This window comes from Actinomycetospora sp. CA-053990, assembly GCF_050948445.1.
Lineage (GTDB): Bacteria > Actinomycetota > Actinomycetes > Mycobacteriales > Pseudonocardiaceae > Actinomycetospora > Actinomycetospora callitridis.
On record NZ_CP192043.1, the window covers coordinates 3,807,135 to 3,861,790 of the forward strand.

A 54,656-nucleotide genomic window follows, 5' to 3' on the forward strand; every position below is an offset into this window, starting at 1 on the left:
ACGACCAGCTGGGCCCCGTCTTCGACGCGGCCCCCGAGGTGCTGGCCCACAACCTCGAGACCGTGCCGCGCATCTTCCGCCGCATCCGCCCGGGGTTCCGCTACGAGCGCAGCCTCGACGTGATCCGCAAGGCGCGCGCCGCCGGACTCGTGACCAAGTCGAACCTGATCCTCGGCATGGGCGAGACGCCCGACGAGGTCACGACGACGATGCAGGACCTGCACGACGCCGGCTGCGACCTGCTGACGCTCACCCAGTACCTGCGGCCGAGCCTGCGCCACCACCCCGTGGAGCGGTGGGTCAAGCCCGAGGAGTTCGTGGAGCACCGGGACGCGGCGCTCGCGATGGGCTTCCCCGGCGTCATGGCCGGCCCGCTCGTGCGCTCGTCGTACCGCGCCGGGCGCCTCTACGCGCAGGCGAAGATCGCCCGCGGCGAGGCGCTGCCGGAGGGCATGGCCGAGCTCGCCGAGGAGGGACCGGCCCGCCAGGAGGTCGGCGAGGTGATCGCGCGCTCGCGCTCCTGACCCCACGCTGCGTGGACGGCGTGATGCCCCCGTAGGGCAGAATGGTGCGCATGGCGAAGCAGGGCTCCGGTGCGGCGAGCAAGGAAGAGAAGAAGGCCGCCAAGCAGGCCGCGAAGGCCGCGCGCCGTGAGCGGTTCAGCCAGATCTGGCAGGCGTTCCAGATGCAGCGCAAGGAGGACAAGCTCCTCCTGCCGCTGATGATCGGGGCGGTCGTCGTCACGGCCCTCGTCCTGTTCGGCATCGGCCTGCTCATCGGCCAGGAGTGGTTCCTGCTGCCCACGGGCGTCCTGCTCGGCGTCCTCCTCGCCGTGATCATCTTCGGTCGCCGGGTGCAGAAGAACGTCTACGCGAAGGCCGCGGGCCAGCCCGGCGCCGCCGGCTGGGCGCTCGACAACATGCGCGGCCAGTGGCGCGTCACCCAGGCCGTCGCCGGCACCACGCAGCTGGACGCCGTGCACCGCGTCATCGGCCGGCCCGGCGTCATCCTGGTCGCCGAGGGGGTGCCGCACCGGACGAAGGGCCTCGTCGCGCAGGAGAAGAAGCGCGTCTCCCGCATCGTCGGGCAGGTGCCGATCTACGAGGTCCTCGTCGGCGACGAGGAGGGCCAGGTGCCGCTCTCGAAGCTCCAGCGCTACGTCACCAAGCTCCCGCGCAACATCGACAAGAGCCAGATGGAGACCGTCGAGAAGCGCCTCGCCGCCCTGGCCAGCCGCAGCGGGCCGGCCATGCCGAAGGGCCCGATGCCCAAGGGCGCCCAGCAGATGAAGGGCATGCAGCGCACCGCTCGCCGGCGGTAGCGCTGGGTCGGTCGCCGTCAGCGGGTCCGGATGACCACCGTGCGGCTCGCGCGGTCGTGGATGCCGCGCGAGTCCCTGTCCATGATCAGGGCCGGCACGATGAAGAACACCGAGGCCGTGCGCACCAGCGTCCAGAGCAGGCCGACCCCGGTCGACTCCGGACGGTCCAGGCGCACGACGCGCATCCCCAGCAGCGCCATCGCGGGCGTCGCCCCGATGACCGCCACCGGCACGACCATCAGGATCGCCCAGGTCAGCAGGCTCCAGTTCTGGGGCGGCGCCGGGTAGGTGAAGATCAGCGCGATGACGCCGGCGAGCAGCGAGTCGAGCAGGAACTGCCCGCCGCGGCGCAGCAGCGTCGCCACGGAGCCGGGGCCAGTCTCGGGGAGCCCGAACCGCTCACCGGGATAGCCGTCGGCGTCGGGCGCCTCGCCGCGGTCCGACGGCGGGGAGGCCGGCCGGGTGCGTCCGGCCGGCCGGGCGGGACCCTCGGTGGCCACCTCACCGGCCGTGTCACCGCCGGCGGGTCGTCCCGCGCCGTCCAGCCATTCACGAAACCACGACACCGTGACAGGCTACGGCCGTCGGGGGCCGGGGGCGCTGCGTCGTCGCGCGGCCACCCAGTGCGCGTTAACTGCTGTGAAACATGCTGGTGACGGGCGAGCAACAGCACCGACCTAGCGTCGGGATCACCTGGAACGGTCACGGACCTTGCCCACGATCGGTGGGTACGGTGCCCTCCGCTGACCACTCGACCCCCGTCGTCCCGGCAAGCGTGTGAAGGAGCCACCGAGGGTGTTCAACAATCAGGACGAGGTCTTCAAGTACATCTCCGACGAGGGGGTGAAGTACGTCGACGTCCGGTTCTGTGACCTCCCTGGCCAGATGCAGCACTTCACGGTGCCGGCGTCGGAGCTCAAGGAGGGCGTCTTCACCGACGGCCTGGCCTTCGACGGCTCGTCGATCACCGGGTTCCAGAGCATCAACGAGTCGGACATGACGCTGCTGCCCGACCCGGCGACGTCCCGGATCGACCCGTTCCGGGCCCAGAAGACGCTGAACATGAACTTCTTCGTCCACGACCCGCTGACGCTCGAGGCCTACAGCCGCGACCCGCGCAACGTGGCCCGCAAGGCGGAGAAGTTCCTGTCCACCGTCGACGTGGCCGACACGTGCTTCTTCGGTCCCGAGGCCGAGTTCTACATCTTCGACTCGGTGCGCTACGACTCGAAGCCGAACGGCACGTTCTACGAGGTCGACTCGATCGAGGGCCACTGGAACACCGGTCGCGACGAGGTCGGCGGCAACAAGGGCAACAAGGTGTCCATGAAGGGCGGGTACTTCCCCGTCGAGCCGACCGACCAGAGCTCGGACCTCCGCGCCGCGATCGGCACCAACCTCATCAACTCGGGCTTCGAGCTCGAGAAGCTGCACCACGAGGTCGGCACCGGTGGTCAGGCCGAGATCAACTACAAGTTCAACACGCTGCTGCACGCGGCGGACGACCTGCAGTTGTTCAAGTACATCGTCAAGAACACGGCGTGGCAGGCGGGCAAGACCGTCACCTTCATGCCGAAGCCGATCGCCGGCGACAACGGCTCGGGCATGCACTGCCACCAGTCGCTGTTCAAGGGTGGCGAGCCGCTGTTCTACGACGCCAACGGCTACGCGGGCCTCTCGGACCTCGGCCGCCACTACATCGGCGGCATCCTGCACCACGCCCCGAGCCTCGTCGCGTTCACGAACCCGACGATCAACTCGTACCACCGCCTGGTGCCCGGCTTCGAGGCCCCGATCAACCTCGTGTACTCGAACCGCAACCGCTCGGCGTGCGTCCGCATCCCGATCACCGGCGACAACCCGAAGGCCAAGCGCCTCGAGTTCCGTTGCCCCGACTCGTCGGGCAACCCGTACCTGGCCTTCGCCGCCATGATGATGGCGGGCCTCGACGGCATCCGGAACAAGATCGAGCCGCCGACGCCGGTGGACAAGGACCTCTACGAGCTCCCGCCCGAGGAGGCCGCCGAGATCGCGCAGGTCCCGGCCAGCCTCGACGCCGCGATCAACAACCTCGAGGCCGACCACGACTACCTGCTCGAGGGTGGCGTGTTCACCTCGGACCTGATCGAGAAGTGGGTCGAGCTCAAGCGCGACGACGTGACCGGCCTGCGCCTGCGGCCGCACCCGTACGAGTTCGAGCTGTACTTCAACTGCTGATCTCCTGAGCAGTGCCGACGGCCCGGTCACCCTCGTGGTGGCCGGGCCGTCGTGCGTCCCGGTCCGTGGGTCAGCCGGCCTGCCCCTTGCGCACGCGCAGGACGGCGAGGGTCACGAGGACGATGCCCACGACGCCGACGGCGAAGAGCACGATCCCGATCACCGGGTTGGGCGTGAACGTGAAGACGAGGCCGACGACCAGGAACACGGCGCTGATCACCCAGCCGATCACACAGCCGCGCATCGTGGTGAGACCGAGTGCCGAGAACATGCCCGCCATGCTGGCACGACAGGGTCAGCGGCTTGGTCGGCGGCTTGCTCAGCGGCTCGGTCAACGACCGGGGGAACCGTCGTGTGATCTCTTGTCCGGGACGTCCTCGCGCAGCGACAGGGCCGCCGCGACGACGTACTGGTAGACGTAGCGGATCTCCTCGCCGCGCCGCACGGGCAGGCACACCCAGCCCACCCACTCCCCCGTCGTGGTGCGGCGCCAGGCCAGCAGCTCGCCGGGGACCCGACTCTGGAGGTCGACGCCCTCGGGCATCGGACGGACGGGCTGCTCGTCCGGGCGCGGATACGCGATCGCGAGGTCGACCCAGACGCGCTTGACCTCGTCGCGCTGCAGCGCGCCGGACCGGTCGTTGCGGCGCTGCGCCGGACCGCGCTCATCGAACACGTGTTCGATCGTCGGTCATCGACGGCCCGAACGCCACCCACCCGGCCGGACGCACCCCCGATCGCGGCGCACCTCACGCGCGGGCGCGCCCGCGGAAACCCCTGGTCCGGGCCCGTAGTCCTACGCATCCCGGGGGCCGTCGCGCTTCGTAGTTTCGACGTCACCGCAGGTCAGAGCCCCTGGTCCCGCGGTCGACCCAGAGAAGCGAGCCCCCCATGAACCGTCCGTGGATGTCCGTCCTCGCCAGTGCCGTCGCCGGCGCGTCCCTCCTCCTCACCGCCCCGCCGGCCGCCGCGGCCGTCCCGCCCGCCGGGTCCGCACCGCCCCGCGACCGGGTCGTCGCCGAGGTCCTGCCCGCGGTCACGTACGTCGAGACCCGCAGTGACGCCGTGGTCCGTGAGCGCGGCACCGGCCGCCAGATCGGCACCGTCGCGGTCACCGGCACGTGCTCGGGGGTGATGGTGTCGGGCGACGGGCACATCGCCACCGCCGGCCACTGCGTGCACCCCGACGACATCCGCAACGCCATGGCCCGCGACCTCGCCCGGCAGCTCGAGGCGCGCGGGGTCGGCCCGCGCGACCGGCTCTACGCCTTCATCCTCCTGCGCTACGAGTTCGAGGGCCGGACGCCCGGCAGCCCGATCGACCGGACGGTCACCGCGGTCCGCGCCGACACCGCAGGGACCGGGACCCGGATGCCGGCCCGCATCGTCGACGCGGAGCCGATCCGTCGCGGGGACGTCGCCCTGCTCGACGTCGACGGCACCGACTTCCCGACCGCCACCCTCGCGACGGGCGGGGACCCGACGCCGGGCACCCCGGTCACCGCCGTCGGCTACCCCGGCGAGCGTGACCGCGCGACGGAGCCGGGCCAGGCGCCGAGCTGGCAGGACGCCACGGTCTCCGCGGTGCGGACCCGCGGCGGCGGCCCGGTCGTCGAGGTCAGCGCGGGAGGGCCCCCGGCATGAGCGGCGGTCCCACGGTCGACGACGCCGGCCGCGTGGTCGGGCTGAACAGCACGCGCCCCGGCAGCGCGGACGCGTTCGACGTCGTCGCCCCCACCTCGACGCTGCGCACGATGCTCGACCGCCGCGGTGTGCGGGCCGAGCCCGGTCCCGTGGACGTCGCCTTCCGCGCGGGCCTGGACCACCGGGCCACCGGAGAGAACGCCGACGCCGTCGCCGCCTTCCGCGAGACCGTGCGGCTGCGGGCCGACCACGGCCGGGCGCGCGACCAGCTCGCCCTCGCCGAGCAGGCCTACGCCCGCGACGGCGACGCGAGCGAGCGGCGCGCGCTGCTGTGGGGTGTCGTCGGGGGCTCGACGCTGCTGGTGCTGCTCGTGGGCGGGGTGGTGACGACGATCGTCGTCCGCTGGCGGCGCCGCGTGGTGCCCGGGGCGGCGCCGGCGACGTGGCCCGCGCCCCTGCCGGCGAGTCCGTACGGGCCGCACGTCGGCTTCCCCCACGGTCCGGTCGACCCGCCGACCGGCCCGATCCCGGTCGCCCGGCTCCCCCACGACCCGTTCCCGACGCGTCGGGCGACCCCGGTCGACGAGCCTCCGTCCCGCACGGACACCGTCTGCTGAGGCACCGCACCGCAGCGGACGGCACCCTCGCTTCGTTCGACGGAGCGAGGGTGCCGTTCGCGCGTTCCGGGACGGGGCAGGTCGCTCAGCGCGCGCGACGGGCACGTTCGGCAGGCCGGCAGGCTCGGTGATCATGCGCAACGTGCCCGTCGTGCGGGGCGAGGTCGGGTGCGCCCCGGTGCGACCGACCGGCGTGTCGCGCCGGCGAGCCTGTGGCGATCCTGGCGTCCAGTGCCAGCGTGGACGCAGCGCTGGCACCGGAGGTGCACCAGGAGGTGCACCAGCCCGGCTCAGTCCACCAGGTAGAACACCCGGTCGACGACGGCACGGGCGCGGCGGGTGACGCGGCGGTACTCGTCGAGGAACTCGCCGGGGTCGGCGTCGGCGTCGTGGCCCAGCGCGGAGGCGACGGCGGCGAGGTCGCGCCCCGAGTGCGGCACCTCGTCGGTCGGGCGCCCGCGCACCAGGGTGGCGGCGCCGCGGGCCCGGGTCGCCATGGTCCAGCCGGCGGCGAGCTCCTCGGCGTCGCCGGCGTCGAGCAGGCCCGCCTTCGCGGCGGCGTCGAGGGCCTCGAGCGTCGACGGTGTCCGCAGCGACGGCACGGAGCCGGCGTGCTGGAGCTGCAGGAGCTGCACGGTCCACTCGACGTCGGCGAGCCCACCGGTGCCGAGCTTGGTGTGCAGGGCCTTGTCGGCCCGACGCGGCATGCGCTCGTTGTCCACGCGCGCCTTGATCCGCCGGATCTCCACCGCCTGGGCGTCGGGCAGCCCGTCCGCCGGGTAGCGGTAGGGGTCGACGGCCTCGACGAACGCCGCCCCGAGCGCCTCGTCGCCCGCGACGGGGCGAGCGCGCAGGAGGGCCTGGTACTCCCAGGTGCTCGCGAGCTTCGCGTAGTAGTCCCGGTACGACGCGAGCGTGCGGACGAGCGGGCCGCTGCGGCCCTCGGGACGCAGCTTGGTGTCCACCTCGAGCGGCGGGTCGGGGCTCGGCGCGCCGAGGGCGGCGATCGCGGCCTCGGCGACGGCCTTCGTGTGGCGCACGGCCTCCGCGTCGTCGACACCGTCGGCCGGTTCGCAGACGAAGAGGACGTCGGCGTCCGACGAGTAGCCCAGCTCCCCGCCGCCGAGCCGCCCCATCCCGATGACGGCGATCCGGGCCGGGGGCGGGCCCCCGCCGTCGGCGAGGCCCCGCTCGGCGGCCGCGAGCGCGGCCTGGAGCACCGCCACCCAGATGCTGGAGAGCGCCTCGCACACCGCGGTGACGTCGATCAGGCCGAGGAGGTCGGCGCACGCGACGCGCACCAGCTCGATACGGCGCATCGACCGGCCGACCTGGCCCGCCGACGCCGGGTCGGTGTGGCGGCCGACGGCGTTGCGCAGGGAGGCGGCGACCTCCTCGGGCCGCCGGGCCACGAGGTCGGCGCGCGGACCGTCGCCGGCGAGCAGCCGCAGGACCTCCGGGGTGCGCGGCATCAGCTCGGCCACCCAGCGCGAGGTGCCGAGCACGCGCATCAGCCGCTCGGCGGCCACGCCCTCGTCGCGCAGGTAGCCCAGGAACCACGGGGTGTCGGCGAGCGCCTCGGAGACCTTCCGGTACGCCAGCAGCCCGTGGTCGGGGTCGGCGGTGTGACCGAGCTCGTCGAGGAGCACGGGCAGCAGCGCCCGCTGGATGCGGCTCGCGCGGCTGACCCCGCTGGTCAGGGCCTGCAGGTGCCCGAGCGCGCCCTGCGGCGACGTCCACCCCAGCGCCTTGAGCCGCCGGTTGGCCGACTCGCTGGTGAGCACCAGGTCCTCACCCGGCACCCGGGCCACCGACTCGAGCAGCGGTCGGTAGAAGAGCTTCTCGTGCAGGCGGCGCACGCGCACCGTGTGGCGCGAGCGCTCGTGCTGGAGCACCCCCACGGCGTCGCGGGAGCCGTCGGCGCGCAGCTTGGCCGCGCGGGCGAGCCACCGCAGGCCCGCGGTGTCGTCGTCGGGCGGGAAGAGGTGGGTGCGCCGCATCCTCTGCAGCTGCACGCGGTGCTCGAGCATCCGCAGGAAGCGGTAGGACGCGGCGAGGTTGGCGGCGTCGTCGCGGCCGACGTACCCCCCGTCGGCGAGCGCGGCCAGGGCCTCGAGCGTGTTCTGGCTGCGGATCGTCTCGTCGCCGCGGCCGTGCACCATCTGCAGCATCTGGACGGCGAACTCGACGTCGCGCAGCCCGCCGCGGCCGAGCTTGATCTCGCGGTCGGCGTGGTCGGCGCGGATGTGGTCCTCCACGCGGCGGCGCATGGCCCGCACGTCGGCGACGAAGTCGTCGCGGTCGGCGGCGCTCCACACCATGGGGTCGACGGCCTCGCAGTACTCGCGGGCGAGCTCCTCGTCGCCGGCGACCGGGCGGGCCTTGAGCAGCGCCTGGAACTCCCAGGTCTTCGCCCAGCGCTTGTAGTACGAGACGTGGCCGTCGAGGGTGCGGACCAGCGCCCCCTGCCGGCCCTCGGGACGCAGGTTGGCGTCGACCTCGAGGAACGCCTCGGTGGCGATGCGCATCATCGTCGAGGCGAGCCGGGTGGCGACGTCCGTCGGGCCGTCGCACACGAAGATCACGTCGATGTCGCTGACGTAGTTCAGCTCGCGGCCGCCGCACTTGCCCATCCCGATGACCCCGAGGCGGCACGGGAGCGGGTCGCCGGGCTCGCGGTCGTCCTTGGTGCCGAGGGCGTCGGCGACCGTGGCGTCGGCGACGGCCAGCGCGGCCCGCAGGCCCGCCGAGGCGAGGTCGGCGAGCTGGGCCGCGACGACCTCGACCGGCACCACCGGCAGCTCGGGCTCGCACACCGACTGCAGGTCGGCGGCGGCGAGGGCGAGCACCTCGTCGCGGTAGGCCAGGCGCAGCACGCCGACCCCGGCGGGCTCGAGCACGGTGGCGCGGGGCACGGCGTCCCCGTCCTCGGCGCCCACCGCGGTCAGCAGCGTGCGCGTGCGCTCCTCGAGGTCGGGCAGCACCGAGGGGTCGTAGGTGCGCCCGGGCGTGCTCTCGCTCTGCAGGCTGCGCCAGCGCTCGGGGTGGGCGACGAGGTGGTCGCCGAGCGCCGTGGAGCCCCCGAGCACGCCGAACAGGCGGCCGCGCAGACCCTGGTCGCCGCGCAGCGCCTCCGCGAGCGCCGCCCACTCCGCCTCGTCGAGCGACTCGCGCAGACGCTCGAGCGCCAGCAGCGCGAGATCCGGATCGGGGCTGCGGGCGAGGGCCCACACCGCGAGCTCGGTGCCCTCGACGGGGGCGTCGCCGTCCCACCAGCCCAGGTCGGCGAGCCGCGTCCCCGCGTCCGGGTCGGTGAGACCGAGCCGGGCGGGGGCCCGCCCCGTGCGTCCGGCGGGGCGGCTCGACGGCGCGGACTCGGTCATGCCCCGAGCTTTCCAGCACCGGGCCCGCCAGGCCCGTCCGCTGGCAGGATCGCGGGCATGCAGCGGTTCCAGTACAAGGTCGTGCAGGTCCGCGAGGGCCTGATGGGCGGCAAGCTCTCCGACGACAAGCTCGAGCGCATCCTCAACGACGAGGCGGCCGACGGCTGGCAGCTCAAGGCCATCACGGCCGCCGACGTCAAGGGTCGCCTCGGCCCGGGCGGCGTGGAGGGCCTCCTGGTCACCTTCGAGCGGCCCGTCTAGAGGGTGGGCAGGTACGTCGCCAGCTCGTAGGGCGTGACGTTGCGGCGGTAGGCGTCCCACTCCGCGCGCTTGTTGCGCAGGAAGAAGTCGAAGACGTGCTCGCCGAGGGCCTCGGCCATGAGCTCCGAGCGCTCCATCGCGGCGAGCGCGCCGTCGAGGTTCTGGGGCAGCGTCTCGTAGCCCATCGCCCGGCGCTCGCCCTCGGAGAGCATCCAGACGTTGTCCTCGGCCGCGGGCGGCAGCTCGTAGCCCTCGGCGATGCCCTTCAGCCCGGCGCCGAGGATCACCGCGTACGCCAGGTACGGGTTGGCCGCGGTGTCGATGGTGCGCACCTCGACGCGGCGCGACGACGCCTTGCCCGGCGAGTACATCGGGACGCGGACGAGCGTCGAGCGGTTGGCGTGGCCCCAGCACACGGTGGTGGGGGCCTCGCCGCCGACGATGAGGCGCTTGTAGGAGTTGACGAACTGGTTCGTCACCGCCGAGAGCTCGCGGGCGTGGCGCAGCACCCCGGCCACGAAGGCCTTGCCCGTCTTCGACAGCTCGTAGGGCTCCGAGGCGTCGTGGAAGGCGTTGTGGTCGCCCTCGAACAGGCTGATGTGCGTGTGCATCGCCGAGCCCGCGTGCTCGGTGAACGGCTTGGGCATGAAGGACGCGCGCACCCCCTGGGTGATCGCGACCTCCTTGACGATGTAGCGGAACGTCATGATGTTGTCCGCCATCGTCAGGGCGTCGGCGTAGCGCAGGTCGATCTCCTGCTGGCCGGGGCCGCCCTCGTGGTGGCTGAACTCCACCGAGATGCCCATGGCCTCGAGCGACTCGATCGCCCGGCGCCGGAAGTGCGGCGCGGCGTCGTGGCTCGCCTGGTCGAAGTAGCCGCCGGTGTCCGCCGGCACCGGGGGCGTGCCGTCGCCGGGCAGGTCGCGCAACAGGTAGAACTCGATCTCGGGGTGCACGTAGCAGGTGAACCCGGCCTCGGCGGCGCGCGAGAGCGCGCGGCGCAGCACGTGGCGCGGGTCGGCCCAGGACGGCGAGCCGTCGGGCATCGTGATGTCGCAGAACATGCGCGCCGAGTAGTGCCCGCCGCCCGCGGTCTCCCAGGGCAGCACCTGGAACGTCGACGGGTCGGGCTTCGCGACCATGTCCGACTCGTAGACCCGCGCGAAGCCCTCGATCGCCGAGCCGTCGAACCCGATGCCCTCGGCGAAGGCGCCCTCGAGCTCGGCGGGCGCGACGGCCACCGACTTGAGGTACCCCAGCACGTCGGTGAACCACAGCCGCACGAAGCGGATGTCGCGCTCTTCGAGCGTGCGCAGGACGAATTCCTGCTGGCGATCCATGGGCCAGACCCTAGGTGTGCGTTCAGATCCCCGAAAGCGGGGCCCGGATCACAACGGTCGACTCCCCCTACCGGCGTGCTCCCCTGATCGCTCCGTCTCCCCTGTCACCCCGTACCTACGTGGCCGGGCAGGTCGCGTTCGGCGGCGCCGGGGTGTTGTCGATCAGGTAGCGCGTGGCGATGGCGTCGACGCACGGCGAGTTCTGGAACACCGCGGTGTGCTCGTCGCCGATCTTCGTCACCAGCGAGCCGCCCAGGGCCCGGGCCAGCTCCACGCCCGCCTGGTAGGGCGTCGCCGGGTCGCCGGTGGTCGAGACGACCAGGGGCGGCGCCAGGCCCGGCACCTGCGGCAGGTGCGGCTGGCTCGTCGGCGGCACGGGCCAGAAGGCGCAGCTGTCGCGCGCCGCCGAGACGCCGCGGCCGCTGTCGAGGAACGGCGCCGCCTGGTTGTAGGCCTGCGCGCGGGCCAGCGACTGCGCGGGGTCGGTGATGCGCGGGTCGTCGACGCAGCGGATGGCCTCGAAGGCGTCCTGCGACGAGGCGTAGGTGCCGTCGGGGTTCCGCTCGTAGTACTCGTCGGCCAGCGTCATGAGCTGCGAGCCCTGGCCGGCGCGCAGGTCGCTGAGCGCACGCACCAGCCGGGGCCAGTACGCCTCGACGTAGAGCGCGTTGATCGTGCCCTGCTGGGCGTCGGCGTAGGAGAGCACCCGGCCGTCGCGCAGGGGCAGCGGCGCGGTGATCAGCGGGCGGGTGAGCTGCTGGTACGCGGCCGTCGTCTGCGCCGGGTCCTGGCCCAGCGGGCAGTTCGGGCGGGTCGTGCAGTCGCGGGCGAAGGCGTCGAACGCGCCCTGGAAGCCCCGGCCCTGCTCGACGAGCTCCGTCACCGGGTCCTGGTCGGGGTCCAGCGCGCCGTCGAGCACCATCGCGCGCACGTTGCGGGGGAACTGCTCGGCGTAGGTGGAGCCGATCCGGGTGCCGTAGGAGTACCCGAGGTAGGTCAGCCGGGCGTCGCCGAGCGCGGCGCGCAGCACGTCCATGTCGCGGGCGACGTCGCGCGTCCCGACGTTGGCCAGCACGTCGGCGCCGGTGCGCTGGGCGCAGCGGTCGACGGTCTCGCGCTCCTCGGTCTCGGTCTGGGCGACGCCGGCGGGCGAGGAGTCGGTGTCGTCGTCGCGGCGGTCGGCGTCGCGCTCCGGGCCCTCGAGGCAGCGGATCGTCGGCTCGCTCTCCCCGACGCCGCGGGGGTCGAAGCCGACGACGTCGAAGCGGCGCCCGACCTCCGTCGACGCCAGCGACGTCGAGAGGTACGCGGCGGTCTGGATGCCCGAGGCGCCCGGACCACCGGGGTTGATCACGAGCGAGCCGATGCGCTCCGGCGAGGCCGGGGCCGCGTGGCGCAGCACGGCGATCGTGCCGGTGCGGCCCTGCGGGGCCGCGTAGTCGAGCGGCACCTGCAGGCGCGCGCACTGCAGCGAGGGGTCCGCGTAGATCTGGCGGTCCTCCTCCGTGGCGGCGAACGGCGCGCAGGGACCCCAGGCGAGCTGCTGGCCGTAGAAGGCCTCGAGCCCGGGCGGAGCGCTCCCGGCGGGGTCGGGCACCGCGACACCCGGGACGACCTGCGCACATCCCCCGAGCAGGACGGCGGCGATCCCCACCACGGCCGCGACGAGGGCCCTCGGACGACGGCGGTGCCGGCTCGCGGTGGATCGCACGGCGATCACCCTGCCACGGGCCCCGTGACCGTCCGGTGACGGGCTTCCCGAGCGGTACGACGGGGTGTCCGACGTCCCACTGTGAGGCTGGTCCCAGCGGGCGGCCGGGTCGGCCCGGCGGTGCGAGCGTTGGCCCGGCAACCTCCCGACGACCCGGGGACCCGCCGCGCTCGGTGGGCCTCGAGGCAAGGACGGACGACGATGACCTCACCCGGTTCCACTCCCCCGCAGCGTCGCCGCACCCGCGTGCACCACCTCCAGGAGATGAAGGCGCGCGGCGAGCGGTGGCCGATGCTCACGGCCTACGACGTGAACACGGCGCGGATCTTCGACGAGGCGGGCGTGCCCGTCCTGCTCGTCGGCGACTCCGCCGGCAACACCGTGCTCGGCTACGACACCACCGTGCCGGTGACCACCGAGGAGCTGCTGATCCTCACCCGTGCCGTGGTGCGCGGCGCGCCGCACGCCCTCGTCGTCGCCGACCTCCCCTTCGGCAGCTACCAGGTCTCGGTCGAGCAGGCCGTGACCACGGCCGTCGAGTTCATGAAGAGCGGCGGCGCGCACGCCGTGAAGCTCGAGGGCGGCGCGCACTACGCCGACCGCATCCGCGCGATCGTCGACGCGGGCATCCCCGTGATGGCCCACCTGGGCTTCACCCCGCAGAGCGAGCACGCCCTCGGCGGCTACCGCGTGCAGGGCCGGGGCGAGGACGCGGCGGACAAGATGCTCGCCGACGCCCGCGCGGTCACCGAGGCCGGCGCGTTCGCGGTGGTGCTCGAGATGGTGCCCGCGCACGTCGCCAAGCGGGTGACCGCCGAGGTGCCGATCCCGACCGTCGGCATCGGCGCGGGACCGGAGTGCGACGCCCAGGTGCTCGTGTGGACCGACATGGTCGGCCTCTCCGACCCCGCGCGCCGCACGCCGAAGTTCGTCAAGCGCTACGCGGACATGGGCTCCGTCCTCGCCGACGCCGCGGGCTCCTACGCCCGCGAGGTGCGCGAGGGCGTCTTCCCGGGCCCCGAGCACAGCTTCGACTAGGTGGCCTTCGGCCATGTGAGCACTTCGGAGTGCTGGAGCACCTCGAAGTGCTCACATGGCGTCAGCCACCGTCCTCGCGACCAGGGCCGGGTCCTCGAGCGGCAGGGAGTGCCCGACGCCCGGCAGGGCGATCAGCTCGGCGTTCGGCAGCCAGCCGGCCAGCGTGCGCGTGGTCTCCTCGTGCGCCCTCGTGGCGGGCGCGGCGCCGTGGACCAGCGTCGTGGGCGTGCGGACCTGCCCCGCCGTCGACTCGTCGATCGTCCACTCCATCGCCGCGACGACCTCGTCGGCGAAGAAGAAGCGGGCGTCGCGGACGATGCGCTCCATCGCGTCGTCGCCGAGGCGCTGCCGGGCGACGGCGGCCCAGTCCGGCCCGCACACCCCGGTCAGGAACGTGTCGACCGCGCCCCGGAGGTCCCCGGACTGCGCGGCGCCCACAGCCGGCCCGACCGCCGTGCGCACGAGCTCCTCCGACGACGGTCCGGCCGGGCTCGGCGCCGGCTCCAGGAGCACCAGCCGCTCGACGGCCTCGGGCGCGTCGATCGCGCCCTGCAGCGCCATGCTCGCGCTCGAGGAATGCCCGACCCACGTGGCGCGCTCGATGCCGATCTCGCGCAGGAGCGTGCGGGCCTGGCGGGCGTGGTCGGCGAAGGTCAGGTGCGTCTCCGGCGTGGAGCTGTCGCCGTACCCGGCGCGGTGCACCTCGACGAGGCGCACCCCGTCGAGGGCGGGCTCGTCGAAGACGGGGGCGAACCAGTCGCCGAAGACGCCGGCGTGCAGGAGCAGGACGGGAGCGCCCGTCCCCCGCTCGCGGTAGCGCAGTCGGGCGTCGCCCACGTCGACGGTGCCGGTGGTGATCTCGCGTGTCTGTGTCATGGCTCCGACCCTGCTCGGCGCCGTGCCGCGGCGTATCCGTGAGGCTCACGGATCCAGGGCGCTCAGCGTGGGAGCCGGCTCCGCAACTCGACCCGGCTCGCCGCGCCGGTCTTGGCCAGGAGGTTCGCCACGTGGGTCTCGACGGTGCGCCGTGACAGGTGCAGCCGCGCGGCGATCTCCGGGTTGCCCAGGCCCGCGCCCACGAGCCGCAGCACCTCCATCTCCCGCCCGGTGACGCCCCGCGCCCGGAGCACGGGCGGGACGTCGACGACGTCGCGCTGGGGGCGCGGCACCGGCGCCCCGAGGCCCCGCAACCGCTCACGGCACCACTCCGCGAGCCGCACCTCCTCGGTGCCGGCCGCCCACGCCAGGACCTCGTGCAGGACGGGGACGGGGTCGCCGAGCACGGTGTGCTCGAGCAGGAAGCAGCGCAGGAGGTGGCGGAAGAAGGGCCGGTGGGCCAGGAGGTCGTCGGCCGCGGCGAGGTCGGGAGCGGGGTCGTCGCCCCGCTCGGCGGCGGCCACCGCGTCGCAGAGGTGCAGCGCGCCGCGGTTGAGCGCCTGGACCAGCACGTCGGAACGGCGCAGCTCCTCCCGCGGGCCGGCGTCGCCGGGCGCGACCGCCGTACGGAGCACCGCCCGCTCCCCCACCCCGGGGTCGGGCTCGTCGCCTCGGCGCGGCGCAGGTGGTCGACGGCCTCGTCGTACGCGGGCAGCGCGGCCGCGGTGTCGCCGGCGAGCCAGCGGTCGTGGGCCCGCCCGAGCGCGCGGGCGCTGGCGATGTGCACGGGGTTCGGGGCGAGCTCCGTCGCCTCGGTCAGCAGCGCGTCGGCTTCGTCGAGGCGGCCGTCGAACACCCGCCCGCGCGACACGAAGCCCAGCGCCTGAGCACGGGGGCCGTGCAGCCCCAGGCGGCCGGCGCGCTCGGCGACCCGCTCGGCCTGAGCCGCCGCGGCGACGGGACCGAGACGGCCGTTGTCGACGGCCACCAGCTGCAGCTCGAGCATCGTCGCGGTGCCGATCATGCCCGCCTCCTGCGCCAGCTCCCGCGCGCGACGCAGGGAGTCGCCGTCGCCGGTGCCGAAGATGTCGGCGACGCCGAGCTCGGAGAGCGCGCGGAGGCGCCAGTCGGTGAGTCCGTCCCGCTCGGCGATCTCCGCCGCGCGCCGGAACGCCGCCGCCGACCCCTCCGGGTCGCTGCGCCGCAGCGCCCGCCCGACGACCTCGAGGGCCTCGCAGGCGGCGTCGCCCCGGGCGGCGACCAGCGCTCGCTGTGCCAGGTCCACCGCGCGCGTCACCTCGCCCGTGCCCGCAGCGACGTGCGCGGCGACGGCGAGGACCCGCGGATCGTCGGGGTTCGCGGCGCGCGCGAGGAGGTCCTGCGCCTCCGCGAACCGCTCGGCCGCGACGCAGGCGCGGGCCAGGGAGACGGCGAGCGCGGGCCCGTCCGCCCGGCCGAGCAGGGGCCCGCCGACGGCCAGCGCCTCGTCGGTGCGGGCGGCGAGGGCGAGCACCTCGACGCGCTCGAGAGCCACCGGGACGCGGTGTCCCTCCCCCGCCAGCGCCGTCGCCTGCTCGAGGACCGCGAGCGCCGCCGACCGGGCACCCGCGGCCCGGTGCTCGCGGGCGTGGCGCAGGAGCAGGGCGGCGGCGCGGTCGGGGTCGCCGCCGCGGGCGTGCAGCTCGGCCACGCGGGCGAGCACCGGCCCGGCGAGGTCGTCCCGGTCCAGCGCGCGGGCGGCGTCGGCGGCGAGCACCGAGCGCTCGGGGCCGGTCAGCGTCGCGAGCACGGCGTCCTGGGTCAGGGCGTGGCGCCAGCGCAGCCCGCCGTCCGCCGTGGCGACGAGCAGGCGGGCGTCGACCGCGCGACGCAGGGCCGCGGCCGCCGTCGCCGCGTCGGTCCCGCGGGCCACCGGCAGCAGGTCCCACGGCAGGTCACGACCGAGCAGGGCCGCGACGCGCACGACGTCGCGGTCGCCGGGGGCGAGGGCGGCGACGCGATCGGCGACGGCGTCGGCGAACGCCTCGGGCACCTCGGTCGCCAGTGGGCCCGACGCGTGCCACCGGCCGTCGCGCCGCACGATCGCCCCCGAGTCGGCGAGGCGGGCCGCGAGCTCCTCGACCAGCAACGGCAGCCCGTCGGCGGCGCCCAGGACGTGGTCGCGGACGTCGTCGTCGGCCTCGTCGCCGAGCACCGCGCGCGTCAGGGCGGCGGCGTCGGACGGGCCGAGGCGCCCGAGGTCCACCGTCGCCACCCGGGCCCGGCGCAGCGGCGTCAACCCCTCGGGCGGCTGCTCGTCGGAACGCATCGCGCCGAGCACCCGGACCTCGGTGGTCGCGAGGCGCCCGGCGAGGTACTCGAGGACCGCGAGGGTGTCGCGGTCGGCCCAGTGGAGGTCGTCGAGGACCACGACGGCCCTGCTGACCCCCGCGATCACCCCGAGCAGCTCGCCGACGGCCTCGCCGAGCACCAGCACGGGGTCGACGAGGTGCGACCCGGCCCCGCCGTCGGCCGGTCCCGCCGTCCACGCGGGCAGGAGGCGGGCGAGGACGGCCCGGAACGGCGCGACGCGCTCGTCCTGCGCGAGGGCCGGCGACGCGGCGGCCGTCAGCGCCTCGGCGAGCGGGCGGAAGGCGCCGCCGCCGGGCACCGCGTGCCCGCGCAGCACCCGCGCGCCCGCCGCCGCGGCGCGGCCCGCGACCTCGTCGAGCAGCCGGGTCTTCCCGCTGCCCGCCTCGCCGGCGACGAGGGTGACCCCGCCGGGCCCCGACAGCGCCGCGCCCACCAGGACACCGAGCTCGTCGTCGCGTCCGACGAGCGGCGCCGCCCCCGGCCCGACCCGCATCGACCCAGTATGGCCCGCGGCCACGTGAGTGATCCGGGTCGTCGGGACGACCCGGATCACTCACGTGGCGTCAGCCGTCGAGGTCGGTGATCTTGATACCGGCGTGGACCTTGTAGCGGCGGTTGATCGCGATGAGGTTCGCCGTCAGGCATTCCACCTGGTAGGCGTTGCGCAGCCGCCCGCCGAAGACCCCGCGCACGCCGGGGATGGCGTCGGCGAGGGCCCGCACGACGTCGGTGGCCTCGCGGTCGTCGCCGAGCACGAGGACGTCGCAGTCGACCTTCGGCTGGTCGAGGTCGGCGAGCAGGACCGCGGAGACGTTGTGGAACGCCGCGGTCACGCGCGTCTCCGGGAGCAGCTGCTCGGCCTGCTGCGCGGCGCTGCCCTCCTCGACGGGCAGGGGGTAGGGCCCCTTCTTGTCGAAGCCGATCGGGTTGACGCAGTCGATGAGGATCTTGCCCTTGAGCTGCTCGGTGAGGCCCTTGAGGGTCTCGGCGTGCGACTCCCACGGGATCGCGGCGAGCACGACGTCGGCCTCGGTGGCGCAGGTGGCGTTGTCGGTCCCGCGGACGTGGTCGACGCCGGTGGCCTCGCAGTACTCGCTCGCCGAGTTCTCGGCGCGCTCGGCGGCCCGGGAGCCGATGATCACGCGGATCCCGGCGGCCGCCCAGCGCAGGGCCAGGCCCTTGCCCTGGTTGCCGGTGCCGCCGAGCACTCCGACGGTCAGGGTCGTCGGGTCGATGGCCTCACCGGATGACGGTGCACTCACGGGGTCGCTCCTCGTCGCAAACGGTCAGACTGGACTGTTTCTATCACGCCAAGACCTGCGCCAGCTCGGCGTGCAGCGCCGACACCGCCGCGTCCGCGGCCGGCACGGCGGTGAAGCCGTAGAAGCCGTGCACGAGCCCCGGGTGCTCGCGGCGGCGGGCGTCGACACCCGCCGCGATCAACGCGTCGGCGAACGCGTGCCCGGCGTCGCGCAGCGGGTCGAAGCCGGCGCTCGCGACGATCGTGGACGGCAGCCCGGCCAGCGACGGTGCGCGCAGCGGCGAGAGCCGGGCGTCGCCCCGGGGATCGTGGCCGGAGAGGTAGAGTTTCGAGCACGCCCGCACGTCGCGGGCGGAGAGCCAGTACCCCTCGGCGTTCTCGGCGAGCGAGGGGTAGCGCGCCTCGAAGTCCGGCGGCGGGTAGACGAGCAGGAGCGCGTCCGGGGCCCGGCCCTCGTCGCGCAGCGCCAGGGCGGCCACGGCGGCGAGGTTGGCACCGGCGCTGTCGCCCACGAGGGCGTAGCGCTCCGGACCGTCGGCCAGCAGCGCCCGGACCGCGGCGAGGACGTCGTCGAGGGGCGCCGGGAACGGGTGCTCGGGGGCGAGCCGGTAGTCGACGGCCACCACGACCGCGCCCAGGTCGTCCGCGAGCCGGTCCGCCGCCGCGTCGTACACGTCGCCGCCGCCCAGCACCCAGCCGCCGCCGTGGAGGAACACCACGAGGGCGTCCGACGTCCGCCTCGCGGGAGGGTGCGTCCGGACCGGCACACCGCCGGCCTCGCCCAGCTCGGGCACCCGCGCCGGGGCTCCCCCGGCCTCGCGCATCTGCGTGACGAACCGGGCGCGGGACTCGGCGACGGTGCCGTCGAACATCTCCGGCTCGTCGGCCCACCGGTCGAGCAGGGCACGGATGCCGGGGTCGAGGGCGGGTTCGGCGGCGGGTCCGGTCGGGGCACTCATCCGGGCCAGCCTAGGAGGGTTCAGGATCACCTTTCCGGGTCATCCCGTCCGATCGGGTGAGGGACGAAGATGTCGTCCGGCGGCGGGCCCAAACCCGTCGTTGCCGAATCGATACCGAAACCGCGGAACCTCCCTGGGTCCGCAGGCGTCATCCCGGTGTCGATCCCCGCGACGCCCCGGAGTTCTCCCGGCCCCCACGGCCGGTCACCCCGGCGCGGCACCCGACTCGCCCCCGCTGGATCACGAACTCGAAGGACCGGACGCACCCCGATGGCTCTCCCCTGGCCGCACAGCACGCCCACCCTGCCCCGTCCCGTGCCCGCCGCGCCGCACCCCGCGCCGGCCGGACGCACCGCGAGCCTCGCCGGTGTCGCGGATCGCGTCGGCACCGCCGCGCGTCGCCACCCGGCGCTCGGCCGCCTCGGCGCCCTCGCGACCAGTCCGGTCACCGCGCTCGTCGTCATGCTCGTCGGCCTGGCGCTGCTGTTCGTGCTGCCGATGGTCGGCCTGCCGTTCGTGGCCCTCGTCGTGCTGCCGGCCGTGGTGTACCACCTGCAGTCGGAGCGCCGGACCAACCTGCGCCGCCCGCGCCGCTGACCCCACGCCGCTGACCCCACGCCGCTGAACACAGCGCCGCGCCGGGTCGCGACAGATCAGACGAACGGCCCCGCCCCCGTGAGGGAGCGGGGCCGTCGGCGTTTCCGAGACCGGCCCGCCGACTCAGCCCTCCCCGTCCCCCGACGGTGAGGTCGTGCCGCCCGACGACGGCACCTCGGACGCCGGGGAGCTGCTGGTCGGGGTCTCGCTCGGGGTCTGGCTGGGGGTCTGGCTGGGGGTCTCGCTGGGGGTCTCGCTCGCCTGGGTCGTCGGCTGGGTCGTCGGCTCGCTGCTCGCCGGGGGCTGGGACGGGGACGGCGAGGTGGACGGCGAGCCCGTCCCGGTCGAGGTGGACGGCGCCCCGCTGCTCGTGGAGGTCCCGGACGTCGGACGCCCGCCACCACCACCGCTCCCGCTCCGGACCACCGACGATGGGCCGGCGGGAGCATCGGCCACCGGGCGCGGAGCCGGGACGCCGGGGCCGGGTGCGCCGGAACCGGGCGCCACGGACCCCGCGGGCTGCGCCAGGGGCTGCTGCTCGGAGCGGAGGGCGAGGTCGGCGACGGTCGGCGTGATCGTCGGTGAGGAGGTCACGGACCCGACCGGCGCCGCGGCCGGGGCACCCCACGGGAGCGGGGTGTCGAGCTCGGTGACGGCCCCGGGCATCGCGACGGTGGTCGAGGACTGGCTGATCGTCTGGTACACCGCCGTGCTCAGCGACGCCGCGCCCATCAGCCCGACACCGAGGGTCGCCGCGAGCCGGGTCCGTCGTCCCGCCCGCCCGCTCTCCGCGGTCGGCAGCGGATCGCAGGGCGTCTCGGACGGGGGCTCGAACACGGGGTTCCTCTCGTCGCGGGGCGCCACGCCGCCCCGAGCAGACATCCCGGGGCGGCGCCACTCAGTCCAACGCACCGGAGACGTGACGGAGGCTCGGACGATCGGGCGGAATGGGCGCGGCCCGGACGGCCCAGCGCCGTTGGGCCGGATCACCCCGTCGAGCAGCGCGAACGCCCGGCAGACCGCCTCGATCGAGTCACCCACCGTGAGCGCACCTCACGACGCGTGAGTGACGGCGCGCGGCCGCCCGCCACGGGCGGCCCTACCATCGGCTCGCGTGACCGCCGACCAGCTGCCCGACGACGAGGCCTCCGCGTCCACGAGCGAGGCCACCCCGGCCGGGGCCACCACGCCCGGCAGCGCCCTGCAGGCACCGGCGCGTTCCGCCTCCCGCGCGTGGGACAACGTCCGCCACCTGGTGACCGAGGGCCACCTCGCCGACACCAGCCGGATGCCGCGCCTGCCGGTGCTCACTGCGGACGGCTACACGGTCCACCGCTACGAGCCGACGGTCGCCCCCGACGCGTCCCTCGCGCCGCTGCTGCTGGTGCCCCCACTCGGGGCCCCGGACTTCGCGTTCGACCTGCGGCGCGGCACGAGCCTGGTCGAGGACCTGCTCGCCTCGGGCCGCGAGATCTACATCGTCACCTACGAGGCCTCCGGCCGGGCCGCCGACCGGCGCGGCCTCGAGCTGTGGGTGGACGAGATCCTCCCGGCGGCCGTCTACGCCGTGTCGGACCGCCACGAGGGCACGGCGGTCCACCTCGCCGGGTGGAGCCTCGGCGGGCTGTTCACCCTGCTCTGCGCCGCCAGCGGTGTCTCCGGCGCCCCGATCCGGTCGGTGACGGCCTTCGCGTCCCCGGTCGACGTGTCGGCGGTGCCGCTGGTGGCGCCGTTCCGGTCCGTCGCGGAGTACACCGGCGGGCGGATCTTCTCCACGGCCTACCGGACGCTCGGCTCCTTCCCCGCGAGGGCGGTGAAGTGGGCGTTCCAGCTGACCAGCGTCGAGCGCTACCTGACCAAGCCGGTGACGCTGCTGACCCACCTCGACGACCGGGAGCTCCTCGAGCAGATCGAGGCGGTCGACCTGCTCATGGCCAGCATGACCGCCTACCCCGGGCGCGCGTTCGGGCAGATCTACCACCACGTGATCCGCTCGAACGACCTCGCCGAGGACGACCTGCGTCTCGCCGGCCGTCCCGTCCGGCTGGCCGACGTCCGGGTGCCGGTCCTGCTGGTCGCAGGTGCCGACGACGTCATCGCGCCGGTCGCCGCCGTCGAGCGCGCGACCGACCTGCTCACCGCGAGCCCCGACCTGCGCTTCGTCGTGCGCCCCGGCGGCCACCTCGGCGTGCTCGCGGGTCGGCGGGCGCGCGAGAACTCGTGGCGCGACCTCGAGACGTTCCTCGACGACCACGACGGGCCTGAATGACACGGATGTGGTTCACGGCCCCCTGCCGGTCCGTGGACGTCGCGCCTCCCGTACGGTCGGCGCCGCTCCCTGGCACCCCGAGGAAGGACCCCGATGGCCGAGACCCTCAAGGCTCGCCTTCTCGACTCCGACCGCCGCGGCGCCGTCGTCGAGGACCTGCAGCTGCTCGTCGACGCGGAGGTCGCGAACAAGAGCGGCCTGTCCGGCGGCATCGTCAAGACCGGCTACGCCGCGGTGAAGAAGGTCAAGCCGGGCATCATCCCCGAGGCGATCGACAAGATGCTCGACGAGTTCGTCGAGCAGCTGGAGCCCTTCTGGGCGACGTTCACGACCGAGGCCGCCGGTGACTTCGGCACCTTCCTGGGCACCCGCCCGCAGGAGGCCTCCGAGGCCCTCCTGACCGTCACCGACCGTCGCGCCGAGCGCAGCAACCGCGCCGCGATCACGTCGGTCTACGGCAAGCTCCGCCCGAAGGCCCAGGAGAACGTCATCGAGGCGCTCCCGGGCCTCGGCGCCGTGATCGAGAAGCACGCCCGCGCCTGAGCTCCCCAGCTCCCCACGACGGCCTCGGGGCCGCGGACCGTTACCCGACGGTTCCGTGGACCCGGGGCCGTCGTGCGTGGTGAGGTGATCCAATGCACATCCTCACGGTCCTCTACCACCATCCCGCCGACCCGGCGGCCTTCGACAAGCACTACGAGTCGACGCACGCGCCGTTGGTCGGGCCCATCCCCGGTGTCAGGTCCTTCACCTATCGGCACTGCGCCTCGCTGGACGGCACCACGCCGCCGTACTACCTCATCGCCGAACTCGCCTTCGACTCGCTCGAGGACCTCCAGGGCGGGATGGAGTCGGACGCGGGCCAGGCGGCGGTGGCCGACGTGCCGAACTTCGCGGGCGACAACGTGACGATGTTCGTCGCGCACGACTAGTCCTCCTCCTCTCCTCTTCCGCGACGGGACTCGAGCCTCTTGACCTCGAGTCCCGTCGAGGTCGGACGCTCGGTCCCGGCACCGCTCCCGATCTCCGGAGGACCCCATGTCGACCCCCGCACCCTCCCGCTTCCAGGACGCCTACCTCACCGGCGAGCCGCCGTGGATCATCGGCGAACCGCAGCCGGCCGTCGTCGCCGCGGAGGCCGAGGGGCTGCTCCACGGCCGCGTGCTCGACCTCGGCTGCGGCACCGGGGAGAACACCCTCCTGCTCGCCGCCCGCGGCTACGACGTCGTCGGCGCCGACTCGGCCCCGGCCGCCCTCGACCGCGCCCGCGCGATCGCCGCCCACCGCGGGACGGCGGCGACGTTCGTCGAGGCCGACGCCCTGCACCCGTCGGAGCTGCGGGGATTCGACACCGTGCTCGACAGCGCCCTGTTCCACATCTTCGACACCGACGACCAGGGCCGGTACGCCGACGCCCTGCGTGACGTCGTCACCGCCGGCGGGCGCGTCGTCGTCCTCGGCCTGGCCCCCGGCCCGGCGTTCGGGCCCGAGGTGTCCGACGACGACCTGCGGCGGGCGTTCTCCCGTCCCGGCTGGACGCTCGAAGACCTGCGCGAGAGCGTCTACCGGGGCCGTGTGCCCGACGAGGCGCAGGCCGAGATGCTGCGCGTGCCGGTCGGCGGGCACGTCGACCTTCCCGCCTGGCTCGCGATCGCCCGGCGCGACTCCTCGGGCTGAGTCACGCCGCGAGGTGCTCCGGACGCACCGTGCCGGCGAGCTCCGCGAGCATCGCGATGTTGAGCTCGAAGGCGTGGCACGCCTCGTCGACGACGCGGACGCGCTCGACGTCGTCCCACGGGGCGGCGTCGAGCAGCGCGCGGTAGCGCGTGCGGAACGGCGGGACCGGGCCGAGCGCGGCGAAGTCGTAGAACCGCGACCCGTCCCCGGTGACCCCGTAGGTGCGCGTGAGCAGCCCGCGGACCGCCTGCCCGCCGGCGAGGTCGCCGAGGTAGCGCGTGTAGTGGTGGGCGACCCACCCGGCGGGCCAGTGCTCGACCGTCTCGCGGATCCGCTCGACGTAGGCGGCCGTCGCGGGCAGCGCGGTGAGGTCGTCGGCCCAGTCGGGGCCCCGGAGGTGGGCGAGATCGGCCGCGATGGCGTCCCGTCGCCGCAGCGCGTCGACCACGAACCCGCCGGCGACCGGGTGGTCGCGGAGGCGATCGGCCCCGTCCTCGAGGGCGCCGTAGATGTGCCAGTACTGCACGACCAGCGTCGCGTAGTCGTCCAGCGGCAGGCGCGCCCCGAACAGGGCCGCCATGTACGTGGAGTGGTGCGCGCGGTCGTGGGCCGCGGCGGTCGCCCGACGCAGGACCTGGGAGAAGGGCTGGTGCTCGCTCACGGTCCGCCTCCGGTGTCGCCGGTCTCCGTGACGACACTAGGGTCCGCGCGCGGGTAAGGCTAGCCTCACTCGCGCCCGGGCCCGGTCTGGGAGGCTCCTGCCGTGCGGGTCGCGGTCACGGGTGCGAACGGGTTCGTGGGGCGCGCGGTGGTGTCCGCGCTGGTCCGCGCGGGTCGCGACGTCGTCGCCGTGACCAGGTCCGGGGCCGTCCCCGGCGTCGTCACCCGGAACGCAGCACTCGACCGGCCGGACGAGGTCGCCGCCGCGCTCGCCGACGTCGACGCCGTGTGCCACCTCGCCGCGGTCGTGCGCGTCCGGGACTCGCTCGCCGACCCGCTGGGCACCTGGCGCACGAACCTCGGCGGCACCCGCGCGGTGCTCGGCGCCCTGCGACCGGGGGCGAGGATCGTGCTCGCCTCCACCGCGGCGATCGGTGACGACCACCGTCCCCTGCCCCACCCCTACGGCGCCGCGAAGCTCGCCGCCGACCTCGCCGCCCGCGACGCGACGGTCGGCGGAGCGCTCGGCGCGATCTCGCTGCGGCTCGCGAACGCCGCCGGGCCGGGTGACGCCGACCGGACCCGGCTGGTCCCGGCGATCCTCGCGGCGGCCTCGGAGCCCGCGGGTGAGTTCGTCGTCAACGGCGACGGCTCGGCCGTGCGCGACCTGGTGCACGTCGCCGACGTCGCGGACGCCGTCGTCGCCGCGCTCGACATCGCGGAACCCGGGTCGTACCGCGCGATCCCGATCGGCAGCGGGACTCCGGTGTCGGTCGCCGCGATCCTCGCGGCGGCCGGGCGGGTCCTCGGCCGACCGGTCCCCGTCCGCCACCGCGAGGCCGCCCCCGAACCCGCGGCCGTCACGGTCGACCCCGCCCGCGCCCGCGAGATCCTGGGCTGGACGCCCCGACGCTCGGGGCTCGATCGGATCGTGCAGGACGCGTGGGAGGTGTGGACCCGCTGAGGGTCCGGCGTTGTCGGGGGTCGGTTCTAGGATCGAACACATGAGCGAACGGGTGCTGGGGGTGGTGGAGCGGGAGGCGCTCGATCGTGCCCGTACGCGGATGGTCGCGTTGCGCGCCGAGCAGTACCGGTTGTTGGAGGACATCGCGGAGCTGGAGCGGCTCGGGGTGGCCGAGCAGACCGGGGACCGCAGTGCGATCCGGTTGTTGCAGGAGTGCGGCACTGTGGATCAGCCCGAGGCGAAGCGGCTGGTGGGTGAGGCCGCCGAGCTGACGGCGCGGGTGTCGCTGCGCGGTGAGCCGCTGCCGCCGCGGTTGCCGGTCACCGCGACCGTCGCCGGGGCGGGGGAGATTCACTCGGGGCACATCACCGTGATCCGGGAGACGATGACGCGGCTGGATCGGGTGGACGGGTTGTCGGTGGCCGATTGGTTCGGGGCCGAGCGCACGCTCGCCGAGCACGCGCGGGTGTTGCCGCCGCGGATGCTGCGCCGGTATGCGAAGGCGTTGATCGAGCACTTCGATCCCGACGGGGATGTCCCGCCCGAGGGCGAGGACGCCTGCGATGAGTTGCAGGTGGTGCGCCGCCGGGACGGGTCGCTGGCGTTCAAGGGCCGGTTGCATGATCCGGGCGATGCCGAGGCGTTCGTCGAGGTGATCGACGGGCTGGCGGTCCCGTTCGGGCCCGACGATCCGCGCAGCCTGGAGCGTCGCCGCCTCGACGGGCTCAAGGACCTCGTGCACGACGCGCGCCGCCCCGGCGGCCTCGCCGACGACACCGGCCACGAACACCCCGACACCGCGACCGACGACACCAGCACTGATGACACCGGCACTGATGACGAGGCCCTGATCCCCGAGCCCCGCCGCCCAGAACCGTCCTCCCCGCGCCCGGGGCCGGTGGACCGTCCGGGGCGGGCCTTGCTGACGATCACGATGGACCTGCGGTGGCTGCAGCAGGGCATCGGGCACGCCACCCTGGACTCCGGTGCCCTGGTCGACCCGCACACCGTGCGCCGCCTGGCCTGCGACGCCGAGATCGTCCCGATCGTCCTCGGGTCACGCTCCGAACCGCTGGACGTGGGGCGCCTTCAGCGCACCGTCACCGATGCCCTGCGCCGGGCGCTGAACCTGCGCGACGGTGGCTGCGCGTTCCCGAGCTGCTCACGCCGGCCGCGGCGTTGCCACGCCCACCACATCCGTTACTGGTTCCACGGTGGGTCGACCTGCCTGGACAACCTGGTGCTGCTCTGCCGCTTCCACCACCAGCTCATCCACGCCGGGCACTGGGTCATCGAGATCCAGGACGGACTCCCGTGGTTCACCCCGCCGGCCTGGATCGACCCCGACCAGCAACCCCGCCTCGGCGGACGACCCCGCGTCCCTCTCTGACCCGAGATGCAGTCCCGCGATCAGAAGCCGGTGTCGCTCCCGCTGCAGGAGACGACGGCGTACTGGCCGGTCGAGGTCTGGCGCGCGATCTCCTCGCCGTCAACGGTGATCCGGCAGGTGATCTCGCCGGACCCGTTCGACTGCGCCGTGAGCGAGTAGACCCCGAAACCGTCGGACGCCTCGACGGACTCGGTCCAGGGCAGGCGCTCGCCGTTGGCCTGGGAGACGCCGCCGTTCGTCCCGTAGGAGATCGACGTGGCGCGACCCGACCCCGTGACCTCGAAGACCACGCCCGACGCCGCGGGTGCGGAACTCTCGGCACCGCCGGTGGACGCCGCCGGCGCCGAGGACGGGGCAGCGGACGGCGCCGCGCCCGTCGTCCCGGTCGGGGCCGGCGAGCCCCCGCTGTTGATCACGGAGATGAGGATGATCAGGAGGACCACGCCGCCGACGATCCACGGCCACTTGCGGCTCTTCTTCGGAGCCGGCGGAGGCGGCGGCCACTGACCTGTCGGCTGCCCGTAGCCGGCCTGCGGAGCGCCGTACGGCGGGTTCTGCCCGCCGTGCCGGGGACCACCCGACGCGGCACCGTGGCCGCCCGGGGCCTGCGCGTAGCCGGGCGGCGGTGCGTACTGCGCCTGCTCCGGCAGGACCCAACGGCCCTGCTGCACGTCCCATTGCGGCGTCGGTGGCTGCGACAACTTCGTCCCCCCCGGATCTACGACTGAAGCGGCGATGGCGCCGGGCGTGACGGATCGGTCACGCAACGCTTCACTCGGATCAACGAGCTCCCATCCCCCCACGGTGCGACGACCGCTACAGTCCTTATCAAGGATTGACGAGTATCGAAGGAGAATCGATGGTCATCGTCGCCGGCCACCTCGAGGTCGAGCCCCGCCACCGCGCGGCCTACCTGGACCAGTGCACGACCGTGGTCACGCAGGCGCGGTCCGCCCCGGGCTGCCTCGACTTCGCGCTGAGCGCCGACATCGTCGACCCGGGCCGGATCAACATCTTCGAGCGCTGGGAGTCGCAGGAGGCCGTCGAGGCCTTCCGCGGCAGCGGGCCCAGCGACGAGCAGGGCGCGGCGATGCTCTCGGCCGAGGTCGCCGAGTACGACGTCGCCGACGTCCGGTCCCTGACCTGAGATTTCCGCCGGCGAAGCAGTGGGGACTGTCGGGGGGCCGTTCTACCGTTCGGTGCCATGGCTCTCTGGACCGACTTCGCCGCGGCCGCGCCCCGCATCGCCGAGGTCTTCACCCGTCGTCACGCCGCCACCGGCAAACTCTGCATGCTCGGGACGCTGCGTCCTGACGGCTTCCCCCGCATCAGCCCGATGGAGCCGCGCTTCCTCGAGGGCGACCTGTGGCTGGTGGGCATGCCCGACACCTCCAAGTTCGCCGACCTCGCGGCCGATCCGCGCTTCGCTCTCCACACCGCGACGGTGGACATGCAGGTCACCGACGGCGACGCGAAGATCTGGGGACGGGTCGAGGACGTGCGCGACGAGGCCCTGCACCAACGGTTCGCCGTGTCGGTCTACGAGGACATCGGGCTCGACCTGCGCGGCGCGACGTTCGACCAGTTCCTCCGGGCGGACATCGTCGGGGCCGCGTCCGTGGCCGTCGGGGACGAGCACATGGACGTCACCACGTGGCGCGAGGGCGGCACGGAGACGGTGATCCGGAAGCACTGACCCCGCGGCGGGGGATCAGCTCGGGAAGACGAACTGGTAGCCCTGGTCGCGCAGCCACGGCAGCAGCTGGCGCAGGGCCTCGACGGTCTGCTCGCGCGGCCCACCGCCGTCGTGGAAGAGGATCACCGCGCCCGGGTGCACCGACTGCTGCACGCTCGAGACGATCCCGCCCACGCCCGGCTGGGTCCAGTCGAGCGTGTCGACCGACCAGCCCAGGGGCCGCATGCCCGTCTGCGCCGCGGTCTGGTCCAGCTCCGGCGACCAGCGACCCTCCGGCGCCCGGAAGTAGTCGATGACGTTCGGCGGCGTCAGCACGTTGGCCAGCGAGTCGTGGCTGGTGAAGAGCTGCCGGCTCATGAGGTCCGGGGTGTTCGTCCCGACCGTCGCGTCGTGGGTCATCGTGTGGTCGCAGAGCCGGTGCCCCTCGCCGATCACGCGGCTGACCAGCTCCGGGTGCGCGACGGCCTGGTTGCCGATCATGCAGAACACCGCGGGCGCCTGGTACTCCTTGAGCAGGTCCAGCACCTCGGGCGTGTACTGCGGCGTCGGGCCGTCGTCGAACGTGAGCGCCACCGACGGCCGCTCGGTGCTCGTCGACGTGACACTCAGGAGAGACGACGTGATCGCCGGCCGCGCGGCGCCCGGCATACCCCGTGCGGGGGCGTCCTCCGCGGTCCGGGCCCGGATGCCGGCGGGCGCGCCCGCGGAGACGGCGGGGGCCGCGCTCCCGGCGAGCACGGTCTCCCGGCCGACGTCGGCGAGGACGACGACCGCGACCCCGACGACCAGCCCGACCGTCGTCAGCAGGCCGGCCCATCGATAGATGTAGGGCGGACTGACGATCTGGCGCAGGATGACGCGCTGCCGTTCCGTGAACATGAGCATCATCCGTCCCATCAGTCACAACCACCACACGCGTTACAAGCGATCGTCACCATAGAGGGCGTTCACGCGACGTTGCGCGCGACCCTCTACCTCTGATCGAGTGAATGTGTCGCCGGAACTGCTCGTAGACCTGGAGCGGTGTCGTCCGTCGAGTCGGTGAACGGCCGGGTCCTGCGGGCCATGGAGGCCACCACTGGCGTCAGCGGCATCGACCAGCGCATCCAACGCGTAGGACATCGTTGACATGTCGGCGATCTCCTACATATTGTGCTGGCGTGTCCACGGACGTCTTCCTCGCTCTGGCCAACCCGGCTCGCCGCCGGCTGCTCGAGCTGCTGGCCGACGGTCCGCGCACCGCGGGTGACCTCGCCGCCGAGTTCGACATGAGCCGCCCGTCCGTCGCGGAGCACCTCGCGGTCCTGCGGCAGGCGTCCCTGGTCACCGACGAGCCGCGCGGGCGGCAGCGCTTCTACTCGCTGAACCCGGACCCGCTCGAGGAGGTCGGGGCCTGGCTGCACCCGTTCGAACGCTTCTGGCGCCGCCGCCTGCGCGACATGGCCGATCTCCTGGAGAGCGAGGACGAGCAATGAGCTACCGACGGACGGGCTCGATCGAGGTCGACCAGTTCATCCGGGCGACGCCGGCGCGGGTCTGGGCGGCGCTGACCGACCCCGAGACGCACGCCCGCTGGTGGGCGCCGGGCGACGTCGCCGACGTCGTCGGGCACGAGTTCCATCTGGAGATGCCGGGCTTCGGCGCCGTGCCGTGCCGGGTCGTCGTCTCCGAGCCCCACGAGCGCTTCGTCTACACCTTCAACGAGGTCTGGACCCTGACCTGGCGGCTCGTCCCCGAGGGCGACGGCACCCGGCTCCTGCTGGAGCACTCGGGCTTCGACCTCGACGACCACCGCCAGCGCGACGCCTGCGAGCGCATGGGACCGGGCTGGCGCGACACCGTCCTCCCCCGCCTCGCGGAGCTCGCGGAGGACCTCGCCGCTCACGGCCGCGTGTAGGTCAGGAGCACCACCCCGGTCGACGTGGTCGTCGTCGCGGTCAGCGTGAGGTGGGTGAGCGGGCTGCCGTCGCCGAACATCCGCTTGCCGCCGCCGAGGATCACCGGGACGAGCAGCAGGCGGTACTCGTCGACGAGGTCGTGCTCCGCGAGCGCACCGAGCAGGCCGCCGGACCCGAAGACCACGAGGTCGCCGTCGACCTCGTCCTTGAGCCGGGCCACCTCGGCCGGGCCGTCGAGGCGACGGGAGTGGCCCCACGCCAGCGGGACGTCCGGGGATCGCGTGACCACGTACTTCGGCATCCGGTTCATCGCGGCGACGGCCGGGTCCGACTGATCGGCCCCGGCCCACGCGGCCGTGAAGATCTCGTACGATCGGCGCCCGAGCAGCATGCCCGCGGCGGTGGTGGTCGCCGCGCTCATGAACGACGCCATCGTGTCGTCGCCGTAGGGCGGGACCCAGCCGCCCGCGGCGAACCCGTCGTCGGGATCCTCGTCGGCGGACAGCGGCGACTGGATCACGCCGTCCAGGCTCACGAAGTTCACGACCAGCACCCGGGCCACGGCGGCGAGGCTAGCGGCCGATCCGTGTGCGGGATCGTGTCGAGACGGCACGATCGGCTCCGTCTCCCGGCCGAGACCGCGCACACCGAGGAAGGGACGACCGATGGACGCTCAGGAGATCGCCGGCGAGCTCGCTCAGCCCGGCGCGCAGGAACTGCTCGCCACGACCGCGGCCCACCTCGCCTACACGGTGGCGGACGGCACGCCGCGGGTCATCCCGGTCGGCTTCTTCTGGACCGGCGAGCAGGTGGTGATCGCCTCGGCCACCTCGTCACCGAAGGTCGCGACGCTGTCGGCCCGGCCGGACGTCGCCGTGACCGTCGACGGCGACGCGCCGACCGGAGCGCGGGCGCTGTCGATCCGCGGCCGGGCGAGCGTCGAGATCGTCGACGGCCTGGTCGAGGAGTACGTGATGGCCGCCCGGCGCAGCATGGACGCGGCGACGGCGGAGCAGTTCGTCGAGCAGTGCCGGAAGACCTACACGCAGGGGATGGCACGGATCGCGATCACGCCCAGCTGGGCGCGCTTCTACGACTTCGGCGCGGGCCGGCTGCCGCGGTTCCTGCAGGAGCTCGTCGAGGCGGCGGGCTGACTCACCGACGCGGCGTGTAGGCCAGCACCACCGCGCCGTTGCCGAGGTCGGTCACGCCCGTCAGGTCCAGGGCGGTCGTGCCGATGCCGGCCAGCAGTGACTCACCGCTCCCCGCGACGAACGGGGAGATGCTCAGGTGCAGCTCGTCCACCAGCCCCGCCTCGACGAGCGCCCGGCTGAACGGGCCGTTGCCGTACTTCACCAACGTGCCGTCGCCGGACTCCTTGAGCCGGGCGACGGCATCGACGGCGTCGCCGGCGAGGACCTCGGCGTTCCAGGTCGCTTCGGTCAACGTGGTGGACGCGACGTACTTCGGCAGCGAGTTGATCGTGTCGGCGATGCCGCCGGTCATGCTCGGCCACGTCGCGGCGAAGCCCTCGTACGTCGCGCGTCCGAGCACCAGACCGACGGCCGGCTCCAGGAGCCGGCGTTGGTACTCGAGGTGCTCGTCGTTGGTGGGGATCGCCATCTGCGCGGCCCAGAAGCCGTCCCCGGAGATCCTCCCGTCGAGGGAGAGGTGGTCGTACTCGATCAGTGTGCGCATGGCCGGAGTCGACCACCGCGGTGGTCGGTCGGTCTTGTACCGAACCGAATCCGCGCAGCAGGGTCAGAACGCGAGGAACGGGACGCCGGACCTCAGCTCGCCCGGGGTGTGGCCGGTCGCCCACCGCATCGCGCGCGCGAGCTGCGGCTGGTCGTAGTAGCCGCCCGTGGTCACCGCGTCGGCGATCGACCCGCCCGCCGCGAGGAACTGCGCGGCGTGCCGTGCCTGCTCGATGCTGGCGAGCTTGCGGCGTGAGATCCCCACGGCCCGACGGAACCGGAGCTGCGCCGTCCGTTCCGACATCGCCCGCGGCCGTTCGCCGTGGCGAATCCCGTCGACGACCGGATCGAAGAACAGCAGTCCTTCGCGCACCAGCCGGTCGACGAAGACGTCGACGTTCTGCTCGGTCGGCCTCTCCCAGTCCCGGCCGGCGAGCACGATCCGGTGGCCCGGCAGGGTCGGCAACAGAGCGTCGTTCAGGTCGGCCAGACCGGCCGGCGGGAACAGGGGCAGGTAGGCACCGAGCTGCAGCTCCACGCCGAAGAACTCCCAGCCCTCCGGGCAGGTGAGGGGCGTGGCCGCGGTCTCCGGCCCCCGGAGGTGCGCCGTCATCCGGTCGCCCTGCTGCGCGAACACCATCATCGAGGCGCCCTTGGCGGCCGAGATGAAGCTGGTCGTGGCGTCGCAGCGCGCCGACCACACCCGCTGCACGAGCGGGAACTCGCCGGCGACGGTGTCGAGACTCAGGCCCACGACGGGAGTCTAGGGACAGCTCGGCGTCGTCCGGCCCGTCTGATCCGGGTCGAGGGGGTGCGGGGCGGACGAGCCGGCCTGTAAGCCGGATCCTGTCCCCACGGGCCCTCGCGGTCCCGTGGGTGGCGACCATCCATCTCGGCCCGCCGTCGCCGGCGGGCTCCAGCGGTCTACCCGCAGGTCTCGGGCGGGCAGCCCTCGAACGACCTGCGCAGCGCCCCGCGGACGGGGCACCTTCTTGACCTTGCTCCGGGTGGGGTTTACCGAGCCGTCCTGGTCACCCAGGACGCTGGTGGTCTCTTACACCACCGTTTCACCCTCACCACCGGGCCGGAACCAGGAGCTCGAGCCCGATGGCGGTCTGTTCTCTGTGGCACTGTCCCGCGGGTCACCCCGGGTTGCTGTTGGCAACCACCCTGCCCTGTGGAGTCCGGACTTTCCTCGACGGACCCTCGTGGGGTCCGACGCGGTCGCCCGGCCGACTCGTCCGCGTCGACGAGCCTACAAGGACCCGGACCGTTAGCGTCGCGCACCGTGTCGGACCCGTCGGTGCTCCAGATCGTGCTGCTGGCCGGGCTCGGGCTGCTGGCCGGCGCGGTCAACGCGGTGGCGGGCGGCGGGTCGCTGATCGTCTTCCCCGCGCTGCTCGCGGTCGGACTGCCGCCCCTGCCGGCGAACGTCACGAACTCCGTCGCGCAGTGGCCGGGCTACGCCGGCTCGACGGTCAACGCGCGCCGCGAACTCCGGGGCCAGCGACGGCGGCTGATCAGCACGAGCATCGTCGCCGCGCTGGGCTCCGCGCTCGGGTGCGGGCTGCTGCTGATCCTCCCGCAGTCCGTGTTCGACGCCGTGGTGCCGGTCCTGGTGCTGCTCGCGAGCCTCACCCTCGGGGCGCAGCCGTGGATCAAGAAGTGGACGGGCCGGTCGGAGCGCACCGCCGACAACCCGAAGGTCCTGCTCCCGACGATCTTCTTCGCGGCCGTCTACGGCGGCTACTTCGGCGGGGCGCTGGGCGTGGTGCTCATCGCCGTGCTCTCGCTGCTCGCGCACGACACGCTGCAGCGGCTCAACGCCGTGAAGGTGCTGCTCTCGCTGGTGACGAGCACCGTGACGGTGATCCTCTTCGCCCTCTTCGCGCCCGTCGACTGGCTCGCGGTGCTGCTGCTCGCGCCGACGACGCTGATCGGTGGGTACCTCGGCATGGCCGTCGCCAAGAAGATGCCCGACGGGGTGCTGCGCTGGAGCGTCGTGGTGCTCGGCGTGGCCGTGGCGATCTACCTCTGGCTCCGCTGAGGGTATGAGGGTGGCGGGATGAGCACGGCCCTCGCGGTCGGCCTCCTCGCCGTCGTCCTCGTCGTCGCGGTCACCCGACCGCGGGGCCTCCCCGAAGCCGCCGCGGCGGTGCCCGCCGCCGCCGTGGTGCTGGCCGTCGGGCTCCTCACGCCGGCGGCGGCGTGGGAGGAGGTGCGCGAGCTCGGCCCGACCGTCGGATTCCTCGCCGCGGTGCTCGTCCTGGCCCACCTCGCGGACGCCGAGGGCGTGTTCCGGTGGGCCGGCGGGGTGCTGGCGCGGCGGTCGCACGGGCGCCCGCAGCGGCTGTTCGCGCTGGTCGTCGTCGCGGCGGCGCTGACGACCGCGGTGCTGAGCCTCGACGCGACGGTGGTGCTGCTGACCCCGGTCGTGCTCGACACGGTGCGACGGCTCGGCGCGCGCCCGGCCCCGCCGGCCTTTGCCTGCGCGCACCTGGCCAACAGCGGCTCGCTGCTCCTGCCCGTCGCGAACCTCACCAACCTGCTCGCCTTCCGGGCGACCGGCCTGGACTTCCTGGGCTTCGCCGCGCTGATGCTCCTGCCGCAGCTCGCGGTGCTGGTCGTGGAGTACGTCGGGCTGCGGATCACCTTCCGCCGGGAGCTCGCCGAGCCCGCCGGGCCCGACGAGGAGGGCGCGGGCGCCCCGCTCCCCCGTTTCGCCGTCGGGGTCCTGGCCGCCACGCTCGCCGGGTTCGCGGTCGCGTCGCCGCTGGGCGTGGAGCCGGTGTGGGTGGCGGTGGCGGGCGCGGCGGTGCTCGCGGTCCGAGCGCTCGCGGCGCGCGAGACCCACGTGCGCGACCTCGTCGCCGCGGCCTCGCCGGGCTTCTGCGTGTTCGTCCTCGGCCTCGGCGTCGTCGTCGCCGCGGTGACCGAGCGGGGTCTGGGCGACGTGATCGCCGGGCTCCTGCCCGCCGGGACCTCGTTCCCGGCGCTGCTCGGGCTGGCGGCGATCGCGGCGGTGCTCGCGAACCTCGTCAACAACCTGCCCGCGACACTCGTCCTGCTCGCCGCGCTCGGCCCGACCCCGGCCACGGGTGCGGTGCTCGCCATGCTGATCGGCGTGAACGTCGGCCCGAACCTCACCCCGGTCGGCTCGCTGGCCACGCTCCTGTGGCGCCGGGTGCTGGCCGTCCGCGGCGTACCGGCGCCGCTCGGGACGTTCACGCTCGCCGGGCTCGCCACGGTCCCGGCGTGCCTCGTCGCCGGGACGGGCGCGCTTGCCCTCGTCCTGTCCTGGTGATCAGCGCAGCGCGGCGTTGAACGACTCGGTGTCCGCGATCTGCTCGAAGTGCACGAGCCGGCCGTCCCGCATCTGCCAGACGTGGGCGAAGCGGGCCGCCATCGACTTCCCCGTCGCACGGCTGGTCCCCCGGTAGGTGCCGACGGCGACGACGAGCTCCCCCTGGGCGACCACACGCTCGGGCTCGACGAGGAAGACCTCCCACGCGTTGCCGATGGGCACGAAAACGCCGTCGACGACGCCCTGTGGCCCGTGGAACGTGCCCGCGTTGGGCGCGGTGGACTCGACCCAGACCAGCTCGGGATCGAAGTGCTCGAGCACGGCGGGGATGTCGCCCCGGCCGAAGGCGTCGTAGACCGCGCGGGCGATGGTCGCGTTGTCGGTGGTCGTGGTCATGGGTGCTCCCCTGCTCGATGCGTGCTCACGAGCGTGGGACCGCGCGGGCGCGCCGGACAGGTCGCGAACTACGTACGAGCCGTCATCGCCTGCGTCCCCAGCGCCGCCAGCAGGTCGAGGCGCCCGCGCGCGTCGCTGCCCGGGGTGGGCGTGAAGACGAGCAGCCGCAGGTCGTCCTCGGCGGTGGTGAGGGTGTCGCAGTCGAGCTCGATGTCACCGACCTCGGGGTGCACGACCGTCTTGTGGCTCTGGTGGTGCCCGGCGACGACGCCGGAGTCCCACAGCCCGGCGAACTCGTCGCTGGCGCGGTACAGGTCCTCGACGAGGGTGCTCAGCTCCGGGTCGTGCGGGTAGCGGCTGGTACTCCCGCGCAGGTCGGCGACCAGGGACGCGGCGAGGGCGTCGCGCTCCTCGCGGGTGTGGCGCACGCGGTCATTGGCCTCGCCCTCGGTGAAGATCCGCCAGAGCGTGCTGCGCCGTCGCTCCTCGAGCGCCGTCGGGTCGCCCATGAGCGCGGCGTAGAGCGGGTTCCAGGAGACCAGCGTCCAGGTGACGTCGAGGACGCCGATCGGGCTGTCGTGCAGCGCCTCGACGATCCGGCGCACGCCGGCGGGGATGCGCCGGGAGATCCGCCCGCGGTCGGCGGCGTGCCCGGCGAGGCGGAACAGGTGGGCCTGCTCGGCATCGGAGAGCCGCAGGGCCCGGGCCAGCGAGGCGCAGACCTGCGCCGACGGGGTGCGCGTGCGGCCCTGCTCGAGGCGCACGACGTAGTCGATGGAGATGCCGGCGAGCAGCGCGAGCTCCTCGCGGCGCAGACCCGGGGCGCGACGCGGCGCGTTGACGGCCATGCCGACCTCGGCGGGGTCGGTGCGGTCGCGCCAGGTGCGCAGGGACGCGGCGAGTTCACCGGTGCTCACGCCCCGATCATCCGCCCGCCGCCACCCCGTGGGGGGTACGGGATGTACCAGGACGACCCGGCACTCCCCACCGGCGTGCCGCCTGGCGCAGGGTGGGGACATGACCTCACCGGCACTCACCGACCGCCTCGCGCTCGCCGACGACCTCGTCCTCACGCGCATGGGCTACGGCACCATGCAGCTCGCCGGCCCCCACGTCATGGGCCCGCCGCGCGACCGCGACGAGGCGATCGCCGTCCTGCGCGAGGCCGTCGACCGCGGTGTCACCCACATCGACACCAGCGACTACTACGGCCCGTTCATCGTCAACGAGATCCTCCGCGAGGCCCTCCACCCCTACCCCGACGATCTGCGGATCGTCACCAAGGTCGGCTGCCGGCGCGGGGACGACGGGTCGTGGAACCTCGACACCTCGCCCGACGAGCTCGTCCGCGAGGTGCACGAGAACCTCGGGCGGCTCGGCCTGGAGACCCTCGACGTCGTCAACCTGCGCGTCTCCGACGACCACGACGAGTCGCTCGCCGAGGCCTTCGCGACGCTGGCGAAGCTGCAGGAGCAGGGCCTCGTCCGTCACCTCGGGGTCAGCAACGTCTCCCCCGCCCAGCTCGCCGAGGCCCGCACGGTGGCGCCGGTGGTGTGCGTGCAGAACCACTACAACCTGGTGCACCGCACCGACGACGACCTCGTCGACCACTGCGCCGCCGAGGGGATCGCGTACACGTCGTTCTTCCCGCTCGGTGGGTTCTCGCCGCTCCAGTCGGACACGCTCGCACGCGTCGCGCAGGACGTCGGGGCGACGCCGCAGCAGACCGCCCTGGCGTGGCTCCTGCAGCGCTCCCCGACGATGCTGCTGATCCCCGGGACGTCGTCGCGGGAGCACCTGCGCGAGAACCTGGCCGCCGCCGACCTGGTCCTGCCGCCCGAGGCCGTGGCCGAGCTGGACTCGATCAGCCAGGGCTGACCCGGCTGAGCTGGCCGACCCGGGCCGGTCGCGTTGCGCGACCGGCCCGGTGCTCGGCAGGCTCTGTCGACGTGACGACCCCCGAGGCGGCCGACCGTGCCCACGTCCGCGAGCAGGCGCTGGGCATCGCGGCGGGCTGGTCGCCGCCCGACGCCCCGGCGACCTGGGAGCTGACCGCGGAGCTCTTCCGCGCGATCGCCACCGAGCCCGACCTGCTCGGATCGCCGCGGGCATCCCCGCCGACCGGCTCCCGCCCCTGCTGCTCAGCGCCGCCCTCCGCTACCTCGTGGCCCGGCGGGGCCCCGAGCCGCTCGCCGGCTACTTCCCGACGCCCGGGTCCGGGCAGCCGCGCCTCGACGAGGGGTTCCGGCCGGCGCTCGTCGCCTTCGCCCGCGAGCACGCCGCCGAGCTCGCCCAGCTCTGCGCCGAGCACCGCTACCAGATGAACGAGGTCGCGCGGAGCGCCGACGTGCTGGCTGTCCTCGGGGCTGTCCACGGAGCGGGCCGGCTCGACCCCGACCGGCCCCTCGCGCTCGTCGACCTCGGCACCGGGGCAGGCCTCGGCCTGCACCTCGACCGCTACCGGTACCGCTTCGGCGACCGGACCCTCGGCGACCCGGACGCCGCGCTGACGATCACCCCCGAGTTGCGCGGCCGCCCCGCCCCGCTGCCGTCGCGGATGCCGACGATCGCCGCGCGCCTCGGGGTGGACGTCGAGCCCCTCGACCTCGGCGACCACCGGGTGCGCGAGTGGCTCGCCGCCTGCATCCCGCCCGAGACGACGGCCGTCGACCGGTTCGCGGCCGCCTCGGAGGTCGCCCGCGCGCACCCGGCGGACCTCGTGCGCGCCGAGGTCGTCGACGACGTCGTCGGCCTGTGCGCGCGGATGCCCGAGGACGCGCTGCTCGTGCTCGTCGACACCTACGTGCACGTGTTCCTCACCGACGAGCAGCGGGCGCGGTTCCGCCGCCAGCTCACCGAGCTGGGCCGCGACCTCGTGTGGATCTCGGTGGACCCGCTCGTGCCGCTGGGCCCGGAGGGCACCGAGAGCGTCCAGTACCTGCCCGTCCCGCCGCGCGCGCTGGAGGCCTCGCGCGCCGGTGTCACGGGGGTCGTCGGGCAGCTCTCGGTGTCCCGCGACGGCACGGCCGAGGGCGAGGTGCTCGGGCTCGCGCACCCGGGCGGCGCGTGGATCGAGTGGCTGTAGGCGCTCGGGCCAGGTACCGCTAGGCCCTTACCGCTGAGCCAGGTACGACGTGTCGTTGACCAGGCGCACCGAGGCCCCGCCGTCGGGCCAGAACTCGACGACCGACAGGCACGCCAGGTCGAGGTGCAGGCGGAAGAGCAGCGACGGCCCGGCGTCGAGGGCGCGGCGCAGGATCAGCTTGATCGGCGTGACGTGGCTGACGACGACGACGGTCTGGCCGGGGAACCGGCCCAGGAGGTCGCCGAGGGCGGCGTCGACGCGCTGGGCGACGACGTCGAAGCTCTCCCCGTCCGGCGGGCTGACGCTGCTGTCGCCCAGCCAGGCACGGTGGACGTCGGGGTCCTGCGCGGCGGCCTCGGAGAAGGTCAGGCCCTCCCAGGCGCCGAAGTCGGTCTCGGTGAGGCGCTCGTCGACCCCTACCGGCAGCCCGAGCACCCCGGCCACCGGCTCGGCGGTCTGGCGGGCCCGCGTCAGCGGGGAGCTGATCACGGCGCGGATGTCCCCGTTGCTGCCGACGTGCCGGGCCGCCAGCGCGGTCGCCGCGGCGGCGGCCTGCTCGAGGCCGTCGCGGGTGAGCTCCGGGTCGCCCCGGCCCGAGTAGCGGCGCTCGACCGACAGCGGGCTCTGCCCGTGGCGCAGCAGCAGCAGGCGGGTGGGCATCGTCGACCCGCGCCCCGTCCACGAGCCCGCGGTGGTCATACGCTCGCCTTCCCGGAGCTCTTCTCGGTGCGCACCACGATCGTCCCGCACTGCTCGCACCGCACGACGTCGTCGGGCGCGGCCGCCGCCACGGCGCGGATCTCGTTGCGGTCCATCTCGATCCGGCAGCCGCCGCAGCGCGCACCGACGAGCTCGCCGGCACCGGTGCCGGTGCGGGCGCGCAGCTGGTCGTAGAGCGCGAGGAGGTCCTCGGGCAGGGTCGTCGCCAGCTCGGCGCGCTCGGCGCCGCGGCGCGCCTCCAGCACGTCGATGTCGCCGAGCACGCCGTCGCGGCGCTCGACGGCGTCGGCGAGCGCGGTCTCGGCGGCGTCGAGGGCGGCCTGCTCGTGCGCGAGGTCGGTCTCGGCGGCGTCGAGGCGCTCCATGGCCTCGAGCTGGGAGTCCTCGAGCACGCCGCGGCGCCGGGCGAGGGTGTCGAGCTCGTGGGACAGGTCGGTCACCTGCTTCGCCGAGACGCCGCCGGAGTCGACCAGCCCGCGGTCGCGCTCCTCGCGCGCGGTGACCTGCGCGACCTCCTGCTCGAGCTTCGCCACGTCCCGGCCCAGGTCGCCGACCGAGGTGCGCGCGGTGACGACCGCGTCGCGGTGGGCGCGGACGGTGGTCTCGGCGTCCTCCACCGCGGTCTGCTCGGGCATGGTTCGGCGACGGTGCTGCGCGCGGGCGAGCTCGGCGTCCAGCCCGGCGAGGTCGAGCAGACGGCGTTGGGCGGACGGGTCGGCCTTCACGAGATCACGGCTCCTGCTGAGGACGGTTCGGGCGAGGGGCTGCCGAGGGACCAGGCGTCGGTGCGGGTGGTCGACACCGTGATCTCCAGCTCCGGCGCGGCCGCGGCGAGCACGGCAGCCGCCTGGGCGCACCACGGGTGCTCGGAGGCCCAGTGGGCGACGTCGACCAGCGCCGGCGCGCCGGCCTCGGCGAGGTGGTCGGTGGCGGGGTGGTGGCGCAGGTCGGCGGTGACGTAGACGTCGACGCCGGCCGCGCGGGCGAGGTGGAGCATCGAGTCGCCCGCCCCGCCCGAGACGGCGACGCGCCGCACGGTGCGCTGCGGGTCGCCGCCGGTGCGCACGCCCCACGCCGTCGCCGGCAGGGCGTCGGCGACACGGCGACTGAAGTCGGCGAGCGACTCGGGGGCGCTCAACGACCCGATCCGGCCGATCCCCACGGATCCGTCGTCCTGCGGGGCCAGCGGCGCCTCCACCGTCACCCCGAGCGCCTCGGCCAGCGCGTCGGACACCCCGGGGCGGGCGGCGTCGGCGTTGGTGTGGGCGGTGAACAGGGCCACGCCGTGGCGGATCAGCCGGTGCACCGCCGTGCCCTTCGGGCCGGTCGCGGCCACCCCGTGCACGCCGCGCAGCAGCAGCGGGTGGTGGGTGACGAGCAGGTCGGCCCCGACCGTCACGGCCTCCTCGATCACCTCGGGCAGGGGGTCGACGGCGATCAGGACGCGGCGGACGCCCTCGGCCGGGTCGCCCACCGCCAGGCCGACCGCGTCCCAGTCCTGCGCCAGCGCGGGCGGGTAGGCCGCCTCGAGGGCGGCGACGGCGTCGACGACGGTGACGGGGGGCATGGCCCCCCATTCTGCCCACCGGCGGCGGGCGGCACCGGGCGGGCGGGATCAGGGATAGACCTGCCGGCGCAGGCCGTCCACCCACGGGTCGAGGGCGGCGACGATCCCGTCCCACGGGGCCTGCCACAGCGCGACGAGGACGACGAGCAGGACGAGGACCACCAGCGCCGCCCGGAAGGCCCGCACGTGCACCGGGGGCGTGCTCACGCCGGCTCCCCGACGGCGCCGACCGTGACGGCCGTGCGCGCCGGCGGGAGCGGCAGGCGGCCCCGCTCGGCGAGCCAGCGCAGCGGGGCGAGAGCGGTGTGGCGGTCGTCGGGCTCCCAGCCGGTGTGCGAGGAGACGAGGAAGTACCCGACGGCGGCGAAGTCCCGCTCGGCCGCGACGACCAGCTGGTCCTGGCCGTGGTCGCACAGCCAGCGGCGCACGGCGAGCCGGTCGGGCCGCAGGTCGGCGGCGATGGGGTGGTCGACGAGCAGGTCGGCCTTGACCACGACGACGGCGAGGTCGGTGCGGTCGAGGCGGGCGCCGAAGTCGCGCAGCCGGGGCACCGTCGCGTCGTAGGCGACCTCGGGCGGGTCGACAGCCGGCGCCGCCTCGGCCTCGTCCACCGGGCCGCGCAGCACCTCGTCGGCGACCTCGGGGATCGAGAACGGGTCGACGACCACGATCATCTGCCCGGCCTCGTCCAGGAACCGCAGGTCCTCGGTGGCCGAGCGGGTGGAGAAGAGCTCGCCGGCGGCGTCGAAGGTGTGCAGCAGCGCCCGGCGCCGGCCCTGGGTCACCGTGCACACGAGACCCACCGGCGCGGCCGCCTCGGTCTTGGCGACACGGCCCGCGCGGACCTGCTCCACGCCCTCGCGGAAGCGCGCGGCGTCGGCCTCCCGGCGCGGCTCCAGCGTCCCGCCGCCCGCGACCGCCTGCCGGCGCAACGCCTCGAGCCCGGCGTAGATCAGGCTCGTCTTGCCGGCCGAGACGGGACCGAGCACCGGGATGCTGACGTCCGTCCAAACCCCCGAGCCGTCCTCGAGGGCCTCGTCGCACTGGGGGCAGCGCGGGGCGTGGTCCCGCCCGGCGCGCGACACCGTCGTCGGCATCGGGCGCCCGCAGCGACAGCGGTGCACCAGCACGCCGAGCCGGCTCGGCCGCACGTCGTGGTGCACGAGGCCGCACGCGCAGGCGTAGCCGGGCAGGGTGGTCCGCCAGAAGCAGTACGGGCACCGCGCCGCGGCCCGGTTGCGCCGCCGCAGCAGGGCGTCGACGGCCCGCAGGAGCCGTCCGGCCGCGCCCCACACGAGCGCGGCGAGCGCGAGCCCGGTGACGACGAGGGCGAGCACCGCGAGCCCCGTCACGACCGCGCCGACGGTGACCGCGAGCAGCAGCAGGAGCCCGGCGATCCCGAGCGGCCAGAGGGCCAGCCACGCCTGCGGGTTCAGCAGGCCCCCGAGCGGCGACCAGAGCGCCCCGAGCGCGTCGCGCCCGCGGCGGGCCATCGCGCCGACGTCGACCCGGGCCTGGCCGGCCAGGTAGTGCGGCCAGGCGCGGTCACGCCCGTGGCCCGGGGGCGCGGGCGGGAACCAGGGCCCGTCGACGTCGTCGGGGGTGAGCAGGTCGGTGTCGGCCGCGAACGGGCCGGAGAGCAGGACGACCAGCGCCCCGAGGGCCCCGAGCAGCACGCCCACCAGCACCAGCCAACCCGCGAAGGGCCACACGACGAACCAGAGGAACGCGGCGCACAGCGCGAGGTAGGCCGTGACCCCGAGGACGGCGAGGGCCGCGAGGGCCGCCTGCGGCACGGCTCAGCCCTTCTTCCGCCGGCCGAACCGGTCGCGCCACGACGGGCCGCTGTGCGCGGCGAGCGAGGAGGCGGGCCTCCGGCGCTCCCGCCACAGTTCCAGGACCCCGTCGTCGACCGCCCGCTCCCCGTCGTCGGCGAGCAGAGCGGTGACGGCCCGGGTGATGTCCGCGTCGAGCCCCGAGCGGACGCCGTCGAGCCTCGTGAGGTGCCGGTGGCCGACGCGGGCACGCACGGCGGTCTCCTTCGTCGCGAACACGAACAGCACCGCCGTGCTCCGGGGGTCCGGGGCGTGGTCGGGGTCGCCCTCGGCCCACGCGTAGAGCTGGGTGAGCATCGTGTCCCGCAGCGGCGACGGGCCGGCCGCGACGAGCACCCGCCCACCCACCGAGGGGCCGGCCCCGCGCACGGCGCGCACCAGCCGGTTGCGGTCGGCGCGGGTGGGCCGGGCGGCCGTCGCCAGGAGCAGGCCGAGGTCGCCGGCCTCGTCGAGACGTGCACCCTGCTCGAGGCGCTCGACCACCTCGGTGACCGAGGCGTCCGCGGGCGGCCAGTCCTGGTGGCCCAGGGCCCGGGGCGGCAGGCCCGCCTTCTCGAGGACGTCGAGGGCGGCCCGCGCGTCCTCGTCGACGGCGGGCGCCCGGGTCAGCGAGTGGTAGGCGACGACGGCGAGCGCCCGGTCGTGCGCCTGCGGCGGGGTCGCCTCGAGGAACCGGCGCACGGTGGCGTTGTCGACCGGCTCGCGCCCCAGGACGCGCTCCCACGTGGAGACCCAGCGTCCGTTCGGTCCCGGCACCACCGCGGCGGCCAGCCCGGCGAGCGCGAGCCGGGCGGGCTCGCCGCCGGCGTCGACGGCGGCCCGGGCGACCACGACGTCCAGGCGCCCGACCGCGCCGAGCACCGGGATGCGCCCGGCCAGCGGCTCCGGACGGCGCCACCAGCGGCGCGCGACGTCGGCGGCGGTCCGTTCGCGGAGGTCGGGCTCGCCGAGCCGGCGCTCGAGCTCGCGGTGCAGGTCGGCGACCACCGCGGGGCCGACGGCCCCGCCGTCCGGGTCGACGACGGCGTCGGGGTGGTCGTCGGGGTGATCGGCCCACCAGCCCACGAACTGCCGGGCCACGCTCTCCGGGACGGGCAGCGCGTGTCGGTGGGCCAGGCGCAGGGCCGCGGCCGGGTCGGCCCGCTGCGCCACGCGCTCGAGCGCAGCCACCTGCCCGGGGCGTCCCCGGGCGCCTGCTCCCCCGCGACCGGGCGCAGCGGGGTGTCGGGCACCGGGCCGCCGTCCGCGGCGAGGTCGGCCTCGTGGTCGAACAGGCGACGCCGCGCGGCCTCGGCGACCGCGTCCCACCCGAGCTCGGCGGCGCCGGGCGCGGCCGCCCGGGTCGCGGCGACCTCGTCGAGGTCGACGAGGGCGGTGTGGTCGTGGGTCCGGGCGACGAGCGTCCCGATCAACGGCGCCCCGAGGACGTCGACCGCCCCGGGCCTCGCCGTCCGCAGCCAGCCCGCGATCCGGACCGCGGTGCCGGGGTCGACGCCGAGCGGCAGTCCCACCGTGAGCGCCGCCGCCTCCCGCTCGACCTCCCCCGGGACGGCGCGCCCGTCGGGACGGCCCTCGCGGGCGAGCTGGCCGGCGACCTCGACCGCGTCGACGACGTCGAGCGGGTCGTCGGCCCCCAGGAACAGCGGCACCCAGAACAGCGCCTCCGCCGACGGCACGATCTCCGGCGGCACGATCTCCGACGGCACGATCTCCGACGGCACGATCTCCGGCGGCGCGCCGTCGAGGAGGTCGAGGACGAGGTAGCCGTCCTGGCGCCGGTACGGCGCGGCCCAGTCGGGGTGGGCGACGACGACGTCGTGCGGGCTCCGGTCGGGGTCGGTGGCGAAGATCTTGAAGCTGATCGCGAGGGCGCGTTCGCGGTCCAGGAGCAGCGTGGCCGCCGCGAGCCAGCACGCCGCGTCGTCGCCGCGGTCGGTGACGAGCAGGACCCGGCGCCGGTCGGCGCCACCCTGCAGGCCGCCGAGGGCGGTCACGAGCGCGAGCAGCCGCTCGCGACCACGGGGGGCGGCCGCGATCCGCTCGCGGACGGTCTCGGTGTCCCACGCCCCGGGGTCCGGGTGGGGCGGGACCGGGGCGCACGACGTCGTCGGTGCCGGGACCGACGCCCACCACGACGCGCCCCAGAGCTGGGCGGGCCGGACCAGGCCGTACGACCCGGCCTCGCGGGTGACGACGGCGTGGGTGAACTGGTTGCCGTCCCGGTACCCGTTGGCCTCCCGGCCGAGGTAGCGACCCCCGGCCGTCACGTAGGTCCTCTCGCGCTCGGCTCCGTCGTCGCCGGTCCCGTCGTGCAGGTGGGCCAGCGACGGCGGGAAGTCGGCCACGGGGCGGCGATCGCGCATCCAGCGCACGGGCACCTCGTAGAGCGCGCCGCGCTGGACCAGCCGCTGCTCGTCCTCCCCCGCGCCCTCCGAGCGGGCCTGGAACCCGAACCCGGCGCCGCCGCCGAGACCCTGCCCCGGCAGGCAGTCGGTGTAATACAGCGACGCGAACGCCGCCGGCTCCCGCCCACTCACGGTCGGCTCCGGTCGACGACGCCGAGGCGGTGCAGGAGCCAGAGCAACGGCTCCTCGACCCGGAACGGCTGCACGCCGCCGGGGTCGACCTGCTTGACCTTGTAGTCCGGTGGCGCGCCGAGCGCCGAGACCGCGAAGTAGCGGAAGGTCCGGTAGTTCAGTCGCAGGTGCGCGTCGACGTCGTCGGCGTCGAAGCGGTGCAGCAGCGAGGCGACGTACTCGTGGACCGCCTCGCCGGCCTCGTCGTCGTACCCCGCGCCGGGCCGGACCGGCGCGAAGATCGGGTCGGACGTCCCGAGGATCGGGAAGAGCGCGTCCATCTTCGCGAAGGCGACCGCGATCGGCGTCGTCACCGGCCGGTGGGCCTTCACCCCGCCGGTGGCGCGCAGCAGCTCGGTGACCCGCATCAGCACGTCGAGCGGGCCGTCCGCCCCGGTGACGGCGGCGTCGGGGACGTCGAGGCGGTCCCGCACGCCGGGGAGATGCCACGGGTCGAGCAGGACGATCATGCCGTCGGCGGAGCCGAGGTAGGCCTGGGTGTGCACCGACTCCTGGGAGGTCAGGTCCTCACCCGCGGTGTCGTAGAAGGACAGGATCGTCGTGCGCAGCGAGGTCCGCCCGAGCAGGCCGCGGCGCGGCGAGCGCCACTCGACCACCAGCGGCTCCTTGCGGCTCTCCCGTGCTGCGGGGGTGCTCTCGAACAGCTCGCCGTCCTCGAAGAGCGCGCGCTGGTAGCGCGCGAGGTACTCCTCGGTGCTCGTCTCGCCTCCCTGCCGGTCGCCGACGAGGCGCACGTCGGCGTCGAAGCGGCGGCGGACGACCGTGCGCAGCTGGTGGTGGAGCACCGTCAGGTAGACGGTCTTGCCCGCGCCCTTGCCGCCGACCATGCCCACCAGCGGGCTGCGGCTGCCGACGAACGTGGTGGGCAGCGGGGTGTGGCACACGGGGCACGCCCGCACCCCGGTGCGGCCGTGGCAGTGCGGGCAGTCCGCCTGCGTCGCGGAGCGCAGGGAGCGCGGGGGCACGAACGTCGGGTGGACGTCGCCGACGAAGCCGGTGTGCCGGGCCCGCTCGGGATCGGGTGCGCGGCGGCACCCCTCCACTCCCGGCGCCCCGACCCCGGTGCACTGGAACGCGAGGGCCGAGTCGTCGATCCGGTGGTAGCAGTACGGGCACGGCACGCCGGCCATCACGACACCTCCCTCACGACACCTTGAGCGCCGAGACCGGCGGGTCGACGAGGGCGACCTCGTCACCGCAGGAGAAGCAGCGCAGCCAGTACGGGCGCCGCATCCGGGGCAGCGGCGCGGAGAAGACCGTCGGCAGCGTCGACGACAGCTCGACGCGGTGGCGCACGAGCTCCACCCCGGCTCCCGGGGTCAGCGGCATGACGCGGCCCTCGCTGGCCACGAGGACGACGTCGACGGTCCCGCTGCCCTGGCCCGGCGGCACCGACACGACGCACTCGCGGGTGCCGCGCAGCCGCGAGCCCTGCTGGGCGACGGTGTAGCGCACGGGCCGGACCGGCGCCTCGACCCGCACGACGACCGGCGCCGAGACGCTCCGGTCGGGGCCGGCACCGACGACGGCGCGCACCTCGACGACGCCGGTCACCCCGGCGGGCAGGTGGAACCCGCCGGTGTCGCGGTAGCGCGCTCGCGTCGTCCGGTCGCCGCCGCCGGACCACCCGATCTCCGCGACGGCGACCCCGGTGGGCCAGACCCAGGACAGCACGACATCCTCGCCGCGCCGCTGGGCACGCAGCTGCGTCGGGGCGGGGACGAGGTCGTGGTCGGCGTCCAGCCCACGCACCCGACCGGCCGGCGCCCGCGTGAACGCGGCGACGTGCACCCGGCCGGGCGGCACGGCCGCGAGCAGGCTGTCCCAGCCGTCCCGGGTGCGGGGCACCCCGGGGATCGCGGTGCCCCAGGCCTCCACCACGCGCGCGGTGAGCAGCGCGCCGACCTCGCCGGGCGGCGGGGTGCGGGCGACGCGGATCTCGACGTCGGCCCCGCGCGGGGTCCGCCAGCTCACGCGCAGCCGGACCTCGGCGCCGTCCTGCTCCGGCGCGACCTCGAGGGCGGTGACGGGCGCCGAGTCCGCGCGGACACCCCCGTGCCCGGCCTGCGGCTCGGCGACGAGCTCGCGGCCCTGCTCGGCGTACACCGCGGCGATCTCGTAGTGGTACTCGACGCCCTCGACGGCCGTGGTGTCGGTGAAGCCGCGCAGGGTCGCGGTCATCTCGGCGACGTCGGGGCCGTCGGCCCCCGCGTGCCGTCGCACCCGGACGGCCACCGCGCCCGGGTGCGCCCGCCAGCGCCCGACGACCGCCCCCGGCTCGCCGACGATCTCGACGTCGGCGACGGGCGGGACGACGGTGACGCTCGCGGCGACCGCCGACGACCGCGCCGCACCGACGGCCCGGCCGGCGAGCACCGCGTAGTGCACCGGGCGGCCCACCGGCGGCGCCGGGTCGGTGGTGAAGCGGGCACCGGCGACGTCGGCGACGACCGTCCCGTCGTCGGCGTCGCGCGCGGCGCGGTCGGTGCGCCGCACGACCCGGTACACGGCGTCGTCGGCGTGGCTCGGCGGCGCGGTCCAGGAGATCCGCACGCCCGCCCCGTCGGGGACGACCTCCACGCCGGTGACCGGGGCGAGCGGGACGTGGGCGAGCTCCTCGGCCAGGTCCTCCCGGTCGGCGGCGACCGCCAGCGCCGCGCGCAGCCTCTGCTCGGCGAGGTCCGGGCGGTCGTCGCGCAGCGCCGCGGACGCCTCGTCGCGCAGCGCCTCGACCTCGCGGGTCCGCGCCTCGAGCAGGCGGCGCGCCTCGACGGCGGCCTCGTCGTCCAGCACGGCGAGCAGGCGCGCCGCGGCGACGGGGCGGCCCTCCGCGAGCAGCGTCCGCAGCTCGGTGAGCGGGTCGGTGGGCACGACGGCGGTGCTCTCGGCGAGCAGGTGCACCACGATCCGGCGGGCCTCGCGGGGCGCGAGCCGCGCGGCCTCCAGGCGCCGGACGAGCCCGGACGGCACGGCCCCGGCCGCCCGCTGCGCCCGCACTGGCTCCAGGAGCAGCACGAGGGACAGGGTGCGGAGGTCGACGCCCTGCACGGCGGCGGTCCGCAGACGTCCGAGGACGTGCTTGGCCGGTCCGCTCGTCGCGGTGTCGCGGCCGCGGGCCACGGCCTCGATCCGGGCCTCGACGGCGGCGAGCTCCAGGCCGCCCGGCGCCGCGGGCGTGGCGGAGAAGGCGTCGAGCAGCGTGAACGCGCCGGCCTCGGGGTGGAGCAGCGCCGGGACGGACGGCGCGCCGGCGGCGGCGAGCCCGTCGGTGAGCGTCCGCACCGCGTCGCGGGACACCCCGCTCTCCCCGCCCACCCCGGGCAGCTCCCGCGCCGCGACCACCTCGAGGCCCGCGGCGGACGCGGCCTGCTCGGCCTGGTCGGCCTCCAGGTCGGCGTGGGCCCCCGTGGCCGCGGCGAGCTGCTCGCGGGTGAGCAGGCCGAGGTCGCCGTAGAAGCCGGACAGCTCGGCCGCGAGCTGGTCGGTGGCCCTGCGGCGCGCCCGGTCACCGTCGCGCCGTCGCCGGCGCCAGAAGGCCGGGTCGGCGAGCTGGTCGCCGTGCTCGGCGCGCAGGCGCTCGTCGGCCCGCAGGAACGCCTGGCAGACCTGCCCGACGTGGCTCGCGCTGCGGGCCTTGTTCGTCCAGTAGGCGCGGACCTCCCGCAGCCGCTTCTCGATCTCCGGCCCGGTCATCCGGGCGTCGACGGCGTAGCGGGTGGGCAGGTCGTCGGGGAGCTGGGCGGTCCGCCCGCGCAGGGGCCGGACCACCTCCTCCTCGTAGCGCTTCTGGTCGAGAGCCTGCTTCTGGTCTGCCTTCTGCTGGTCGAGGGCCATCAGCCCGTGACCATCAGTCCGTGGACCACCCGGGTCGCGCGCTCGACCTCCTCGGGGCTCAGCGCGCCGATGGTCACCGCGATGTCCAGGCTCCGCCCCGAGGAGCGGTGCGTGGCCCGCAGCCGCAGCAGGCCCTGCTCGTCGATGCCGAGGACGATGTCCACCGGCGCCCCGGCGGGTCCGGGCGGGATGCCCTCGATCCGTCCGGCGCCGTCGGAGACCGCGACGTTGTCCTCCATCTCCTCGCTGGCCACGGTGCCGGCCTGCTCGTAGAGGGCGATCTCCACGCTGCGCTGGCCGTCGGCGATCGTGAAGGCCTCGAGGGTCCGGTCGCCGGTGGGCAGCGGGTCGTTGGCGGCGACGAGGTGGTGCACGTAGACGCGGTCGTCGGGGCGCGGACCGTCGACCAGCTGCACCCCGAAGGCCTTCGAGAGCACGTTGCGGGTGGACTTCGCGGACAGGCGGCCCAGGTCGGCCTCGCTCATCCCCGTCGCGGCCGCGATGGCCGACAACGCCTCGCGGGCCCGCGCGTCGCCGGCCTCCGGGGTGGGCGCGGCGTCGCGGGCCCGTGCGGTCTCCTGCACCACCCGCCGCGACAGCGCCCAGATCGCCGCCCCCTTGGCCACGGCGAGGTCGGGCTCGAAGAGCCGGGGCGTCCAGCCGAACTCCGCGGCCAGCCGCTCCGCGACGGCGGGCATGCGGGTGGAACCGCCGACGAGCAGCACCTCGTCGATCGTCGTGCCCGGGCTCTTGTCCTGGAGGGTGTCGAGGGTCCGGCGCAGGATGGCGACGGTGGTGTCGAGCAGGTCCTCGGTCATCGCCTCGAACTCCGCGCGGCTCACGTCGAAGCGGGCGGCGGCGCCCGCGAGCTTGAGGTTGACCGGCCGCGACTCGTGCTTCGAGAGCTGCTTCTTCACCGACTCGGCGAGCAGCGCCACCTCCTGCACGAGGTCCTCGCTCTCGCGCGGGTCCTCGTCGGGCGCGGCCTCCTCGACGAAGCGGGTCATGAGGTGCTCGGCGAGCCGGGCGTCCCAGTCGGCGCCGCCGAGGTCCTTGTCGCCGTCGGTGCACACCACGTCGACGGCGTTGTCGTCGATGCGGATGACCGAGGTGTCGAAGGTGCCGCCGCCGAGGTCGTAGACCAGCACGGTGCGCCCGACCGCGCCCTGGCTGGTCTCGTAGTGCACGGCGGCCGCGACCGGCTCGGGCACGATCCCGAGGACCTCGAGTCCCGCGATCTCGCCGGCCTTGCGCGTCGCGTCCCGCTCCCGCATCCCGAAGTAGGCGGGCACGGTGATGACGACGTCGCGCACCTCGTCGTCGACCTCCGCCCCGGCCGCGAGGTGCTTGAGGATCAGCGCCGAGAGCGACTCCGGCGTGTGCTCCTGGCCGTGGAAGGAGTAGACGGCCGACGTGCCCATCTGGCGCTTCACGAGGCTGACGACGTGGTCGGGCTCGATCTTGGCGATCGCCTTGGCCTGCGTGCCCACCACGACGTTCGTCGGGCTCTCGAGGTAGACGACCGACGGCGTCGTCTCCTCCCCCTCGCCGTTGCGGGCCACCGACGCCCGCCCCGTCTCGTCGACGAAGCCGACCGCCGAGTACGTCGTGCCCAGGTCGATCCCGTAGACCCTGCGTTCGCGGTCAGGCATGGTGCGCCACCTCCTGGTCCTGCGTGTCCCCGGCGGCGTCCTGCGTGTCCCCGGCGACCTGCGTGTCCTGGGCGGGCTCGTGGCGGCCGACGGCCACCCCGGCGGGGGCGAGGACGCGGCCCGAGTCGCGCTCGAGCCACCCCTCGGAGAGCACGGCGACGACCCGGCCGTGCGACTCGGGGCCGGTGGCGACCGGCCGGCGCACGCGGTGGGCGGACGCGTCGAAGACGTCGCCGACGGCGACCGTCACGGGCTCGCAGCCGCAGCCCTCGAGCACGGAGGCGACGCTGTCGGCGTAGTAGGTGAGGGTGTCGCGGTGTCGGGCCGAGGACGCGTCGTCCGCGGCTGCGTGGTCGGCGTCCTCCAGCAGCTCGGCGCGGAGCTTCGCCAGCCCGACGACGAGGGGCCGTAGGTGCCGCCCGCGGCGTTCGTCGCGCAGCGCGTCGAGCTCGGCCCGCTGGTGGGCGATGACTTCCTCGCGCGCCTGCGCCCGTTCCTGCTCGGCGCCCAGACGGCGGTCGAGGTCGTCGAGCCGGGTGAGCACCTGGTGCAGGACGTCGGGGTCCGACACCGTCTCCGGCGCAGGCGCCTGCGCCGGCTCGTCCTGGACCGATCCGTCCTGGACCGGGCGTCCGTCGTCCCCCACGTCGATCCCCCTCGACCGTGCGAGCGCCCCCGCCCGCGGGCGCTCAATCTATGACGCGCAGTAGCACGATCGGGGAAGATCGCCCGTTCAGCCCAGTGATTGCGTACGCGGAGCGTCACAGTTGAGCCCGGTGCGCCTTGCCCGGGGTGGGCGCCGGGATCATGGAGCTCGTGCACGTGGTCTTCGTCTGTTCGGGCAACATCTGCCGCTCCCCCGTCGCGGAGAAGGTCTTCCGCGCCCGCCTCGCCGACGCCGGACTGACCGACGCGGTGGAGGTCTCGAGCGCCGGGATCGGCGCCTGGCACGCCGGCGAGCCGATGGACCGGCGCGCGGCGGCGACACTGGAGGGCCGGGGGTACGACACCGCGCACCGGGCGCAGCAGGTCGACCGCCGTCAGCTCGACGCCGACCTGCTCGTCGCCGCGACCGAGGACCACGTGCGCGACCTCGTCGCCGCGGGCGCTCCGCCCGAGCGCGTCGTGCTGCTGCGCTCGTTCGACCCCGACGCGCCCGAGGGCGCCGAGGTGCCCGATCCCTACTACGGGGGCCCCGACGGGTTCGACGAGGTGATCGGGATGGTCGAGGCCGCGATGCCCGGGCTCGTCGACCGGGTGCGCCCGTGACGTCGGTGGCGTCGCTGCTGGCCGGGAGCGGTCGCGGCGTACAGACGGCCACGCTCGACGACGGCACCGAGGTGGTGGTCAAGAGCGGCGAGCCGTCGTCGATCGCCGCCGAGGCCGCCGGGCTGCGCTGGCTCGCCGAGCCGGGCGCCGCGGCCGTGCCCGAGGTGCTGGGGACCGCCGAGGGGCGGATCGTGTCGACGCGCGTGCCCTCGGGACGGGCCGACGCCGGTGCTGCGGAGCGCTTCGGCCGCGAACTGGCGGCCCTGCACGCCGCGGGCGCACCGGCCTTCGGGTCGCCGCCGCCCGGTGGCCCGGTGCACGCGTGGATCGGCGAGGCGCGGATGGTGAACGAGACCGGCGACGACTGGCCGTCCTGGTACGCCGAGCACCGCGTCCTGCCCTACGCCCGGCAGGCCCGCGACCAGGGCACGTTCTCCGCCGACGACGTCGCCCTCGTCGAGCGGGCGTGCGCGTCGTTCCCCGACGTCGCCGAACCCCCGGCGCGGCTGCACGGCGACCTCTGGACCGGCAACGTGCTGTGGGACGGCGCCCGGGCGTGGGTGATCGACCCCGCGGCGCACGGCGGGCACCGCGAGACCGACCTGGCGATGCTGGCGCTCTTCGGCGCCCCGCAACTGGAGACGGTGCTCGCCGCGTACGACGAGGCGGCACCGCTCGCGGACGGCTGGCGCGAGCGCGTCGGCCTGCACCAGCTCTTCCCGCTGCTCGTGCACACCGTGCTCTTCGGCGGCGGCTACGGCGCCCGGGCACTCCGGATATGTGAGCGATATTCGTCGTCATGGCCACGGAATCCACTCACGTAACCTGAGCCCGTGCGGTTCCTGCTCCGGCCCGGATGGATCGCGCTGACCCTCGTCGTGGCGGCGTTCGCCTTCGCCTGCGCCTACCTGCTCGCGCCCTGGCAGTTCCACCGCAGCGACGAGCGCGACGGGGTCAACGCCGCGCTCACGCGGGCCGTGGCGACGGCGCCGGTGCCGCGCACCGACCTCGTCGCCCCCGGCGCCGAGCCCGCCGACGACGTCGCCTGGCGCCGGGTCACGGTCACCGGCACCTACCGGCCCGAGGGCGAGGTCCTCGTCCGGCTGCGCAGCATCGAGGGCAAGCCGGCGGTCGAGGTCATGACCCCGCTGACCACGACGACCGGCGAGACCGTGCTGGTCGACCGCGGTTACGTCCGCTCCGAGGAGCAGGGCGGCCTGGCGGCGATCCCGCCCGCCCCGGCCGGCGCGGTGTCCCTCACGGGGTACCTGCGCCGCGACGAACCCCTTCCGGACCGGCCGGCGGTCGTCGCCGACGGGCTCCGGCAGGTCTACTCCGCGAACGCCGGGACGATCGCGGCCGTCGGCGGCGTGCCGACGAGCCCCGGCTACGTCCAGCTCAGCGACGGTCCCGGCGTCCTCACCGCGGTCCCGCTCCCCCAGCCCGACCCGAACCCCTCGTACTCCTACGCCTGGCAGTGGCTGATCTTCGGGCTGATGGCGATCGGCGCGTGGATCTACTTCGCGCGCCTCGAGTACCGACGCGCCCACGGCCTCGAGCCCCACGCCCGCCGGGACGCCGACGACCAGGACCCCCGCGACGCCGCCGACGGCACCCCGTGGGACGCCCGCGCGACGGGCACGGAGGAGAAGCTCGCCGACCGCTACGGGCGGCGCTGAGCGCGGGAGATGGGGGCTTTTCTGACGGTGGACGTCAGCATGGCCCCCAGGCTGACACGACCAGCACGGCCAGCGCCGCGGTCGTGGCGCTGACGAGGCGCGAGAGGCGCACCGCCCGGGGCAGGTCCGCGACGGTCGGGGCGCGGCCGTCGCCGAGCACCGGGCGGTCCTGGACGCCGTAGGGGTAGACGGTGCGCCCGCCCAGGCGCAGCCCCAGCGCGCCCGCGAAGGACGCCTCGACCGGGCCGGCGTTCGGGCTCGGGTGCGCGGGGGCGTCGCGACGCCAGGCACGCAGGGCGTCGCCCGGACGCCCGCCGACGAACGGCGCGCACGCGGCCGTGACCAGCGCCGACACGCGCGCGGGCACCACGCCGGCGACGTCGTCGGCGCGCGCCGAGGCCCACCCGAAGCGCTCGTGGCGCGCCGAGCGGTGCCCGACCATGGCGTCGAGGGTGTTGACCGCGCGGTGCCCGAGCAGCCCCGGCACGCCGGCGAGCGCGCCCCACACCAGCGGCGCGACGACGGCGTCGGCGGTGTTCTCCGCGACCGACTCCAGCGCCGCCCGGGCGAGGCCGTCGGCGTCGAGGGCCGACGGGTCCCGGCCGCACAGGTGGGGCAGGCGCTCCCGGCCCGCCGCGACGTCCCCGGCGCGCAGGGAGGCGGCCATCGCCGCGCCCTCGGCCGCCAGCGAGGTGCCCCGAGCACCGTCCACGTGGCCGCCGCGGTCACCAGGGTGTGCGAGCGGACGTGCAGCCGTGGCCCGCTCGAGCAGCATCCCGCCGGCCACGGCCCCGCCCACGAGCGCGCCCGCGTAGGCGACGCCGGGTCCGCGCCGGTCCGCCCACCACCGGCGCTCGAGACGCGCCGCCAGCGACCCGAACACCGCGACC

At 74.9% G+C, this 54,656-nt stretch carries 57 protein-coding genes, 1 other RNA gene and 1 pseudogene (2 of these 59 cut by a window edge); 27 read left to right on the forward strand and 32 right to left on the reverse strand.

Annotated elements, in window-relative coordinates; all coding sequences use genetic code 11:
- On the forward strand, positions 1 to 524 hold the 3' portion of the coding sequence (gene lipA, locus ACQPYN_RS19550; RefSeq protein WP_433038965.1) for a lipoyl synthase. The gene continues 460 nt to the left of window position 1, outside the view; the window shows 524 of its 984 coding nt (coding positions 461-984); the start codon falls outside the window, past its left edge; its stop codon occupies positions 522 to 524.
- Positions 525 to 574: 50 nt separating this feature from the next.
- A complete protein-coding gene (locus ACQPYN_RS19555; RefSeq protein WP_433026324.1) occupies positions 575 to 1,321 on the forward strand; it encodes a DUF4191 domain-containing protein in 747 nt (248 codons plus the stop codon).
- Positions 1,322 to 1,338: 17 nt separating this feature from the next.
- Here ACQPYN_RS19555 and ACQPYN_RS19560 read toward each other — a convergent pair whose 3' ends face one another.
- Complete coding sequence (locus ACQPYN_RS19560) at positions 1,339 to 1,887, reverse strand: RDD family protein (RefSeq protein WP_433026327.1); 549 nt, start codon at positions 1,885 to 1,887, stop codon at positions 1,339 to 1,341.
- Positions 1,888 to 2,116: 229 nt separating this feature from the next.
- On the opposite strand from ACQPYN_RS19560, the gene glnA (ACQPYN_RS19565) reads away from it, so the two are divergent.
- Positions 2,117 to 3,538 carry a type I glutamate--ammonia ligase gene (glnA, locus tag ACQPYN_RS19565; RefSeq protein WP_433026330.1) on the forward strand — a complete coding sequence of 474 codons (1,422 nt, stop codon included), beginning with the start codon at positions 2,117 to 2,119 and terminating at the stop codon, positions 3,536 to 3,538.
- Between the two features lie 70 nt (positions 3,539 to 3,608).
- On the opposite strand, the gene ACQPYN_RS19570 is transcribed toward glnA (ACQPYN_RS19565), so the two are convergent.
- Positions 3,609 to 3,809 carry a hypothetical protein gene (locus ACQPYN_RS19570; RefSeq protein ID WP_433026333.1) on the reverse strand — a complete coding sequence of 67 codons (201 nt, stop codon included), beginning with the start codon at positions 3,807 to 3,809 and terminating at the stop codon, positions 3,609 to 3,611.
- Between the two features lie 60 nt (positions 3,810 to 3,869).
- Complete coding sequence (locus ACQPYN_RS19575; RefSeq protein ID WP_433026336.1) at positions 3,870 to 4,214, reverse strand: hypothetical protein; 345 nt, start codon at positions 4,212 to 4,214, stop codon at positions 3,870 to 3,872.
- 230 nt (positions 4,215 to 4,444) lie between these two features.
- Here ACQPYN_RS19575 and ACQPYN_RS19580 point away from each other — a divergent pair, with 230 nt between their 5' ends.
- Positions 4,445 to 5,182, forward strand: a complete 738-nt coding sequence (locus ACQPYN_RS19580; RefSeq protein WP_433026339.1) for a S1 family peptidase — start codon at positions 4,445 to 4,447, stop codon at positions 5,180 to 5,182.
- Positions 5,179 to 5,799 (forward strand): tetratricopeptide repeat protein, encoded by a 621-nt coding sequence (locus ACQPYN_RS19585; RefSeq protein ID WP_433026342.1) that lies wholly within the window; start codon positions 5,179 to 5,181, stop codon positions 5,797 to 5,799. Before ACQPYN_RS19580 ends, ACQPYN_RS19585 begins: the two co-directional genes overlap by 4 nt.
- Before the next feature lie 290 nt (positions 5,800 to 6,089).
- On the opposite strand, the gene ACQPYN_RS19590 is transcribed toward ACQPYN_RS19585, so the two are convergent.
- Positions 6,090 to 9,182, reverse strand: coding sequence for a bifunctional [glutamine synthetase] adenylyltransferase/[glutamine synthetase]-adenylyl-L-tyrosine phosphorylase (locus ACQPYN_RS19590; RefSeq protein WP_433026345.1), 3,093 nt, complete (start codon positions 9,180 to 9,182; stop codon positions 6,090 to 6,092).
- 57 nt (positions 9,183 to 9,239) lie between these two features.
- Between ACQPYN_RS19590 and ACQPYN_RS19595 the strand changes: the two genes are divergently transcribed.
- Positions 9,240 to 9,443, forward strand: a complete 204-nt coding sequence (locus ACQPYN_RS19595) for a DUF4177 domain-containing protein (RefSeq protein WP_274190247.1) — start codon at positions 9,240 to 9,242, stop codon at positions 9,441 to 9,443.
- On the opposite strand, the gene glnA (ACQPYN_RS19600) is transcribed toward ACQPYN_RS19595, so the two are convergent.
- Together glnA (ACQPYN_RS19600) and ACQPYN_RS19605 are read right to left on the reverse strand one after the other, a co-directional pair.
- Positions 9,440 to 10,783: a type I glutamate--ammonia ligase gene (glnA, locus tag ACQPYN_RS19600; RefSeq protein WP_433026348.1), complete on the reverse strand. Its 1,344-nt coding sequence runs from the start codon at positions 10,781 to 10,783 to the stop codon at positions 9,440 to 9,442. The genes ACQPYN_RS19595 and glnA (ACQPYN_RS19600) overlap by 4 nt on opposite strands.
- A 115-nt stretch (positions 10,784 to 10,898) precedes the next feature.
- Entirely contained in the window at positions 10,899 to 12,494 is a 1,596-nt protein-coding gene (locus ACQPYN_RS19605) for an alpha/beta hydrolase (RefSeq protein ID WP_433026351.1), read from the reverse strand.
- A gap of 201 nt (positions 12,495 to 12,695) precedes the next feature.
- Between ACQPYN_RS19605 and panB the strand changes: the two genes are divergently transcribed.
- Positions 12,696 to 13,532, forward strand: coding sequence for a 3-methyl-2-oxobutanoate hydroxymethyltransferase (gene panB, locus ACQPYN_RS19610; RefSeq protein ID WP_433026353.1), 837 nt, complete (start codon positions 12,696 to 12,698; stop codon positions 13,530 to 13,532).
- A gap of 51 nt (positions 13,533 to 13,583) precedes the next feature.
- Here panB and ACQPYN_RS19615 read toward each other — a convergent pair whose 3' ends face one another.
- The 5 genes and pseudogenes from ACQPYN_RS19615 to ACQPYN_RS19635 all read right to left on the reverse strand — a co-directional run bounded on the left by ACQPYN_RS19615 (position 13,584) and on the right by ACQPYN_RS19635 (position 18,980).
- A complete protein-coding gene (locus ACQPYN_RS19615; protein WP_433026355.1) occupies positions 13,584 to 14,408 on the reverse strand; it encodes an alpha/beta fold hydrolase in 825 nt (274 codons plus the stop codon).
- A gap of 62 nt (positions 14,409 to 14,470) precedes the next feature.
- Entirely contained in the window at positions 14,471 to 15,043 is a 573-nt protein-coding gene (locus tag ACQPYN_RS19620) for a helix-turn-helix transcriptional regulator (RefSeq protein WP_433026358.1), read from the reverse strand.
- 1,757 nt (positions 15,044 to 16,800) lie between these two features.
- A pseudogene (locus ACQPYN_RS19625) lies at positions 16,801 to 17,253 on the reverse strand (ATP-binding protein); the annotation flags it as partial.
- Between the two features lie 70 nt (positions 17,254 to 17,323).
- A complete protein-coding gene (gene npdG / locus ACQPYN_RS19630) occupies positions 17,324 to 18,022 on the reverse strand; it encodes an NADPH-dependent F420 reductase (protein WP_433026361.1) in 699 nt (232 codons plus the stop codon).
- A gap of 43 nt (positions 18,023 to 18,065) precedes the next feature.
- Positions 18,066 to 18,980, reverse strand: coding sequence for an alpha/beta hydrolase fold domain-containing protein (locus ACQPYN_RS19635; RefSeq protein ID WP_433026364.1), 915 nt, complete (start codon positions 18,978 to 18,980; stop codon positions 18,066 to 18,068).
- A gap of 270 nt (positions 18,981 to 19,250) precedes the next feature.
- On the opposite strand from ACQPYN_RS19635, the gene ACQPYN_RS19640 reads away from it, so the two are divergent.
- The 6 genes from ACQPYN_RS19640 to ACQPYN_RS19665 all read left to right on the forward strand — a co-directional run bounded on the left by ACQPYN_RS19640 (position 19,251) and on the right by ACQPYN_RS19665 (position 23,523).
- On the forward strand, positions 19,251 to 19,577 hold the full coding sequence (locus ACQPYN_RS19640; RefSeq protein WP_433026367.1) for a hypothetical protein: 327 nt from the start codon (positions 19,251 to 19,253) through the stop codon (positions 19,575 to 19,577).
- 154 nt (positions 19,578 to 19,731) lie between these two features.
- Positions 19,732 to 20,643: a hypothetical protein gene (locus ACQPYN_RS19645; RefSeq protein ID WP_433026370.1), complete on the forward strand. Its 912-nt coding sequence runs from the start codon at positions 19,732 to 19,734 to the stop codon at positions 20,641 to 20,643.
- Positions 20,644 to 20,691: 48 nt separating this feature from the next.
- The gene (locus ACQPYN_RS19650; RefSeq protein WP_433026373.1) at positions 20,692 to 21,846 is read left to right on the forward strand and encodes an alpha/beta hydrolase; all 1,155 of its coding nucleotides are present in this window, start codon (positions 20,692 to 20,694) and stop codon (positions 21,844 to 21,846) included.
- 93 nt (positions 21,847 to 21,939) lie between these two features.
- On the forward strand, positions 21,940 to 22,389 hold the full coding sequence (locus ACQPYN_RS19655; protein ID WP_433026376.1) for a DUF6918 family protein: 450 nt from the start codon (positions 21,940 to 21,942) through the stop codon (positions 22,387 to 22,389).
- Positions 22,390 to 22,481: 92 nt separating this feature from the next.
- The gene (locus ACQPYN_RS19660; RefSeq protein ID WP_433026379.1) at positions 22,482 to 22,778 is read left to right on the forward strand and encodes an EthD family reductase; all 297 of its coding nucleotides are present in this window, start codon (positions 22,482 to 22,484) and stop codon (positions 22,776 to 22,778) included.
- A gap of 106 nt (positions 22,779 to 22,884) precedes the next feature.
- A complete protein-coding gene (locus ACQPYN_RS19665) occupies positions 22,885 to 23,523 on the forward strand; it encodes a class I SAM-dependent methyltransferase (protein WP_433026382.1) in 639 nt (212 codons plus the stop codon).
- A 1-nt stretch (position 23,524) separates the two neighbouring features.
- Here ACQPYN_RS19665 and ACQPYN_RS19670 read toward each other — a convergent pair whose 3' ends face one another.
- Positions 23,525 to 24,184, reverse strand: coding sequence for a heme oxygenase (biliverdin-producing) (locus ACQPYN_RS19670; RefSeq protein ID WP_433026385.1), 660 nt, complete (start codon positions 24,182 to 24,184; stop codon positions 23,525 to 23,527).
- A 102-nt stretch (positions 24,185 to 24,286) separates the two neighbouring features.
- On the opposite strand from ACQPYN_RS19670, the gene ACQPYN_RS19675 reads away from it, so the two are divergent.
- Positions 24,287 to 25,147, forward strand: coding sequence for an NAD-dependent epimerase/dehydratase family protein (locus ACQPYN_RS19675; RefSeq protein WP_433026388.1), 861 nt, complete (start codon positions 24,287 to 24,289; stop codon positions 25,145 to 25,147).
- Positions 25,148 to 25,187: 40 nt separating this feature from the next.
- Complete coding sequence (locus ACQPYN_RS19680) at positions 25,188 to 26,537, forward strand: DUF222 domain-containing protein (RefSeq protein ID WP_433026391.1); 1,350 nt, start codon at positions 25,188 to 25,190, stop codon at positions 26,535 to 26,537.
- A gap of 20 nt (positions 26,538 to 26,557) precedes the next feature.
- Here ACQPYN_RS19680 and ACQPYN_RS19685 read toward each other — a convergent pair whose 3' ends face one another.
- Positions 26,558 to 27,208: an MmpS family transport accessory protein gene (locus ACQPYN_RS19685; protein WP_433026394.1), complete on the reverse strand. Its 651-nt coding sequence runs from the start codon at positions 27,206 to 27,208 to the stop codon at positions 26,558 to 26,560.
- A 188-nt stretch (positions 27,209 to 27,396) separates the two neighbouring features.
- On the opposite strand from ACQPYN_RS19685, the gene ACQPYN_RS19690 reads away from it, so the two are divergent.
- Together ACQPYN_RS19690 and ACQPYN_RS19695 are read left to right on the forward strand one after the other, a co-directional pair.
- A complete protein-coding gene (locus tag ACQPYN_RS19690) occupies positions 27,397 to 27,684 on the forward strand; it encodes a putative quinol monooxygenase (RefSeq protein ID WP_433026397.1) in 288 nt (95 codons plus the stop codon).
- A gap of 57 nt (positions 27,685 to 27,741) precedes the next feature.
- The gene (locus tag ACQPYN_RS19695; RefSeq protein WP_433026400.1) at positions 27,742 to 28,233 is read left to right on the forward strand and encodes a pyridoxamine 5'-phosphate oxidase family protein; all 492 of its coding nucleotides are present in this window, start codon (positions 27,742 to 27,744) and stop codon (positions 28,231 to 28,233) included.
- 15 nt (positions 28,234 to 28,248) lie between these two features.
- On the opposite strand, the gene ACQPYN_RS19700 is transcribed toward ACQPYN_RS19695, so the two are convergent.
- Positions 28,249 to 29,130 (reverse strand): polysaccharide deacetylase family protein, encoded by an 882-nt coding sequence (locus tag ACQPYN_RS19700; protein ID WP_433026403.1) that lies wholly within the window; start codon positions 29,128 to 29,130, stop codon positions 28,249 to 28,251.
- A gap of 263 nt (positions 29,131 to 29,393) precedes the next feature.
- Between ACQPYN_RS19700 and ACQPYN_RS19705 the strand changes: the two genes are divergently transcribed.
- Together ACQPYN_RS19705 and ACQPYN_RS19710 are read left to right on the forward strand one after the other, a co-directional pair.
- Positions 29,394 to 29,708 (forward strand): metalloregulator ArsR/SmtB family transcription factor, encoded by a 315-nt coding sequence (locus ACQPYN_RS19705; RefSeq protein ID WP_433026406.1) that lies wholly within the window; start codon positions 29,394 to 29,396, stop codon positions 29,706 to 29,708.
- Positions 29,705 to 30,130: an SRPBCC family protein gene (locus ACQPYN_RS19710; RefSeq protein WP_433026408.1), complete on the forward strand. Its 426-nt coding sequence runs from the start codon at positions 29,705 to 29,707 to the stop codon at positions 30,128 to 30,130. The genes ACQPYN_RS19705 and ACQPYN_RS19710 overlap by 4 nt, the downstream gene beginning before the upstream one ends.
- Here the strand turns inward: ACQPYN_RS19710 and ACQPYN_RS19715 are convergent.
- The gene (locus ACQPYN_RS19715) at positions 30,115 to 30,693 is read right to left on the reverse strand and encodes a dihydrofolate reductase family protein (protein WP_433026411.1); all 579 of its coding nucleotides are present in this window, start codon (positions 30,691 to 30,693) and stop codon (positions 30,115 to 30,117) included. The genes ACQPYN_RS19710 and ACQPYN_RS19715 overlap by 16 nt on opposite strands.
- A 103-nt stretch (positions 30,694 to 30,796) precedes the next feature.
- On the opposite strand from ACQPYN_RS19715, the gene ACQPYN_RS19720 reads away from it, so the two are divergent.
- Positions 30,797 to 31,285: a pyridoxamine 5'-phosphate oxidase family protein gene (locus tag ACQPYN_RS19720; RefSeq protein WP_433026414.1), complete on the forward strand. Its 489-nt coding sequence runs from the start codon at positions 30,797 to 30,799 to the stop codon at positions 31,283 to 31,285.
- Position 31,286: 1 nt separating this feature from the next.
- Here the strand turns inward: ACQPYN_RS19720 and ACQPYN_RS19725 are convergent, their stop codons facing one another.
- From ACQPYN_RS19725 to rnpB, 3 genes are all read right to left on the reverse strand, one after another.
- Positions 31,287 to 31,829 carry a dihydrofolate reductase family protein gene (locus tag ACQPYN_RS19725; RefSeq protein WP_433026417.1) on the reverse strand — a complete coding sequence of 181 codons (543 nt, stop codon included), beginning with the start codon at positions 31,827 to 31,829 and terminating at the stop codon, positions 31,287 to 31,289.
- A 63-nt stretch (positions 31,830 to 31,892) separates the two neighbouring features.
- A complete protein-coding gene (locus tag ACQPYN_RS19730) occupies positions 31,893 to 32,582 on the reverse strand; it encodes a helix-turn-helix domain-containing protein (RefSeq protein ID WP_433026420.1) in 690 nt (229 codons plus the stop codon).
- A 65-nt stretch (positions 32,583 to 32,647) separates the two neighbouring features.
- Positions 32,648 to 33,068: RNase P RNA component class A (rnpB, locus tag ACQPYN_RS19735), an RNA gene on the reverse strand.
- Positions 33,069 to 33,116: 48 nt separating this feature from the next.
- Between rnpB and ACQPYN_RS19740 the strand changes: the two genes are divergently transcribed.
- Together ACQPYN_RS19740 and ACQPYN_RS19745 are read left to right on the forward strand one after the other, a co-directional pair.
- Positions 33,117 to 33,875 carry a sulfite exporter TauE/SafE family protein gene (locus ACQPYN_RS19740; protein WP_433026423.1) on the forward strand — a complete coding sequence of 253 codons (759 nt, stop codon included), beginning with the start codon at positions 33,117 to 33,119 and terminating at the stop codon, positions 33,873 to 33,875.
- Between the two features lie 18 nt (positions 33,876 to 33,893).
- Entirely contained in the window at positions 33,894 to 35,132 is a 1,239-nt protein-coding gene (locus ACQPYN_RS19745) for an SLC13 family permease (protein ID WP_433026426.1), read from the forward strand.
- Here ACQPYN_RS19745 and ACQPYN_RS19750 read toward each other — a convergent pair whose 3' ends face one another.
- Both ACQPYN_RS19750 and ACQPYN_RS19755 read right to left on the reverse strand, forming a co-directional pair.
- Positions 35,133 to 35,528, reverse strand: a complete 396-nt coding sequence (locus ACQPYN_RS19750; protein WP_433026429.1) for a nuclear transport factor 2 family protein — start codon at positions 35,526 to 35,528, stop codon at positions 35,133 to 35,135.
- Positions 35,529 to 35,596: 68 nt separating this feature from the next.
- Positions 35,597 to 36,445, reverse strand: a complete 849-nt coding sequence (locus tag ACQPYN_RS19755) for a helix-turn-helix domain-containing protein (protein WP_433026432.1) — start codon at positions 36,443 to 36,445, stop codon at positions 35,597 to 35,599.
- A gap of 100 nt (positions 36,446 to 36,545) precedes the next feature.
- Here ACQPYN_RS19755 and ACQPYN_RS19760 point away from each other — a divergent pair, with 100 nt between their 5' ends.
- Together ACQPYN_RS19760 and ACQPYN_RS19765 are read left to right on the forward strand one after the other, a co-directional pair.
- Complete coding sequence (locus ACQPYN_RS19760; protein ID WP_433026435.1) at positions 36,546 to 37,406, forward strand: oxidoreductase; 861 nt, start codon at positions 36,546 to 36,548, stop codon at positions 37,404 to 37,406.
- Positions 37,407 to 37,455: 49 nt separating this feature from the next.
- Entirely contained in the window at positions 37,456 to 38,613 is a 1,158-nt protein-coding gene (locus tag ACQPYN_RS19765) for a DUF2332 family protein (RefSeq protein WP_433026438.1), read from the forward strand.
- Between the two features lie 27 nt (positions 38,614 to 38,640).
- Here the strand turns inward: ACQPYN_RS19765 and ACQPYN_RS19770 are convergent, their stop codons facing one another.
- The 11 genes from ACQPYN_RS19770 to ACQPYN_RS19820 are packed head-to-tail and all read right to left on the reverse strand — an operon-like array spanning position 38,641 to position 51,464.
- A complete protein-coding gene (locus tag ACQPYN_RS19770; RefSeq protein ID WP_433026441.1) occupies positions 38,641 to 39,312 on the reverse strand; it encodes a histidine phosphatase family protein in 672 nt (223 codons plus the stop codon).
- Positions 39,309 to 40,058 carry a zinc ribbon domain-containing protein gene (locus tag ACQPYN_RS19775; RefSeq protein WP_433026444.1) on the reverse strand — a complete coding sequence of 250 codons (750 nt, stop codon included), beginning with the start codon at positions 40,056 to 40,058 and terminating at the stop codon, positions 39,309 to 39,311. Before ACQPYN_RS19775 ends, ACQPYN_RS19770 begins: the two co-directional genes overlap by 4 nt.
- The gene (locus ACQPYN_RS19780) at positions 40,055 to 40,900 is read right to left on the reverse strand and encodes a Nif3-like dinuclear metal center hexameric protein (RefSeq protein WP_433026447.1); all 846 of its coding nucleotides are present in this window, start codon (positions 40,898 to 40,900) and stop codon (positions 40,055 to 40,057) included. Before ACQPYN_RS19780 ends, ACQPYN_RS19775 begins: the two co-directional genes overlap by 4 nt.
- A 48-nt stretch (positions 40,901 to 40,948) precedes the next feature.
- Positions 40,949 to 41,107: a hypothetical protein gene (locus ACQPYN_RS19785; RefSeq protein ID WP_433026450.1), complete on the reverse strand. Its 159-nt coding sequence runs from the start codon at positions 41,105 to 41,107 to the stop codon at positions 40,949 to 40,951.
- Entirely contained in the window at positions 41,104 to 42,696 is a 1,593-nt protein-coding gene (locus ACQPYN_RS19790) for a TRAFAC clade GTPase domain-containing protein (RefSeq protein WP_433026453.1), read from the reverse strand. The genes ACQPYN_RS19785 and ACQPYN_RS19790 overlap by 4 nt, the downstream gene beginning before the upstream one ends.
- A gap of 3 nt (positions 42,697 to 42,699) precedes the next feature.
- Positions 42,700 to 43,416 carry a hypothetical protein gene (locus tag ACQPYN_RS19795; protein WP_433026456.1) on the reverse strand — a complete coding sequence of 239 codons (717 nt, stop codon included), beginning with the start codon at positions 43,414 to 43,416 and terminating at the stop codon, positions 42,700 to 42,702.
- Positions 43,341 to 45,272 (reverse strand): hypothetical protein, encoded by a 1,932-nt coding sequence (locus tag ACQPYN_RS19800; RefSeq protein WP_433026459.1) that lies wholly within the window; start codon positions 45,270 to 45,272, stop codon positions 43,341 to 43,343. Before ACQPYN_RS19800 ends, ACQPYN_RS19795 begins: the two co-directional genes overlap by 76 nt.
- Positions 45,269 to 46,462 (reverse strand): zinc ribbon domain-containing protein, encoded by a 1,194-nt coding sequence (locus ACQPYN_RS19805; protein WP_433026462.1) that lies wholly within the window; start codon positions 46,460 to 46,462, stop codon positions 45,269 to 45,271. The genes ACQPYN_RS19800 and ACQPYN_RS19805 overlap by 4 nt, the downstream gene beginning before the upstream one ends.
- A 13-nt stretch (positions 46,463 to 46,475) precedes the next feature.
- A complete protein-coding gene (locus ACQPYN_RS19810) occupies positions 46,476 to 49,166 on the reverse strand; it encodes a hypothetical protein (protein ID WP_433026465.1) in 2,691 nt (896 codons plus the stop codon).
- Positions 49,166 to 50,818, reverse strand: coding sequence for an Hsp70 family protein (locus tag ACQPYN_RS19815; protein WP_433026469.1), 1,653 nt, complete (start codon positions 50,816 to 50,818; stop codon positions 49,166 to 49,168). Before ACQPYN_RS19815 ends, ACQPYN_RS19810 begins: the two co-directional genes overlap by 1 nt.
- Entirely contained in the window at positions 50,811 to 51,464 is a 654-nt protein-coding gene (locus ACQPYN_RS19820) for a hypothetical protein (RefSeq protein ID WP_433026472.1), read from the reverse strand. The genes ACQPYN_RS19815 and ACQPYN_RS19820 overlap by 8 nt, the downstream gene beginning before the upstream one ends.
- A gap of 161 nt (positions 51,465 to 51,625) precedes the next feature.
- Here ACQPYN_RS19820 and ACQPYN_RS19825 point away from each other — a divergent pair, with 161 nt between their 5' ends.
- The 3 genes from ACQPYN_RS19825 to ACQPYN_RS19835 are packed head-to-tail and all read left to right on the forward strand — an operon-like array spanning position 51,626 to position 53,766.
- Positions 51,626 to 52,087, forward strand: coding sequence for a low molecular weight protein-tyrosine-phosphatase (locus ACQPYN_RS19825; RefSeq protein WP_433026475.1), 462 nt, complete (start codon positions 51,626 to 51,628; stop codon positions 52,085 to 52,087).
- Positions 52,084 to 52,911, forward strand: a complete 828-nt coding sequence (locus ACQPYN_RS19830; protein ID WP_433026478.1) for a fructosamine kinase family protein — start codon at positions 52,084 to 52,086, stop codon at positions 52,909 to 52,911. The genes ACQPYN_RS19825 and ACQPYN_RS19830 overlap by 4 nt, the downstream gene beginning before the upstream one ends.
- 9 nt (positions 52,912 to 52,920) lie before the next feature.
- Positions 52,921 to 53,766, forward strand: a complete 846-nt coding sequence (locus tag ACQPYN_RS19835; protein WP_433026481.1) for an SURF1 family cytochrome oxidase biogenesis protein — start codon at positions 52,921 to 52,923, stop codon at positions 53,764 to 53,766.
- A gap of 34 nt (positions 53,767 to 53,800) precedes the next feature.
- Here ACQPYN_RS19835 and ACQPYN_RS19840 read toward each other — a convergent pair whose 3' ends face one another.
- Positions 53,801 to 54,656: the 3' portion of a cobalamin biosynthesis protein gene (locus tag ACQPYN_RS19840; RefSeq protein WP_433026484.1), read on the reverse strand. It continues 110 nt past the right edge of the window; the window shows 856 of its 966 coding nt (coding positions 111-966); the start codon falls outside the window, past its right edge — the gene reads right to left on this strand; the stop codon is at positions 53,801 to 53,803.

Bases quoted from the DNA above. Each gene is read 5' to 3' on its own strand.
- ACQPYN_RS19665 (WP_433026382.1), top strand. From the start codon at position 22,885: ATGTCGACCCCCGCACCCTCCCGCTTCCAGGACGCCTACCTCACCGGC.
- ACQPYN_RS19655 (WP_433026376.1), top strand. From the start codon at position 21,940: ATGGCCGAGACCCTCAAGGCTCGCCTTCTCGACTCCGACCGCCGCGGC.
- ACQPYN_RS19780 (WP_433026447.1), bottom strand. From the start codon at position 40,900: ATGCCCCCCGTCACCGTCGTCGACGCCGTCGCCGCCCTCGAGGCGGCC.
- ACQPYN_RS19810 (WP_433026465.1), bottom strand. From the start codon at position 49,166: ATGGCCCTCGACCAGCAGAAGGCAGACCAGAAGCAGGCTCTCGACCAG.
- ACQPYN_RS19815 (WP_433026469.1), bottom strand. From the start codon at position 50,818: ATGCCTGACCGCGAACGCAGGGTCTACGGGATCGACCTGGGCACGACG.
- ACQPYN_RS19760 (WP_433026435.1), top strand. From the start codon at position 36,546: ATGACCTCACCGGCACTCACCGACCGCCTCGCGCTCGCCGACGACCTC.
- ACQPYN_RS19695 (WP_433026400.1), top strand. From the start codon at position 27,742: ATGGCTCTCTGGACCGACTTCGCCGCGGCCGCGCCCCGCATCGCCGAG.
- ACQPYN_RS19725 (WP_433026417.1), bottom strand. From the start codon at position 31,829: ATGCGCACACTGATCGAGTACGACCACCTCTCCCTCGACGGGAGGATC.
- ACQPYN_RS19555 (WP_433026324.1), top strand. From the start codon at position 575: ATGGCGAAGCAGGGCTCCGGTGCGGCGAGCAAGGAAGAGAAGAAGGCC.
- ACQPYN_RS19660 (WP_433026379.1), top strand. From the start codon at position 22,482: ATGCACATCCTCACGGTCCTCTACCACCATCCCGCCGACCCGGCGGCC.
- ACQPYN_RS19805 (WP_433026462.1), bottom strand. From the start codon at position 46,462: ATGGCCGGCGTGCCGTGCCCGTACTGCTACCACCGGATCGACGACTCG.
- ACQPYN_RS19745 (WP_433026426.1), top strand. From the start codon at position 33,894: ATGAGCACGGCCCTCGCGGTCGGCCTCCTCGCCGTCGTCCTCGTCGTC.
- ACQPYN_RS19690 (WP_433026397.1), top strand. From the start codon at position 27,397: ATGGTCATCGTCGCCGGCCACCTCGAGGTCGAGCCCCGCCACCGCGCG.
- ACQPYN_RS19770 (WP_433026441.1), bottom strand. From the start codon at position 39,312: ATGACCACCGCGGGCTCGTGGACGGGGCGCGGGTCGACGATGCCCACC.
- ACQPYN_RS19635 (WP_433026364.1), bottom strand. From the start codon at position 18,980: ATGAGTGCCCCGACCGGACCCGCCGCCGAACCCGCCCTCGACCCCGGC.
- ACQPYN_RS19615 (WP_433026355.1), bottom strand. From the start codon at position 14,408: ATGACACAGACACGCGAGATCACCACCGGCACCGTCGACGTGGGCGAC.
- ACQPYN_RS19640 (WP_433026367.1), top strand. From the start codon at position 19,251: ATGGCTCTCCCCTGGCCGCACAGCACGCCCACCCTGCCCCGTCCCGTG.
- ACQPYN_RS19580 (WP_433026339.1), top strand. From the start codon at position 4,445: ATGTCCGTCCTCGCCAGTGCCGTCGCCGGCGCGTCCCTCCTCCTCACC.
- glnA (WP_433026348.1), bottom strand. From the start codon at position 10,783: ATGGATCGCCAGCAGGAATTCGTCCTGCGCACGCTCGAAGAGCGCGAC.
- ACQPYN_RS19585 (WP_433026342.1), top strand. From the start codon at position 5,179: ATGAGCGGCGGTCCCACGGTCGACGACGCCGGCCGCGTGGTCGGGCTG.
- ACQPYN_RS19720 (WP_433026414.1), top strand. From the start codon at position 30,797: ATGGACGCTCAGGAGATCGCCGGCGAGCTCGCTCAGCCCGGCGCGCAG.
- ACQPYN_RS19700 (WP_433026403.1), bottom strand. From the start codon at position 29,130: ATGGGACGGATGATGCTCATGTTCACGGAACGGCAGCGCGTCATCCTG.
- ACQPYN_RS19750 (WP_433026429.1), bottom strand. From the start codon at position 35,528: ATGACCACGACCACCGACAACGCGACCATCGCCCGCGCGGTCTACGAC.
- ACQPYN_RS19595 (WP_274190247.1), top strand. From the start codon at position 9,240: ATGCAGCGGTTCCAGTACAAGGTCGTGCAGGTCCGCGAGGGCCTGATG.
- ACQPYN_RS19590 (WP_433026345.1), bottom strand. From the start codon at position 9,182: ATGACCGAGTCCGCGCCGTCGAGCCGCCCCGCCGGACGCACGGGGCGG.
- ACQPYN_RS19680 (WP_433026391.1), top strand. From the start codon at position 25,188: ATGAGCGAACGGGTGCTGGGGGTGGTGGAGCGGGAGGCGCTCGATCGT.
- ACQPYN_RS19710 (WP_433026408.1), top strand. From the start codon at position 29,705: ATGAGCTACCGACGGACGGGCTCGATCGAGGTCGACCAGTTCATCCGG.
- ACQPYN_RS19825 (WP_433026475.1), top strand. From the start codon at position 51,626: ATGGAGCTCGTGCACGTGGTCTTCGTCTGTTCGGGCAACATCTGCCGC.
- ACQPYN_RS19570 (WP_433026333.1), bottom strand. From the start codon at position 3,809: ATGTTCTCGGCACTCGGTCTCACCACGATGCGCGGCTGTGTGATCGGC.
- panB (WP_433026353.1), top strand. From the start codon at position 12,696: ATGACCTCACCCGGTTCCACTCCCCCGCAGCGTCGCCGCACCCGCGTG.